Source organism: bacterium (genome assembly GCA_035308905.1).
Classification (GTDB): Bacteria; Sysuimicrobiota; Sysuimicrobiia; order Sysuimicrobiales; family Segetimicrobiaceae; genus DASSJF01.
The window spans coordinates 1-57,671 of record DATGFS010000006.1 but is presented as its reverse complement, the minus strand read 5'-3'; the positions used below and the strand labels follow the sequence as shown (position 1 = coordinate 57,671).

Sequence of the window (57,671 nt, the reverse complement as noted above, 5' to 3'; positions counted from 1 at the left end):
GCCGGTCCACCTTGATCGTCACGTTGCCGCTGCGCGACGGCGGCCGCAGCCGCAGCGCCTCACCCTCCCGCGGACCCAGCACCAGCCACCGTGGTTTCACGGCATATCCTCCCGGCCTCCCGCGCCCGCCGACTTTGCGGCGGGCCACCGTGTAAGTGAAGACCGCGGGACGCGCCGGATCACGAAACGGAGGCGCGCCTCATGGCCGCACAGTCCAAGTATCTGTTCGTCGTGATGATGGACGTCGCGCCCGAGGTCGAAGCGGCGTTTAACGAGGTTTACGACGAAGAGCACATCCCGGCCCTGCTCAAAGTGCCGGGCGTACGCAGCGCTGCGCGGTACCGCACGAACACGGAGGGCGTGCCCAAGTATGCCGCCGTCTACGAGATGGACCGGCCGGACATCCCGGACGGCGAGGCCTTCAACGCGGCCGCGGACAGCGGCACGTGGCCGCACAAGATCCGCCCGCACACCTTCAACCGGAAGCGCGTGATGTACGAACGGATAGGCGATCCGGGCCGCGCGCGGTAGCGCGGCCGCGACGCCACACCGAGGGGGACGGAACGGTGCCGAGACCCGTGATCGGCCTGGATATCGAGACCGTCGGCCAGGACTGGGAGACGCTGTCGCCGCGCGTGCAGACGTATCTCAGCGAGGCTCCGAAGGGCGAGCCCGACGTCGACGCCGCCAAGGAGAAGCTGTCGCTCCACGCCGCGACCGGCCGCATCGTCGCGATCGGGCTGTGGAATCTGGACACCGCCCGCGGCCGCGTCCTGGTCGATGGGGACGGCTCCGGCTGGGCCGCGTTCGGCGAGGACGCGGAGGTCTTCCGCGGGCCCGAGGCGGCGCTCGTCGGCGAGTTCTGGAACGCGATCGCGAAGGACTCGCCCCTCGTCGTCACCTTCAACGGCCGGGCGTTCGACGCGCCCTACCTGATGCTGCGCTCCGCGATCCTCGGCGTCCCGCCGTCGCGCAACCTCATGGGCCCGCGCTACCGGTTGAGCAGCCACTGCGATCTGTACGACGTGCTGACGTTTTGGAACGCGAGCCGGATGCGGGGCGGCCTCGAATTCTGGTGCTGCCAGTTCGGCCTTCCGTCGTCGAAGGACGGCATGCGCGGCGCCGACGTGGGCGGCATGTACCGCGAAGGCCGGTTCGACGAGATCGCGCGCTACTGTCTCGACGACGCCCGCGTGACGGCGCTGCTCTACGAGCGGCTCCGGCCGGTGATCGCGGTGCTCGATACCGGAACGACGCTGTGATCGGGGCGGCCTAGCCGACCTCGATCATCGTTTTCAGCACGCCTTCCTGGTACGCGTTCTGGAACCGGAAGGCGTCCGGCACGCGGTCGAGCGCGAACGTGTGCGTCATGATCGGGTCGAACTTGACGCGGCCGGCCCGGACCATCTGAATCGCGCGCGGATAGACGTGGCCCATCCGCTTCTGCCATTTGATCGTCAAGGCCTTGCCGCGCACCGCCGAGGCGGCGAGGCTGAAGCGGTCGCCGTCGGGGATGCCCACGAGGACGATGCGGCCGCCGACCCGCGCGCAGGCCACGGCGGTCTCCGGCCCGGTCGGCGAGTTGGTCGCCTCCAACACCACGTCGGCGCCCCGGCCGCCGGTCCAGCGGTCCACCGCCGCGGCGTCCGTCGACGCCTCGTCGGCGCCGGCGCGCTTCGCGGCGTCCACGCGATAGGCGATCGGATCGACGACCCAGACGTGCCCCGCGCCGGCCTCCCGTGCCACTTGGATCAGCAATTGTCCGATCGGTCCCGCGCCGATCACCGCGACATTTTCCATCGGCCGGAGGCGCGCGAGGTCGAGCGTAAAGATCGCCACGCCGAGCGGCTCGAGCATCGCCGTGGTTGCCGCGTCGAAATCCTTCGGCACGGCGAACAGTGCCTCCGGCGGCGCGGTGTGGAACTCGGCGAGGCCGCCCGCCAGCCCGGGTGAGCCCGCGAACATCACGTCGGGGCACAGGTTTTGGTGGCCGTGAAGACACCATTCGCACCGGCCGCAGGGCCGCGCCGGGTCGACCGCCACCAGCGTGCCGCGCGGCAGGCCGTGAGCCGCCCCCCGATCGTCCGCCACCTCGGCCGAGAACTCGTGGCCGAGGATCGTCGGCGATGTGATGGTCGCCGTGCCGACGCTGCCCTCGCGATAATAATGAAGGTCGCTGCCGCACACGCCCACCGTCCGGACGCGGAGCAGCAGCTCGCCGTCCTTCGGCTCCGGCCGCGGGACCGTCGCCACGCGGATGTCCCGGGCTTGGTGGATGAGCGCGGCGCGCATTTCCGCCATGGACACCTCCTCGTTGCGCGTGCTGAGCGCTGCGACGTCCGCCCTTCTCGCCGCGCGCGGGGCCTTCCTGTCCGCGACGGCTGTGGAGGCCGCCCGCGCCGCGTCATCGAACCGGACCACCATGGCGAGACTGCCCTACGTCGACGATCCGACTCCGCGAAGAGGATGCCGGCCGGCCCCACCGGGATGGGCGTCCCAGCCGGCCGAGGCCGAGGTGGCGGCGGCTTTCGGCGAAGTCCGGCGCCTCGGCCGGCCGCTGCTCAACCTCTACCGCGTCCTGGCCAACCAGCCGCCGGCCCTCCGGGCGTTCCTCGGCATGTCGCGCTACATCCGCGACGACAGCACGCTTCCCGCGCCGCTCCGCGAACTGACGATTCTTGCGACCGCGCACGCGCTCGGCGTCCGATACGAGCAGGTGCATCACATGGACATCGCCCGGCGCGCGGGCGTGCCGGACACCAAACTGGCCGCGTTCCCGGCGTGGCAGGGGAGTGCCGCCTTCGACGCGGCCGAGCGGGCGGCCATGGCGTACGCGCACGAGATCGCGACCACACGTCGCGCCTCGGACGGCGCCTTCGACGCGCTGCGCGCGCACTTCAGCCCGGCGCAGATCGTCGATCTCACGCTGACGGTCGGCTGGTACCATCTCGTCGGATGCGTGCTCGTGCCGCTCGAGGTGGACGTCGAGGCGTGACGCCAACAAGTCCGGCCCGCCGGTCGAGGCGGCTGCGGCTTCACCACATCCAACGCGACATGCCGCCGGGCGGCGGTCCCCGATTCCCCGGGGTGGACGTCTGGCGCTGGCAGTACTTCGAAGGCGTCCACGTCCCCCGCGGCACCGTGGTGCCGGTCGACGATCCCACCGCGTGGCGGCTGTACCCCGCGCATCGTCTCGTCTACGACAAACTGTTCGTCTGCGCGAGCCAGGGTGTGCCGTACGGACCGCACGGCGAGATGCCCCGGCGCTACCCCGTCTTCAGCAAGCCGATCATGAATCTGCACGGCATGGGCGCCCAGGGGTATGTCGTCCGCTCGGCGGACGATATGAAAGCACACTTTACCCCCGGGCATCTGTGGATGCGGCTGATGCGCGGCCGCCACGTCAGCACCGACATCGCGCTCGCCGGCGGACGGGCGCGCTGGTGGCGGCACACGATCGGCCGGCAGATGGACGGGGGGACCTTCGACTACTGGACGGTCACGGCCGAGCCCCTGCCTGTGCTCGAGCGCTACCTCGGCGCGTGGCTGGACCGCTACCTGCGCGGATTCAGCGGCGTGATCAACATCGAATCGATCGGCGGGGTCATCATCGAGTGCCATCTGCGCATGGCCGAGCAGTGGCTCGACCTGAACGGTCCGGGCTGGCTCGAGGCCGTCGTCGATCTGTACGCGAACGAGCGCTGGCGGTTTCGCGACCACCCCCGGCGCACCGGCTACAGCGTGGCGCTGTTCGCGCCGCACGGCCGGCGGTATACGATCGACCCCGGAGACGTCGAGGCCCTGCGCTTGGTCGACGGCATCTCGAGCATCCAGATCACATTCGACGAATCGATCCCGCTCGATCAGCACGCGATGCCGCCGGGCGGGTTCCGTGTCGCGATCGTCAACTGCTGGGACCTACACGCCGGCCTGCTGGTGCGCTCGGCGCTGCGGAGGTTGTTCCGGCCGAAGGCCGGGCGGCGCGCGGCCACATAACTCGCGCCAAAGAATTATGATAGGGCAAGGTTCGGGACGGGTGACCGGGCCGGCCCAAGGAGGCTCATCGGCATGGCCAAGACGCTTTCCAAGCTGAACCGGCGGTCGGCCGCGGTGACGGAAGGGCCGAACCGCGCCCCGGCGCGCGCGATGCTGCGGGCGACCGGCCTCGACGACGAGGCCCTGCGGAAGCCGCTGATCGGCGTCGCCTCGTCCTGGAACGAGGTCACCCCGTGCAACCTCCACCTCAACGTGCTGGCGCGCCACGTCAAGGACGGCATCCGCGCGGCCGGCGGGACGCCGATCGAGTTCACGACGATCGCGGTCAGCGACGGGATCTCGATGGGCTACGAAGGCATGAAGGCGTCGCTCGTCAGCCGCGATCTGATCGCGGACTCCGTCGAACTCGAGACGCTCGCGGAGGGCTTCGACGGCCTCGTCACCATCGCGGGCTGCGACAAGAGCCTGCCCGGGATGATGATGGCGATGGCGCGCCTCAACGTGCCGTCGGTGTTTCTCTACGGCGGGACGATCATGCCGGGCAAGTTCGAAGGCCGCGACGTGTCCATCGTCGACGTCTTTGAGGCGGTCGGCAAGGTCGCCGCGGGGAGGATGACGCCGGAACAGCTCTACCAGCTCGAGTGCGCCGCGTGTCCGGGGGCGGGATCGTGCGGCGGCATGTACACCGCCAACACGATGGCGTCGTGCTCGGTCGCGCTGGGCCTTGCGCTGCCGGGCAGCGAGTCGATCCCCGCGCTCGATCCGCGCCGCGCCGAGATCTGCCGGCGGAGCGGCGAAGCCGCCATGCACATGCTGCGGGAGGGCATCCGGCCGCGGGACATCCTGACGCGGCAGGCGTTCGAAAACGCGATCTCCTCCGAGGTGGCCACCGGCGGCTCGACCAACGCGGTGCTGCACCTGCTTGCGCTGGCGCAGGAGGCCGGCGTCCCGCTCGCGCTCGGCGACTTCGACGCGATCGCGCGGCGGACGCCCCACATCGCGGACATGCACCCGGGCGGCAAGTACATGATGGTGGATCTCGATCGCGTCGGCGGCATCAGCGTCGTGCTGCGGGAACTGCTCGACGGCGGGCTCCTCCACGGCGGCGCCATGACTGTGACCGGCAAGACGATGGCGGAGAACCTGGCCGGGGTGCAGCGGCCGGCCGGGCAGGACGTCGTTCGCGCCCTTGCCTCCCCGATCGCGCCGCGGGGCACGCTCGCGGTGCTTACCGGGACGCTGGCGCCCGAAGGCGCCGTCATCAAGACGGCCGGCGTGAAGCGGGAGACCTTCCGTGGTCCCGCGCGCGTCTTCGAGCGCGAGGAGGACGCGCTGGAGGCGATCACCACGCGGCGGATCGCCGCCGGCGAGGTACTCGTGATCCGCTACGAGGGGCCGAAGGGCGGACCGGGCATGCGCGAAATGCTGGCCGTGACCGGCGCGCTCGGCGGCGTGGGGCTCGGCGAGGAGGTTGCGCTGATCACCGACGGACGGTTCTCCGGCGGGACCCGGGGGTTTGCGATCGGCCACGTGGCGCCGGAAGCGGCGCACGGCGGCCCGATGGCCGTCGTGCGGGACGGTGACACGATCGTGATCGACCTGCCGCGGCGGCGCCTCGACCTGGACGTGCCGGCCGAGGAGGTCAAGCGGCGGCTCGGGGCCTGGAAGGCGCCGGAACCGCGGTACAAGACCGGCGCGCTCGCCAAATACGCGCGTCTCGTCAGGTCGGCGGCGCAGGGCGCGGTCGTCCTGCCCTAGGTATTGAAAGCCTGTTTCGCCGGGTAAAACCTCAGCAGGTGAACCGGCGATGATGCGACGTCTGACGATCGTCTGCGGACTGGTCACGCTGGCCGTTGTCCTCGTGCTGGCGATGCAGGATCATAGCCTCTTCGGCGCGCGGTCTTCTCATCGCGGCCCAACCCAGGTGACGGCCATCCCGGACCGGCCGGCCGTCTGGCCGCCGGTCAAGCCGGTGCCGCCTACCCCGCCCCTCAAGGGATTGCCGCCGGCACCGCAGCCCCAGCCGCTCCGTCACGCGCCGGTGCAGGCGTCACCCGCGGCGGGATCTGCCGGGACGACGATCAAACAGGTCGCCAACGCGTTGTTGAATCTCCCGAAGATATTAGGCCGGGCGCTGACGCGGCCGTCGGACGATCACTGACGCTCCCCCTGAGGTAGAGAGGCTGTACGAGTCACTCCTTCCCGCCGACCCACGCGGCAGGGAGGGACGCCCCCGTTCGGCACCGCAGAAATAAGCCGTCCTGACACGAAGCAAGGGTTGCGAGCCGCCCGTTGCGCCGCGCTCGATCGGCCGGCGGGCATCGGGGGGGTGCGCAGGATGCCTTCGCGGTCGACCAAGGTTGCGATTGTCACCGGCGCGGGGACCGGCGTCGGGAGGGCCGTGGCGCGCGCGCTTTTAGATGAAGGCTACGCGGTCACGCTGGCCGGCCGCCGCCGGGCGCCGCTCGAGGCGACCGCGCGCGCGTCGAAGGCACCCGCGTCCCGCAGGTTGATCGTCCCGACCGATATCGGCGATCACGCGTCGGTGCGGAGCCTGTTCGCGAAGACGAAGAAGCAGTTCGGGCGGCTCGACCTCCTCTTCAACAACGCCGGGCTCAACGCGCCGGGCATTCCCCTCGAAGACCTCAGCTACGAGCAGTGGACGTCGGTGGTCAACGTGAACCTCACCGGCACCTTCCTGTGCACGCAGGAGGCCTTCCGGATCATGAAGAGCCAGACTCCCCGCGGCGGACGGATCATCAACAACGGGTCGATTTCCGCGCACGCGCCGCGTCCGAACTCGGCGCCCTACACGTCGACGAAGCACGCGGTCACCGGGCTCACGAAGTCGACCGCGCTCGACGGGCGAAAGTACGACATCGCCTGCGGGCAGGTCGACATCGGCAACGCGATCACGCCGATGACCGAGCGCATGGTGCAGGGCGTGACGCAGGCCGACGGCTCGGTGCGGCCCGAGCCACGCATCGATCCGAAGTACGTCGCCGACGCGGTGGTTTACATGGCGGGACTGCCGTTGGACACGAACGTGCTGTTTCTGACCGTGATGGCGACGAAGATGCCGTTCGTCGGACGAGGCTGATCGGTCGGCGGCGTACCGTGAGAGCGGCATCAATCGCGGGGCAGTGCCGGGGAGGGGAGTTGTCGTGGAGAAAGCGCGGGTCCAATCTGCGCCGGGGTCCCTGGGGATTCTCTGGGTCGCCGGATGGCTGTTTACCATCGGGTTTCTGCACCTGGCGTTCTGGAAAGGGGTGCTCGCCATCGTGCTGTGGCCCTACTATCTCGGGGTGACGTTCAGTTCCCTCCCGCACTGACTGAGCGGCGCGGCGTCCAAGGCACGAAGAGCCGCTCGACCGCGTCGGTCCCTTTTTACCGGGCGATCCGCCGCTTACGGTAGGAATCCCGCCGGTGAATCTTGCCGGCGCGAAACTCGAACAGGTCGCAGCCGCGCGACTCGATCCGGGTGCCGTCGGGGCGGGTGGCGAGCATCGTCCATTCCGAGACGCCGCGGTCGCCGGCGACGAAATGCCGGGCGTTCTGGAACCGGATGTCGGGCAGGAGTTCGAGGAGGTCCGCGTACGCTTCCCGGACCTGGGCCGCGCCGGTATAGCGGCGTCCCCATGGGTCCTCGCCGCCGGACGATTCGTACACGCACTCCGTGGTCATCATTTCCATGATCGCATCGAGGTCGTGGCGGCTCCACGCGGCGATGTGGGCCACCAAGAGATCGTGATGCGCGTTGCCCCCGGGCGCCGGGGTCATGCCGTATGCCTCCTGGGGATGCCGTCCCCGAACTCCGGCTGTGCGGCACTATTTAGGTATGCGGCGGGCGCGCCTTGTCCCTCTATGCGGTCGGGCAGGGCGGGTCCCCCTTGCGGGGACTAGCCTGCGGGATGCGCAGGCGTCGCCCGGCGCGGACGCGAAGGGGGACTATCATGGCGGCACCGGCGACGCTCCACCTGTGGACGGGGTGGCCGCATGTGTTGCGCGCCCAGCAGTTCGATCCCCCCGCGCTCGACTGCGTCTTCCGTGAGGCAAAGCTTGCCGAGGAGATCGTCAACAGCGGCGGCAGCAACCTCCTCAAGGGCAAGATCGTCCTCACGCTGTTCTACGAGCCGAGCACGCGCACCCGGCTGTCCTTCGAGTTTGCGACCTACCATCTCGGCGGCCGCGTGCTGTCCTCGGAGGCCGCGCGCGAGTTCTCGTCCGCGGCGAAGGGCGAGTCGATCGAGGACACGATCCGCGTCGTAAGCCGCTACCGGCCGTCCGCGATCGTCATGCGCCACTATGAGGAAGGCGCCGCGGAGCGGGCGGCGGCGGTGGCGGTCGAATCCCAGAAGGGGCGGCCGATCCCCGTGTTCAACGCCGGCGACGGACCGGGGCAGCACCCCACGCAGGCGCTCCTCGACGCCTACACGATCTGGCGCACGCGCGGAACGCTGGACGGCGTCACGATCGCGGTCGCGGGCGATCTCCTGTACGGCCGGACCGCCCGCTCGCTCTGCTACCTGCTGGCCAAATATCCCGGCGTCTCGATCCGGATGATCGCGCCGAAGCCGGTTCAAATGAAGGAAGACCTCCTGGCGTACCTGCGCCGGCACAAGGTGCCGTTCATCCAAACCGAAGATCTCCGCGGCGGCGTGCGCGGGGCGGACGTGCTGTACGTCACGCGCATCCAGAAGGAACGGTTCGGCGAGGCCAACGCGGCGGCGTACGAGCGGATCCGCAACGAATTCGCGGTGACGCCGGAGATCCTCGCAGAACTTCCGCCGCACGCGATCGTGATGCACCCCCTGCCGCGCGTCGAAGGCGAGCACTCGGAGCTGCCGGTCTCGGTCGACGCCGATCCGCGCGTCGTGATCTTCGACCAGACCGAAGCGGGCATGTACGTCCGGATGGCGCTGCTCAAGCTCGCCTGCGCGGCAGACCGCTCGCGCGGCTGGTCCGGGCGCTAACCACCAGGGCTCCACCCGTCGTGCCGTCCGCCACCCTCCGCTGGACCGACTGGTCCACGGATCCCTGGATCATCGCATCACTCGCCGCGTCCTGCGCCGCGTATCTGGCGATCTCGCGGAGGTTCCCCCCGCGAGGGCGGCAGCCGCTCGCGTTTTGGGCCGGAGAGCTGACACTGATCGTGGCGCTGCTGTCGCCGCTCGACGCGGGGGCGGCGTTCCTTTTCACGCTGCACATGCTGCAGCACATGCTGTTGATGCTCGTCGCGGCGGCGCTCTTCGCGCTCGCCACGCCGCCCGGCCTGATCGGGTGGGCCTACGGCCGTCCGGCGGTCCGCCGGGTGCTGCGGGCGATCTGGAGTCCCGCGCCGGCGTTCGTGCTCTTTAATGGCACGCTGCTGGCCTGGCACATCCCCGCCGCGTACGACGCGACGCTGCGGATTCCATGGGTGCACGCCGTCGAGCACGTCAGCTTCCTCGTTACGGGCGTAATTTTTTGGGGCGTGATCGTCTCGCCGGCGCCGGTACTCGTGCGCGCGCCGCTCGGCATGCGCTTTGCGCTGCTCATCGGCGCCGACATCATCAACTTCATCCTCGGGTTCACGCTGACGTTCGCCGGCCACCCCTTCTACGCCGCGTACACGGCTGTGCCGCGCCTATGGGGCCTCTCGGCGCTCGACGACCTGCGTCTCGGCGGCGTGCTGATGTGGGTGATGGGCCAGATGATGTACCTGATCCCGGTGCTCATCCTTTTGAACGTGATCTTGTGGCGGGACACCGGGCGCGGCGGCAGTGTGCGGCCCGCGGCCAGGATGTTATGATGGGGGCCGTCGTGATGACGATCTGGAGGTGCGACGCGTGACTGCACGGCAGGAGCTGGCGGCGACGGCGACGCTGACGGGCGGACAGGCTCTCGTGCGGGGTCTTCGGACGCAGGGCGTCGACGTGGTCTTTGGGCTGCCCGGCGTGCAGATGGACTGGGCGTTCGACGCGCTCTACGAAGCGCGCGACGCGGTCCGGCTCATCCACGCGCGTCACGAGCAGGCGCTCTCGTATATGGCGGACGGCTACGCCCGCGTCACGGGCCGTCCCGGCGTCTGCCTCATGGTGCCCGGGCCGGGACTCTTGAACGCGCTGGCCGGCCTCGCGACGGCGTACTCGTGCTCCTCGCCGGTACTGTGTATCACGGGCCAGATTCCGGCCGCGCAGATCGGCAAGGAGCGTGGCCTCCTTCACGAGATCAAACAGCAGATGAACGCCGCGGACTGCGTGACCAAGTGGACCGGCAGCGCGCTGCGGCCGGACGCCGTCCCGGGCGTCGTGCGCGAGGCATTTCGCCAGCTGCTGAGCGGCCATCAGCGGCCCGTCGCGATCGAGATTCCGCCCGACGTGCTGCGGGAGGCGGCGGAGATGCCGGCCGAGGATGCGCCGGTGTCGCGGACCGTGCCGGCGCCCGATCCCGATGCGGTCGAGCGCGCGGCGCGCCTCCTGGGCGCGGCGCAGCGGCCGCTGATCTTCGCCGGCGGCGGCATCGTCGCCTCGGATGCTACGGACGCGCTCGTCCGGGTCGCGGAGATGCTGGAGGCCCCGGTCCTCGTCTCGTCCAACGGCAAGGGCGCGATCTCGGACCGTCACTATCTCGCCGAGCCGCTCGCGGCGGGGCCGGAACTGGCCCCGTCCGCGGACGCGATCCTGATCGTGGGCACGCGGTTCTACCAGCCGTCGGTGTCCGATTGGGCGCCGCGGGAGCAGCCGTGCGTGCAGATCGACATCGACCCGGACGAGATCGGCCGCAACCGGCCGGCCGCGGTCGGCATCGTCGCGGACGCGTCGGCGGCGCTCACGGCCCTGGCCGAACGGCTCGAGAAGCACAACCGATCCCGCCCGTCGCGCAAGGACGATCTCACGGCGTTCCACCGCCGCATGCGCGAGCGGGTCGATTCGGTGCTGCCCCAGGCGGCCTACGGGAACGCGATTCGCGACGCGCTCCCTGAAGACGGCGTCGTCGTGAGCGAGATGACCCAGGTCGGCTACTGGTCGAACATCGGCTTCCCGGTCTACCGGCCGCGCACGTATCTCACGATGGGCTACCAGGGCGCGCTTGGCGCCGGGTACGGCGTCGCGCTCGGCGCGTACGTCGGCGCGGGCGGCCGCCCCGTCGTCCTGATCAGCGGCGACGGGGGCTTCATGTACCAGGCCCCCGAACTCTCGACCGCGGTCCGCCACGGCTTGAAACCCGTCGCGGTCGTCTTCAACGACGGCGCCTACGGCAACGTCAAGCGGATGCAGAAGGAGCTTTTCGGCGGGCGCTACATCGCGTCCGACCTGCTCAACCCGGACTTCGTCCAGCTGGCCGAGTCGTTCGGCGCGGCGGGCCGCCGCGCGGAGAGCCCGGAACAGCTGCGGGAGGCGGTCGGCTGGGCGCTCCGGCAGCAGGCGCCTGTGGTGATCGAGGTGCCGGTGCCCGCGATGCCGGACATGCGGCCGGTGCTGCGGCCGGGGTATCGCGGCTAGAGCAATCCCGAGCCGGCCGTCGAAGCTTTCCACATGGCCGGCGCCCTCCTCTCGGTCAGTCGCGTCTCCAAGTCCTTCGGTGGCGTGGCGGCTGTTCGCGACGTGTCGCTCGACCTGGTGCGGGGCGAGATCCGGGGGCTGATCGGTCCGAACGGCTCCGGCAAGACCACGCTCCTCAACCTGATCGGCGGTCAGGAACGGCCGGACCGGGGCGACATCCGGCTCGACGGCCGGCCCACCGGCACGCTCGCCCCCGACGCGCTCGCGGCCCGCGGAGTCGCGCGCACGTTCCAGCTCCCGCGGGTGTTCCGCTCGATGACGGTGCTGGAAAACCTGCTGGTCCCGGCCTCGGCGGACCACCGCCGGGCGGACGGACCGGCCGCGCACCGCCGCGCGGAGGATCTCCTGCGCCTCACGCGCCTCGACGGACTGGCCGGCGCCGAGGGGCGGACGCTCTCGGGCGGCCAGGCGATGCTGCTGCAACTCGCCCGCTGCCTCGCGCAGGAGCCGCTCGTCCTGTGCCTGCTCGACGAGCCGTTCGCGGGCGTGCACCCCGCGATCAAGGACGTGATGGTCGAGGCGATCCACGAGATGAACCGCACCCGGGACGTGACGTTTCTCGTGGTCAGCCACGAGATGCCCACGCTCGGGCGGCTCGCCCCGCGCATCTCGGTCATGCACAACGGCGAGCGCATCGCCGACGGGCCGCTCGACGAGGTGGCCGGTGACCCGCGGGTCATCGAAGCGTACCTCGGGACGGCCGGCGCGGGCCTCGCCGGGCAGATGCGATGAACGCGGCCGATCCCCGCGGACACACCGTCCGGGCCCACGCCGGCGCCGCGCTGCGCGTCGAGCAGGTCGTCGCCGGGTACCAGCCGGAGATCAACATTCTCGACGGCGTCACGCTCGCCGCCGCGCCGGGCCGGATCACGGCCGTCATCGGGGCCAACGGAGCCGGCAAGTCGACCCTGCTGCGCGTCGTGTTCGGGCTGCTGCCGGCGCGCGCCGGCCGCGTGTTGCTCGACGGGCGGGATCTCGCCGGCCTCAGGCCCGACGTCCGCAAGCGGCTGGGAATCGGCTACGTCCCCCAGGGCGGCAGCACCTTTCCGCAGATGACGGTGGACGAAACCCTCCGGCTCGGCGGATGGACGCTGCGCCGGCACCCGGCCGCGCTGCGCGAACGGCTCGCCCGCGCGTACGAGCTGTTCCCCGCGCTCGTGCCGCTGCGCCGCCGGCGGGCGGCGGAGTTGAGCGGCGGGCAGCTGCGGCTGCTTTCCGTGGCCAAAGAGCTTGTCGTGATGCCGTCGCTCCTGCTCGTCGACGAGCCGACGGCGGGACTGGCGCCGCGTGTGGCCGGGGAGGTCTACGCGCTCCTCGAGCACAGCCGGACGTTGGGGATCACGGTGCTGCTCGTCGACCAGAACATCGTCGAGGCGGTGCGCGTCGCCGACGACGTCTACTTGTTCGGGATGGGCCGGGTCCAGCGCGAGGGGCCCCGGGCGTCGTTCGCGGCGGACCTGGTCGGCATCGTCCGCTCGGCGCTCGTCGGCGCGGAAGAGGGAAGGCAGACAGACCAACCGGACGGAGGTGGGGCGCAATGAAGCGCGTTGTGCTGCTCGTCATCGCGGCGGCGCTCGCCGCGGCGGTCGCCGGTCAGGTGCGCGACGCCGGGCGGGCGGCGCCGGCGCCGATCACGCTCGGGGTGCTGACGCCGCTGTCGCCCCCCGGCGACGCGTCCGCGGGCCAGCTGATCTCGCGCGGCGCCGACCTGGGCGCAGCCTACATCAACGGCGTGATGGGCGGCGTGTTCGGACCCAAGACGTCGTGCGGCCTGCCGGCGACGCCGGTGCGCCTCGCGGTCGAAGACGACGCCGGCACCCCGGAGAAGGCCGTCGCCGGCTTCCGGCGGCTCGCCACGGAGGACCACGCGGTGGGCGTGTGGGGCCAGTTCCACAGTTCCGCGATGCTTGCGGCCGCCCCGCTCGCGGACGAGCTCGGCGTGCCGTTCATCTCGACGGCGGCGTCCACCGCGGACATCACCGGGAAGCACTTCGCCGCGGTGTTTCGCACGCACCCGATCGATCCCGACCGCGCCCGCGCGTGGCTGGGGTTCATTCAGGCGCAGGGCTGGCGCAAGGTCGCGATGCTGGCAGAGAACACCGACTACGGCATCGGTCTCATCGAGGCGACCAAGTCGGAGATCGCCGCGCGCAAGCTCCCGATCACGCTCGACGGCGTGCTCTTCGACCGCACCTCCGCGGATTTGACCCCGCAGCTCCTCAAGTTCAAGGCCGAGCGCCCGGACATCGTGCTGAACGTGGGCGTGGGGACGCCGGCGTATCTCATCGCGAAGCAGGCGCACGACGTCGGCCTCTTCCCGCAGACGGCGATGCTGGGCTCGTACGACTTCCCGGTGCGCCCGGAATTCTGGAAGAACCTCGGCCCGGCCGGCAACTACATGCTGTTCATCTCGTACTACCATCCGCGGATGGCGCTCTCGCCCCTCGGCAAGTGGGCGGCCGTCGAGTACGCGAAGCGGTACCACGACACCGCGATCTACGCAAACCTGAACTCGTTCGGCGACGCGATCATCCTCGCCGAGGCGATGAACCAGGCGTGCAGCGCCGATCCGAAGCGCATCATCGCGCAGCTCGAGCGGGGCCGGTTCGACACGTGGATCGGCAGCGGCGTCACCTTCCCGCGGGCCGCGGGGCTGGCCTGGCACCAGTGGTCGCCGCCGCTGCTGATTCTTCAGTACACGAAGGTGGATGAGACGTACGATCAGGCGCAGATTCTCTTTCCGTCGACGATGAAGACGGGCGCATACACGCCGGGCCGGTAGGGCCGGCCGCCGGCGCGGCGGTGGATTCCACCCTCCTCACGCAGTACGTGCTCGCGGGGCTCGTCATCGGGGTCATCTACTGCCTGATGGCGGTGGGGATCACCTTCATCTACAGCGTCGTCCGGATGATCAACTGGGCGATGGGCGAGTTCTACATGATCGGCGGATACGTTCAGTACGTGCTGCTCGAGTCCTGGCTCGGCCCGCACCGCTGGTACCTCGCGGTACCGCTCGCCGCGGTCACGGTCGCCCTCCTCGGGATGGCCGTGCAGCGGGTGCTGCTGCGGCCGATGTTCACCGGCACGCTCGAGCGGCTCGACGAGTACGCGACGATCGTGACGATCGCGCTGACGGTCCTCTTCCGCAACCTCGCGATCGTGCTCTTCGGTCCGTACCAGTTCTCGCCCCGGGACTACGCGGCCCCGGTCCAGCTCGGCCCCCTGCCGCTCAACGGCAGCCGGTTCGTCGCCTTTCTCGGCGCGGTCGTGCTCCTCGGCTTCTTCGCGGTCGTCGTTCGCCGCACGTGGTTCGGCCTGGCGCTTCGCGGCGTGGCGCAGAACCGCCTCGGCGCCGTCGCGGCGGGCGTCGACCTCGGGCGCATGGACATGCTGGCGTTCGGGATCGGGGTCGGCCTGGCCGGGGCGGCCGGGGCGCTGCTCGCGCCGGTGTTTCTCGTCTATCCGGAGAGCGGCGCCCTCAGCACCGTCAAAGGCTTCGAGATCATCGTGATCGGCGGGCTTGGCTCGCTGCCGGGCAGCATCGCCGGCGGCCTGCTGCTGGGCCTCGTGGAGAGTCTCGGCTCCGTGCTGCTGTCGCCGTCGTTCCGGGACGTCTACGGGTTCGGCGCCCTGCTGCTGATCCTCATGCTGCGCCCGACCGGGCTCTGGGGCGAGCGGGCGCGCGAGGCGTGACCGCAACGCGTAGAGCGCTCGGCGCAACCGGCCTCGGGGCCGCGGCGCTGCTGCCCCTCGCGCTCGGCGCCTACCACGTGCACGTGCTCACGGTGGCGCTGTACTATGTCGTGCTCGCGTCCTCGTGGAATCTGCTGGCCGGCTACACCGGCCTATTCTCGCTCGCGCATCACGTCTTCGCCGGCATCGGCGCCTACACGTCGGCGCTGCTCGTGCTGCGCGCCGGCCTGCCGATTCCGGCTGGTGTGGCCGCGGGCGGCGCGCTCGCCTGCGCGGTCGGGTTCGCGCTCGGGAGCGTGACGCTGCGCCTGCGGACCCTCTACCTGGCGCTCGCGACGTGGGCCTTCGCCGAATCGACGCGCGTGGCGGTGTCGATGGAATACGGGCTCACGCGCGGCGATCTCGGCCTCGCGGTGCCGAAGCTCTTTCCGGGCGCCGGGCCGGCGCCGTACTACGAGGTCTTCCTCGCCTGCGCGGTTGCCGCGACGGCCGGTCTCGCGTGGCTGCTGCGCTCGCGGATCGGCTATCGCCTCCGGGCGATCCGCGACGACGAGGGCGCGGCGCGGGCCGCCGGAGTCAACACCGTGCGCTGGAAGCGCTTCGCCTTTGCCGTCGCAAGCGGCGCCGCCGGCGCCATCGGCGCGCTTTACGGCCACTACATCGGCCTTCTGAGCCCCGCGGCGATGAAGTTCGACGAGATGGCGCTCATCATCATCATGGTGATCCTGGGGGGCCAACGGACGATCGCCGGGCCGGTCCTCGGCGCGCTGACGGTCGAGGTGATGTCCGAGGCGCTGCGCGCGTACGGCCAGATCCGCATGGTGATCTTCGCGCTCGTCGTGCTCGCGGTGATGCGGCTGTATCCGCCGGGCCTGATCGGTTTTGTCCGCGCGGCGGCGCAGCTGGCGCGACGCAGGCGCCCTGACGAGGTCCGTACGGCGGCCTAGCGGCCGTGACCAGTGGTCGTACGCGACCTTCGATCCCCCTACAGGAAGCGCGTTATTGCCGATTTCAAGAGGTCAGGAATTACTGGAAGCGTCGGGGCCAACGCGACTGTCAGAACATGGCGGACGCTTCCGGAGTCGTACGGCCATTCGGGGAACTGCATAACGGCATCGCGCAGTTCCTGCATTGTCTTGATGTTATCAAGTTGCAGTTTCGCGCGGGCAGAATCATCGGCGGGATTGGACGACAACACCGATATGGTGTCGGCGGATGCGGGAATCAGTGACAAAAGTATCCTGTCTCGTTCGCGTACCATCGCCAAATGACCAAACCACAAACTACCAATGAAGCAAAGCGGAACCAAGAAAACATATGCCCACAGGAAGTCATGCAGTACTATGTCCCGTGCGAATTGTTGCGTGCGATAGCCTTGCAGGACATCGATCAGGAGATACCCTCCTAGTCCGGCAAAGAACCAGACCAAGCGCCCGGCATATCGCTTCAGCGGTCCAAGGCCACCGACGTGGTCGGGATGATAGGGGCGAAGACACAACCGGACTCCGGGTTGTTGGAAAATCTTCTTCAGGACAAGGATTGCCTCGGCCACCATGCACAGAATTAGGGCCAGGGCCAAATACAGCACAAACCCATCCATGGGCAGGAGAATTTGCGCATACTGTCTGCTCGCGATGTCCCACCCGGGAGGATTACGCCATTGAGAGGCTGGAATGGCGAGAGCCACAATGATACTACCGAGAGACAAGAGCGCCCAAACATTATCGTTGAAGCGGTACTCGCGGTAGTCTTCGAGGGTGACGGGCGCGTTGTTGCTTTCCCCGGCGAAAACCTTCGCTGCCGAGAGTTGCCTGAGGAGGACGGCCGGGGCGCGACCGAGCCAGGCCCAAAAAGCCACGATCCACGGAATAAAGCCGTATGCTTGGAGCACGTGAAAGCTCACGAGCAGTGGATCGGCGCCCTTGGCGGGCGGCAGGACAAACAAACCGGCGAGTACCCGGCTGCTGTGGTCATTCATCCATCTAGAGTGCAGCACACTGAAAGCAATACAGTCATTTAGGGCGAATGCCGCAAACGCCGCCGCGGCATATTGCCACGGGGAGAATTGTAGCGGGATGACGGACAAAGGTCGCGGCGCACGACGATGAGACATCTCGCACCTCACGACGGAACCTCTTGAAGTCGATTCGAGAACCTTTCAAGCTGACGGCGATGGGAGTTGACTTGACTTCTTGATGCACAAATTATAGTAGTCGCACTTACTATACGATCGCCGGTTCGTCTGATCAAGCGAGAATGTCCCAAGTCCCACCCGCGGCGGGCACGTGGCGCGTCCGGGGGCGGGGGGCGGCGGCGTCCGCGACGAATATTAGCGCCTCATAGGGAACAGGCAGGAGGAGACTCGATGCACCTTTCCGAGGCAGTACGCGGCATCACCCCGTCCATGACCATCGCGATGGACGATCGGGCCCGGCAGCTCCGGCGGCAGGGTGTCGACGTGCTCAGCTTCGCCGCGGGGGAGCCGGACTTCGATACCCCGGACTCCGTCAAGAACGCGGCGATCGCGGCGATCCGCGAAGGCTTCACGAAGTATACCGGACCCGCGGGCATCCCCGAGCTGCGCGCCGCCGTCGCCGCGCACCTGAAGGAGACCTACGGCGCGTCCTACGCCGCCGAGGAGATCGTCATCACGGCCGGCGGGAAGCCGGCGCTGTACTACACGCTGCAGGCGATCTGCGAGCCCGGCGACGAGGTGCTGATTCCGATTCCGGCGTGGGTGTCGTACTCCGAGCAGGTGCGGCTCGTGGGCGCGAAGGCGGTGTTCGTGCCGACCGACGCCGCCGCCGGCTGGCAGCCGCTGCCCGACCGCGTCGCGGCGCTGGTGTCGCCGCGCACCCGCGCGATCATCCTCACCTCGCCGCACAACCCGACCGGCGCCGTCTATGACCGCGAGACGCTCGACGCCATCGTACGCCTCTCGGACCGGCACGGCTTCTACCTGCTGAGCGACGAGATCTACGAGAGCATGGTGTACGACGGCGCCCACCATATCTGCGTCCCGGGTGCGTGGCCCGCGGCGCGGGACCGCATCGTGCTGCTGAACTCGATGTCGAAGACCTACGCGATGACGGGGTGGCGGATCGGCTTCGCGGCCGCGCCCCGCCCGATCGCCGACGGGATCACTAACCTCCAGGGCCATCTCGCCGGCAACCCGAGTTCGATCTCGCAGAAGGCCGCGCTGCACGCGCTGACGGCGCACGTCGACCTCAAGGAGATGGTCGCGGAGTACGACCGCCGCCGCCGCTATGTCGTCGGCCGGCTCAACGAGATCGCGGGCGTTCGCTGCGGGATGCCGCGCGGCGCGTTCTACGCCTTTCCCGACGTCCAGGAGCTGCTCGGCCGCGCCGGGGCGCCGGCGACCTCCCTCGCGCTCGCCGAGCGGCTGCTCGACGAGGCACACGTGGCGCTGGTGCCCGGGGAGGCCTTCGAGGCCCCGGGGTTCCTGCGCGTCTCCTACGCCACCTCGATGGACCGCATCCGGGAAGGCGTCGACCGCATCGCGAAGGCGCTGTCGCCGTACGCCGCGCGGGTCTAGCCCGCCGGCCGGCACGGGATACCCGGGGGTGCTCCGATGATGACCGTCACGCCGTTTCAAACCGAACCGCTGACCGATTTCACCCAATCCGCCGCGCGGCAGGCGATGGAGCAGGCCATTCGCGGCGTTACCTCGCAGCTCGGCCGTGAATTTCCGCTGATCATCGACGGACGTGAGGTCCGGTCGGGCGCCACATTTCGGTCGATCAATCCGTCCCAGGCGGATCAGACGGTCGCCGTCGTGCAGCAGGCCTCGGGGGACCACGTCGAGCAGGCGGTGCAGGCGGCGCTCCGCGCGTACGAGTCGTGGCGCTTGGTGCCGGCGGAGGAGCGGTGCGCGCTCTTCCTCCGCGCCGCGGCGATCCTGCGGCGCCGGCGGCTCACGGCCGCGGCGTGGATGTCCTACGAGGTCGGGAAGAACTGGTCCGAGGCGGACGGCGACGTGGCCGAGGCCATCGACTTCACGGAGTACTACGCGCGCGAGATTCTCCGGTACGCGCAGGGCCCCGCGCTCCCGCCGCTCGTCGGCGAGATGAGCGAGTACCAGTACATCCCGCTCGGCGTCGTCGCCGTGATCTCGCCCTGGAACTTCCCGCTGGCGATTCCGACGGGGATGACGCTCGGGGCGATCGTCTCCGGCAACACCGTCGTCATGAAGCCGGCGAGCGACTCCGCGGCCACCGCGTACCAGATCGCAGACGCGCTGCGGGACGCCGGGCTGCCGCCCGGGGTGCTCAACATGATCCCTGGGTCCGGCGGCGTGGTCGGTGAGGCGCTCGCCAACCACCCGAAGGTCCGGATGATCGCCTTCACCGGCTCCAAGGAAGTGGGGACGCACCTCTTCGAGCAGGCGGCGAAGACGCCGCCGGGCCAGATCTGGCTCAAGCGCATCATCGCCGAGATGGGCGGCAAGAACGCGATCATCGTGGACGACGAGGCGGATCTCGACGCCGCGGTCGCCGGGATCGTCGCGTCGGGCTACGGCTACCAGGGACAGAAGTGCTCGGCCGCGTCGCGCGTCGTCGCCACCCCCGGCGCGTACGGCCGTGTGACGGAAATGATCGTCGAGCGCGCCCGCGCGCTCGAGGTCGGCCCCGGGCCGGAGAACTTTCCGGTCGGTCCGGTCATCAACGCGGCGGCTGAGCGCAAGATCCTCGAGTACGTCGAGGTCGGACGGCGCGAAGGCAGGCTCGCGGTCGGCGGCGGCCGGGCCCGCGACGGCGGCTTCTACATCGCGCCGACCGTGTTCGTCGACGTCGCGCCGGAGGCGCGCATCGCTCAGGAGGAGATCTTCGGGCCGGTCGTCGCCGCGATCCCCGCGCGCGACTTCGACGACGCGCTGCGGATCGCGAACGGCACCGCCTTCGGTCTCACCGGCTCGGTGTACTCGCTCAACCCGGCGAAACTCGCGAAGGCTCGCCGCGAGTTCATGTGCGGCAACCTCTATCTCAACCGCAAGTCCACCGGCGCCATGGTCGGCTCGCATCCGTTCGGCGGCTTCAACATGTCGGGGACGGACAGCAAGGCCGGCGGACCGGACTACCTGCTCAACTTCCTGCAGCCCAAGGTCGTCGCGCACCGGTACGTCTGACGGCACGGCGCGCCACGGCCCCGCGGCGCCTCGCGCCGCGGGCGTTCCGGGCGTGAGGGGGGAGGGATGGCAGTGCGCGGGATGGGGAGAGGCTGTGCGCTGGTGGTGGCTGCCGCGCTGCTCGGCGGCCTGCTCACGATGGCGTCGGCGCAGGGCGCGCGGCGCGGAGGCACGCTGCGGGCGGGCCTCGACGCCGATCCGCCGACGATGGATCCGCACCTGTCGGGCTCCGCCGTCGACCGCCAGGTCTATCAGAACCTGTACGACAAGCTGGTCGACACCGACGCGAACCTCGCGGTCGTCCCGATGCTTGCGACCTCGTGGACGATCTCCCCCGACGGACGGACCGTGACGTTCAAGCTCCGCCAGGGCGTCAAGTTTCACGACGGCACGCCCTTCAACGCGGAGGCGGTGAAGTACAATTTCGAGCGGATGCTCGACCCGAAGTTTCCGTCGGTGCGCCGCAGCGAGATCCGGCCGGTCACCGGCGTCGCGGCGCCCGATCCGTCTACGGTCGCGATCTCGCTCGAGCGACCGTACAGCCCGCTCCTCTACGTGCTGACCGACCGCGCAGGGATGATGGTGTCGCCCGCCGCCGCGCGGGCCGCCGGGACGAACTTCGCGCAGCACCCCGTCGGCACGGGGCCGTTCGCGTACGTAGAGCGCGTGCCCCAAGATCACCTTACCCTGCGACGCAATCCCGACTACTGGGTGAAGGGCCAGCCCTACGTCGACGAGGTCGTCTTCCGGCCGATCACCGACGACAACGCCCGGGTGGCGAACCTCAAGTCGGGCGACGTGGACATCATCAATCTCGTTCCGCTGCCCCAGGTCCGGACGCTCACGCAGCAGGCGGCGGCGCCGGGCGCGCGGTTCAAGATCATCGAGCGCGGCGCGATGGCATGGACGGCGCTGTCCCTGAACGTGACCAAGCCGCCGTTCGACAACAAGCTGCTGCGGCAGGCGTTCGCGGCGACGATCGACCGCAACGCGATCGCCAACGTCGTGCTGCAGGGCGCCGCCTATCCGGCGTACTCGCTGTTCCCGAACGGCACCGCGGCGTACGATCCGGCGTTCAAGCTGCCGCCCCGCAGCATCGCCACCGCGAAGGAGCGGCTCGCGGCCGCGGGCCACCCCGGCGGCTTCGAGTTTACGTTGATCATTCTGCCGGGCCAGCAGCGCGTGGCGCTGGCCCAGGCGATCCAGGCGATGGCCGAGGACGCGGGCATCCACGCCAAGATCCAGACCGAGGAGCAGGGCACGTTTGTCAGCGACGTGACGAAAATCCAGGCGCAGTCCGGCGTCATCGAATGGAGCGGCCGGCCGGACCCGGATTTCGACATCTACCCGTTCGTGACGCAGTCCGGCATCGGGGCCTTCAACTACGTCGGCTACACCGGCGACAAGATGCAGACCATCCTCGACGCCGCACGCTATCTGAACGACATGAGCCAGCGCCGGCGCGCGTACCGGCAGGCGAGCGAGATTCTCGCCGACGACGTCCCCTACGTGCCGCTGTTCTTTCCGAAGGAGTACAAGCTCGTGTCGACGCGCCTGCACGGGTTCGTCCAGGTGCCGGATGGGATGATGCGTCTCCGGACGGCATGGCTGGCCCCGTAGGCGCGGGAGGCGGGATGCGGGCGACACGATACCGGCCGATCCGCGGAACGGGCGGCGCGATCGTCGCCGGGCATCCGCTCGCCGTCGCCGCGGGAGCGCGGATCCTCGACCGCGGCGGGAACGCCGTCGACTCGGCCGTCGCCACGGCGGCCGCGGTGGCGGTCGTTCGGCCGCATATGTGCGGCGTGGCCGGCGACGGATTTTTCTTGATCTACGACGCGCCGTCCCGCGGCGTGAGCGCCCTCAACGCCGGAGGTCCGGCGCCCGCGGCGGTCGGCCTGGAGCGGTTTCCGCGCGGCGTGCCCGACCGCGGGCCGCTGCTGTCCACGGTGCCGGGGATCCTCGACGGATGGGCGCAGGCGCTGGAACGCTTCGGGACCCTGTCGTGGGCCGACGTCCTGCAGCCCGCCGTTGAGCTCGCGGACCGCGGCTTTCCGATGTACGAGTCGCTCAGCGCCTGGATCGCAAAGTATCGCGACAAGTACGCCGCCAACCCCGCGGCGGCGGCGCTGCTGCTGCCGGGAGGCCGGCCGCCTGTCCCGGGGACGGTGTTCCGGCAGCGCGACCTTGCGCGCACCCTCCGGCGGCTGGCGCGGGACGGCGCGCGGGACTTCTACGACGGCGATCTCGCGGCCGCGTTCGTGCACGGCCTCGGCGAACTGGGCGGGGTGATGACCCCGGGCGACCTCGCGTCGTACGGCGCGAGGTGGGGGGAACCGGTGCGGGGTGCGTACCGCGGTCACGCGATCCACACGCAGCCGCCGATGTCGCAGGGATGGATGCTCGCCCAGGTGCTGAGCGCCCTGGACGGCGTCGATCTGCGCGATGCGGGGTACGATGCGCTGGACCGGGTGTTGGCGCTCGCCGGCGCCATCCGGCAGGCGTTCGAAGACCGGGATCGGTGGTTCGGCGATCCGCCGTCCACCGGTTTCACGCTCGAGCGCGTGCTGTCGTCCGGCCGTCTCGACGAGATCCGCGCGGGACTCGCCCGCCGGCCCCCCGCCCCGGCGCTCGGCGAGCGGGCGGGCGATACGACGGCGCTCTCGGTCGTGGACGCGTCGGGGAACGCCGTCTCGATGATCCAGAGCCTCTGGACGGACGCCGGCATCGTCATCCCCGGCACGGGCATTATCGTCAACGGTCGCCTCAACTCCGCGGGCGCCCGGCCCGATCACCCGGACGCGATCGCCGGCGGCAAGACGCCGGTCTATACGCTGCACACCTACATGGCGACGCGCGACGGCGCGCTCGTCGCACTCGGCGGAACGCCGGGCGGGCACAGCCAGGTCCAGACGAACGTGCAGGTGCTCTCGAATCTGCTCGACTTCGGCTTCTCGCCGCAGGAGGCCGTCGAGGCGCCGCGGTTTCTCGTCGGCGGCGCCCTGCACTACGAGTCGCTCTCGGCGATGTTCGTCGAAGGCCGGCTGTCCGAACGGGCTCGAGCGGCGCTGCGGGAGGCCGGCTACGACGTGACCGTGCTCCCGGACTGGGCCGAGCTGTCGGTCGAAGGCGCGGGCCCCGTCACGACCGGGAGCGCAAAGATGATCGGAATCGATCCCGTGACCGGCGTACGGTCCCTCGGGATCGATCCCCGCCGCGAGGCCCACGGTTTCGTGGGCTGAGGGGGACGGAGACTAGCCGACTTCGACGTCCTCCCAGAACCCGATCCAATGGTCGACCTTCCTCATCGAGTCCCGCGGCGCTTCGTACGACCATGCCGCCCGCGGACTGGATGCCGAGCCGGCGACCACGTCATAGAACTGCACGCCGTGCGGACACTCCTGATCGTGCGGGGTCTTGGGGGTCGCCCGCAGCATGTCCATACGCACCGCATCCCTCGGGAAGTACCAGTACCCGCCTACTTCGAGGGTGTGATCGCTCTGCGCGATGACCTGACCTTGCCACGTCGCTTTCATGGTGCGGTTCCTCCGCGCGTCCTTCGTCAGTTCAAAGTTAGCACGTCCGAACAGCCTCGGGTTGTTTCATCATCCGCCGCGGACCGGGCTCAGCCCAACCGGTCTTTGAGCCCATAGTACGCGCCGACGAACGGCAGGAACCAGGCGGTGCCGCCATAGGTCGGAAATGCCCGGGCCTTCAGGTCTCGCCACGGATTGGCCTCGGGATGTCCGTCCATAATTTCGGCCATCTTCGCGCCCATGAGCGATGCCATTTGCACCCCGTGGCCCGAATATCCCATCGAGTAAAACAGGCCGTCCATCTGGCCGGCGTGCGGCATCCGGTCGACGGGAAAGCCGACGTGACCGCCCCACACGTAATCGATCCGCGTTCCGGCGAGCTGCGGAAAAACGGTCATCATGTCGCGATGGAGAATCGCGGCACTCTTGCGGTCAGATGCGGGGTTGGACAGGGCGAAGCGGGCCCGTCCGCCGAACAGCAGCCGGTTGTCCGGCGTCAGCCGGAAGTAGTGACCAATGTTCTTGGTGTCCACCACCATCCGCCCGCGCGGGATGATCTCCCGCGCGAGTTCGTCGCCGAGGGGCTCCGTCACGACGATGAAGCTGCCGACCACGACCATGCGCCGCTGCAGTTTCGGAAAGATGCCGGTGGTGTAGGCGTCTGTCGCGAGCAAGACCTGCCGGGCGGAGAGCCGCCCGCGCGGCGTGGCGATATGGTAGCGGCCGTTCGGTCCTCGCCGCGCCGCGGTGACTTTCGTCTTCTCATGCAGCCGCGCCCCCGACCGCTCCGCCACCTCGGCAAGTCCTCGTACGTACCTGCCGGGGTGCAGTCCGGCGCTCAGCGGATCGAGCAGGCCGCCGTGGTAGTACGTGGACCCGAGTTCCGCTCGAAGGTCGGCGGGGCTGATCAGGATCGTCTCGTGGCCGAACTGCTCGGCCAACAGCTTCTGTGTGGCGCGTTGATGTTCGTGGTGCGACGGTCGAAATGCAACGCTCAGCCGGCCGGCGCGCCGGAAATCGCAGTCGATCCCTTCCGTCCGTACAAGCGATTCGACGAAGTCGACGGCGTCCCGGTAGGCGTTGTGATAGGCTCGGGCGGCGGCGAGCCCGTACCGCTTCACCGCCGTCGCCGGTCCGACCGAGACGCCGGTGGTGCACATACCGCCGTTTCGTCCCGCGGCGCCCGACCCAAATCGGCCCTGCTCCAGCACGACGGCCGCGGCGCCCTTGCGCGCGAGCGCGATCGCCGCGTTCAGGCCGGTGATGCCGCCCCCGACGATGGCGGCGTCGACCTCGTCGGGCAGCGGTCGCTCCGCGCGATCCGGGAAATCCGGCGCCGTATCGATCCAGTAGGGGACGTCCTTCACGACGACGGAAGCCCGAGCAGCGCGGGCAGCCGGGACATGTCGGGGAGCTCTTCGTACGGCATGACGGCGCTGCTGCCGCGCCGGCCGCTGCGATTGATCCAGATGCGGCGCATGCCGCTCCCGTGCGTCGGGATGATGTCGTACTCGAATCCCTGCGCGACGTGGATTACCTCGCCGGCCGCCCGGCCGACCGTGCGGAGGGCAAAGTCGAACGCCTCGCGTTGCGGTTTGTAGGCCCGTGCCTGCTCGGCCGTGATCACGAAGTCGAAGCCGACGCCGATCCGCTCAACGTTGCCTGTGATGAGGTCGTCGTCGGTGTTGGAGATGATCGCGATGCGGTACTGTCGCTTCAGCCTCGCGAGGACGCCCGGGACTTCAGGGAAGGGGCCAAACGTGGGAACGGCGGCAACCAGCGCGTCTCCGTCCTGCCCACGGTAGGGCATGCCGTGCAGCCGCATCGCCTGTTCCAGGGTTGCCCGGAGCAGGTCTCTGTACGGCCGGTACTCTTCCAGCACGGCCTGGAACCGCATCACGCGAAAGTCGCGCAGAAACTCCGCTTCGTCGACTCCGTCGATCCGCAGGCGCTCCTTTAGGATGTCCCGCGTCACGCGGTCCAGATCGAAGTCGACGAGCGTACCGTAACAATCGAACGTAACCGTGTCGGGTGCGGCCATGAGCCCTCCGCGCTATGGGGCGACGGAATTCCCGGTCACATCTCGAGCTCCATGAGGACCGCGCGCCGGACAAAGCCGGTCCGTTCGTACAGGCGTTGCGCCTGAGTGTTGTTCGCTTCGGTCCAGAGGTGCAGCTCCACGACGTCGTGGAGCCTGCAGTGGGTGATCGCCTGCTGCAGCAGTTCCTCGCCGAGCCCGCGCCGCCGGAACCGCTCGTCCACGACGAGATTGTTGACGAGGGCGATGTTGCGGCCGTGCGCGAGGTCGGGAAAGACGAAGAGGTCCACGAAGCCGGCGGGCCGGCCGCCGAGCTCCGCGATCCAGGCGGCGTAATTGCCGTGGGCCAGGGTATCGTTCCAGATGGCCCGCCTGAGGTCCACGGCGGCCGGCATCAGCTGATCGAGCAGGCCGTGCGCCGCTGCGAAGTCGCTCTCAACGATGCGGCGAATCTGCGCCATCGCGCGTCTCCCCAAGATCCGTCAGGGACAAGCCGCCACGGCCTCGATCTCGAGCAGGTAGTCCGGCGTGGCGAGGCTGGCCACGACGAGGAAGGTGTTCGGCGGAAAGTAGTTGCCGAAGTACCGCGCGCGCACCTCGGCGATCTTCTGACGATACACGACGCTGGTCGCGAAGGTTGTGAGCTTTACGACCTGATCGAGCGTCGTGCCGGCGGAGGCGAGCACGGTCTTGAGGTTCTCGAAGATCTGCACCGCCTGCGCCTCGATGTCGCCGCGGCCGACCAGGTTGCCCTCGATGTCCTGCGCGATCTGCCCCGCCACGTAGACGAGGCCGCCGGCCTTCGCCGCGTGCGAGTAGCCGGTGGTCTTATGCATCCCCCGAACCGCGACGTCTTCACGCTTCATCGTCTGTCCCTCCCGGGCATCGGCGTCATTTCCCGAGGAGGCTTCGCCCCGCGCCTGCTGAATTGCCTGCGCTGATGTCCCTGGCCGATGTTCTTCTTGGAAAGCCGCTCGCGACGTCCGAAGAACGCGCCGAGCGGGTCGGCGCCGGCAGCGGCATCGGGATTTTCGGGCTCGACGCGCTGAGCTCCGCGGCGTACGGTCCGGAGGCCGCGCTCACGCTGCTCATTCCGCTCGGCGCCGCCGGCCTTGCCTACATGGCGCCGATCAGCGCCAGCATCATCGTGTTGCTCGCGATCGTCTATTTCTCGTACCGCCAGACGATCGCGGCGTACCCGACCGGGGGCGGTTCCTACACGGTCGCCCGCGCGAACCTCGGCGCCAAGGCCGGGCTGCTCGCGGCCGCGGCGCTGCTGATCGACTACGTGCTCACCGCCGCTGTGGGCATTTCGGCCGGGGTGGGCGCGCTCGTGTCCGCCGTCCCGTCCCTGCAGCGGCACACCCTGGGCCTGTGCCTGCTGATCCTGGCCGGGATCACGGTCGTTAACCTGCGCGGCGTGCGCCAGGCCGGTTCGGTGTTCATGCTGCCGACATACCTGTTCATCGCGAGCCTGCTCGGCGCCATCGGCGTCGGCGTCCTCAAGACGATCCTGAGCGGGGGCCATCCCGCCGCAGTCGTCGCCCCGCCGCCGCTCCGGCCGCCCGTGGAAGCGCTGGGCGCGTGGCTGCTGCTGCAGGCGTTTGCCAACGGCTGCACCGCCATGACCGGCGTGGAGGCGGTGAGCAACGGCGTGCGGGCGTTTCGCGAGCCGGTGGTGCAGACCGCGCAGCGCACGCTGACCATCATCATCGCGATCCTGATCCTGATGCTGGCCGGCATCGCGTATCTCGTGCGGGTCTACCACATTGGCGCGACGATGCCGGGAGAAGAAGGGTACCAGAGCGTGCTGTCGCTGCTCCTGGCGGCGGTCGCGGGCCGGGGCGTGTTTTACTACGTTGCGATGGCGTCGATCCTGTCCGTGCTGGTGCTGTCGGCGAACACCGCGTTTGCGGACTTCCCGCGCGTCTGCCGGGCCGTCGCGGTGAACCGCTATCTGCCGCAGGCCGCGGCGCTGCGCGGCCGCCGGCTCGTCTACTCCTACGGCATCTACGCGCTCGCGGCGCTGTGCGCCCTGCTGCTGATCGTGTTCGACGGCGTGACCGACCGGCTGATCCCGCTCTACGCCGTCGGGGCCTTTCTCGCGTTTACGCTGTCGCAGGCGGGCATGGTCGTGCACTGGCGCCGGATCGGAGGCCCGCACGCGAAGGTCAGCATGCTGGTGAACGGCCTGGGCGCCGCCGCCACCGCGGTCACCGTCGTCGTCGTGGTGGTCGCCAAGTTCACGGCCGGCGCGTGGGTGACGGTGGTGTTGATTCCGGGACTCGTCGCGCTGATGCTGGCCATCCACCGCCACTACCGCCGGGTTGGGGCGGAGGTCGGCACGTCGAAGCCGCTCGACATCCAGCGGCTCCAGCCACCGATCGTCGTGCTGCCGGTCGCGGGCTGGGACAAGGTCGCGGAGAAGGCGCTGCACTTCGCGATGAACATGTCGCCCGACGTACACGTCGTGCACGTGGACGCCGACGAGACGCCGGAGACGCTTCGGCGGCAGTGGCCCCGGCTCGTCGAAGAACCGGCGGAACGGGCCGGCCTCCCGGTCCCGCGCCTCGTCGTGCTGCCGTCGCCGTACCGGTACGTCATCTTGCCGATCCTCGAGTACATCGCGAGGGTGGAAGCCGTACAGTCGGACCGCCAGATCGTGGTGCTGATTCCCGAGTTGGTCGAGCCGCACTGGTACCATTACCCGCTGCACAATCAAAGAGCCGAATTGCTGCGGGCGCTCCTGGTGTTGAAGCGGAACGAGCGGATCAGCGTGATGACGGTTCCGTGGTACCTTCGGGTCTAGGGCCGTGGAGGAGCGCACACTCGGCACGGCGGGGGTGCGGGTCCCCGTGATCGGGATGGGGACGTGGCGCACGTTCGACGTGCGGGGCGCCGGTCCCGAGCGCAACGCGCATCAGGTCGTCGAGGCGGCGGCCCGCGCCGGCACCCGGGTGTTCGACTCGTCGCCGATGTACGGCGAAGCCGAGCGTGTCCTCGGCGCCGCGCTCGCGCCGCACCGCCCGGACGTCCTGGTCTTCACCAAGGTCTGGACGGACTCGCCCGCCGAGGGCCGGCGGCAGATCGAGCGCGCCCTCGGGTGGTTCGGCGGACGCGTCGATTTGTACCAGATCCACAATCTGGTGGCCTGGCGGGAACACCTACCGGTGCTCGAGCGCCTGCGCGACGAGGGCAAGGTGGGGGCGATCGGCGCGACGCACTACAGTCCGTCGTCGTTCGGCGAGCTGCGGCGGGTGATGGACACCGGGCGGATCGCGGCGATCCAGGTGCCCTACAACCCGCTCGAGCGGGACGTCGAGCGCGAGATCCTGCCGCGCGCGGCCGATCTCGGGCTCGGCGTCGTCGTGATGCGGCCGTTCGGGGAGCGTACCCTTATGCGCCGGGCGCCGGACGCGGCCGCGCTCGCGCCGCTTCGCGACTTCGGCGTCACGACGTGGGCGCACGCGCTGTTGAAATGGATCTTGAGCGATCGCCGCTGCCACGTCGCCATTCCGGCGACGTCGAGTGCGGCCCATGCGGTCGAAAACGCCGCGGCGGGCGCTTCGCCGTGGTTTGGGCCGGAGCAACGGGCGCTGGTGGCCCGGCTGGCGGACGCCCGTTGAGGTTACTCCGGCCCTGCTGGGCCGGCGGACGCTTCCGCCGTACGCCGAACATCGCGGCGGCGGTCCCGGCCGGACACGAGCACGTACAGCACCGGAATGAAGAACACACCCAGCGCCGTCGCCATGGTCATCCCGCCGACCACGCCGGTGCCGAGCGAGTGGCGCGAGTTGGCGCCGGCGCCGGAGGCGAACACCAGCGGCAGCGCCCCGAAGATGAACGCGAGCGAGGTCATCAGAATCGGGCGGAAGCGCAGCCGCGCGCCGGCGACCGCGGCGTCCTGGATCGAGAGGCCGTCTTTCTCGTGCCGCTCCTTCGCGAACTCCACGATCAGGATCGCGTTCTTCGCGGCCAGCCCGACCAGCATGACCAGCCCGATCTGCACGTACACATCGCTCTGGACGTCGCGGAAGAAGAGGCCGCGCAGCAGAACGGCGAGCAGCGACCCGAACGCCGCGAGCGGCACGCCGAGGATGACGCTGAGCGGGATGTTCCAGCTCTCGTACAGCGCGGCGAGGAGCAGAAAGACCAGCACGAGCGCGAGGACGAAGATCAGCGCCTGCGCGCCGGAGGCGAGCTTCTCCTGGAGCGCGAGCCCGGTCCACTCGTACCCGTAGCCGGCCGGCAACGTGGTGCCGACGGATTCCATCGCGGTGATCGCCCGCGCCGAACTCGCCCCGAACGGCGCCTGCCCATCGACCTCCGCTGCGTAGTAGCCGTTGTAGCGCGTGACCAGGTTGGGGCCCGTGCCGGGGGTGACGGTGGCCAGCGTGCTCAACGGCACCATGCCCCCGCTGCTGTTGCGGACGTAGAGTCCGCCGATCGCGCTCGGCGTCATCCGGTACGCCGGCTCCGCCTGAATCATGACCTTGTAGACGCGGCCGAAGAGGTTCACATTGTTGACCGGCAGCCCGCCGAGAAACGCCCCGACGCTCTGGAAGACGCTGTCCACCGCGACGCCGAACGTGCCGGCCTTTTCCCGATTCACCTCAACGTTGAACTGGGGGACGTTCGTGCTGAACCCGGTCGACAGCGAGGTGACCTCGGGGTGGCGGGCCGCCGCGGCGAGCACGCTTTGTGTCGTTTGGGCCAGACGGTTGAGGTCGCCGCTGCCGTTCAGGTCCTCCAGCATGAACTGGAATCCGTTGGTGTTGCCGACGCCCGGCAGCGGCGGCAGCGGAAAGGCGAAGCCGACGGCCTCGGGAAAGCCGGCGAAGGCGCGGTTCGCGCGGATCAGAATCGGAAAGAGCTGCGTGTCCGGAGTCCGCCGCTGGTCCCACGGCTTGAGCAGGACGAACATCGCGAACGTGTTCGAATTGATCGATTGGGTCAGCACGTCGTAGCCGCCGACCGTCGCGACCCCGGTGACGCCGGGGATCTGGAGCACCGCCTGGATCGCTTTGCGGGCGACGGCCTCCGCGCGCGCCTGGGAGGCGCCGTCCGGCAGCCGGAACGCCGACACGAAGAACCCTTGGTCCTCGATCGGCACAAACGTCGACGGCAGAATTCTGAGCAGCTGCAACGTGAGAAAGCCGATCAGGACGAGGAGACCGAGCAGTGCCCACCGGATCCTGATCGCGCGGCGCACCCCGCCGATGTACGCGTTCGTTACCCGGCGGAAGCCGGCGTTGAACGCGGCGAGGCCTCGTCCGAGCGGGTTGCGCGCCGGCGCGCGGCCGCGCAGCAGCAGCGCGCAGAGCGCCGGCGTGAGGGTCAGCGCGATGAAGGCCGAGATCGTCACGGACGCGGCGAGGGTCAGCGCGAACTGCCGGTACAATTGTCCGGTGATGCCGCCGATAAACGCGGTCGGGACGAAGACCGCGTCCAGCACCAGCGCGATTGCGATGACCGGCCCCGAGACTTCGCGCATCGCCTGCTCGGCCGCGGCGACCGGGGTGCTGCCCTCCTCGATGTGGCGCTCGACCGCCTCGACCACGACGATCGCGTCGTCTACGACGAGCCCGATCGCCAGGATCAGCGCGAACATCGTGAGGATGTTGATGGTGAACCCGAGCGCGCCGAAGGCGGCGAACGCGCCGATCAGCGCCACGGGGACCGTCAGCATCGGAATGAGCGACGCGCGCGCGGTGCCCAGGAAGACGAACACGACGAGCAGCACGAGCAGGAACGCCTGCAGCAGCGTCCGCTGCACGTCGCCGAGCGCCGCCGTGATGAAGCTCGTCGTGTCGAAGATGACGTCGTACGTGATGCCGGGCGGAAACGTCTTCACGAGCTGGGTCATCGTGGCCCGCGCCGCCTGGGACGCCTGCAGGGCGTTGGACCCGGGACTCTGCAGCAACAGGACCAGCGCGGCGGGGTGGGCCTTCCAGTAGCCGTACGTCACGTAGTCCTGGGCGCCCAGTTCCGTGCGCGCGACGTCGCTCAGATGGACCACGCTGCCGTCGGCGAGCGTCTTGACGACGACCCGGCCGAACTGGCTCGGATCGGCGAGCTGGCTGTTGGTGTTCACGGTGTACTGGAACTGTGTGTTCTGGTTGGTCTGCGGCGGCTCGCCGAGGAGGCCGCCGGGGGCGACCGAGTTCTGCGCCGTGAGCGCCGAGGTCACGTCGCCTACGGTGAGGCCGAGCGCGCCGAGCGCGTCCGGCCGGAGCCACGCCCGGATCGCGTAACTGCGCGACGGGAAGACGAGGCTGTTGCCGACCCCCGGTCCGCGCAGCAGCGGATCGACGACGTGGATCAGCGCGTAGTTGGCCAGGAACGCGGGGTCGTAGCTGTCTTGCGGCGAGTACAGGGCGAAGCCCATCAGGAAGTTGGGCGACGCCTTCCGGACCGTGACGCCGAAGCTGTTGACCGCGGCGGGGAGGTTGCCCGTGGCCTGGCTCACCCGGTTCTGCACGGCGACCGCGTCGATGTCCGGGTTGGTGCCGAGCGCGAACGTGACCGTGAGCGTGTACTGCCCCGACGCGGTGCTCTGGGACTGCATGTACAGCGCGCTGGACACGCCGTTGACCGCTTCTTCAATCGGCACCGCGACGTTCTGCGCGACGACCGCGGCGCTCGCCCCGACGTACGTGGTCTGGACCGTCACCGTCGGCGGGCTGATGCTCGGATACTGCTCGCGGGGGAGGCCGGCGTACGAGAGCGCGCCGACCAGCACGAGCAGCATCGCGATCGACATCGCGAAGATCGGACGGTGGATGAAGAACTGACTGAGCATCTAGGACCCGGAGGGCAGGGGCGGCGCCGGCTGCACCGTCGGCGACACCTTCGCGCCCGGCCGGACTTTTTGGATGCCTTCCACGATCACGCGCTCACCGGGGCGGACGCCGTCGAGCACGACGAAGAAGGGACCGTAGGCTCCGCCGTCGGTAATCGTTCGCAGCACTACCGAGTTGTCCGAACCCACGACGAAAACGGTTCTCGTGCCCTGCGTCTCTTGGACCGCGCTCTGCGGCACGAGCACGGTGTTGGGCCGGTCCTGCGTCCGCACGCGCACCCGCGCGTACATGCCCGCGCGCAGGAGGCGCTCCGGGTTCGGGAACGCCGCCTGGACCAGAATGGTCCCCGACTGCGGGTTCGCGGCGTTGTTGACCGCGCGGAACGTGCCGGGATGCTGATAGACGGTGCCGTCGGGCAGGACGAGCTGAAACCCGAGCGCCGCCGGCGCCGATGCGCCGGGCCGCCCGTTGGCGGCCGCCGCGCGCTTGGCGAGATCGAGGAAGGTAACCTCACTGAGGGACATCTGGGCGATGATCGGATCCACGGCCGTGAGGGTGGCGAGCTGCTGGTTCACGGCGACGAGGTTGCCCTGGTCGACGTTGAGGAGGCTGATGATCCCGTCGAGGGGCGCCTGGACGGTGGTGTAGCCCAGGTTGAGCTGCGCCTGCGTCACGGCGGCGTCCGCCTGCTGCACGCCGGCCCGGGCCTGCTCGATCCCGGTCTGGGTGGACAGTGCGGTGTTCTTGACCACCGCCTCCTGCGCGTCCACGTTCGCGGCCGCGGCCTTCATCGCCGTCTCGTCGTTGTCGAGCTGCTCCTGCGCGATGGCCTTTTGGGCCACCAGGTACTGGTCTCGCTTGACCTGGACCTGCGCGTTGGCCAGCGTCGCCTTGAGCGCGGCGAGCTGCGCCTGCGCCTGCCGCAGCGCGACCTGCTCGAGGGCTTGATTCAGGTTGGCGCGGGCGGTCGCGAGCTGCGCCCGGGCGGACTGCAGGGCCGCGACGAACGGCCGCTGATCGACGATGAACACGGTCTGACCGCGTCTGACCGCGGTGCCTTCCTTGAACAACACCTGCTCGAGGGTGCCGGCGATCTGCGCCCGCAGCGCGACGGTTTGCACCGCGACGGTCTGCGCGACCGCCTCTTCGTAGATGGGGACGGTGGCCTGAATCGCCTCGGTGACGATGACGGCCGGCGGCGGGAACGCCGCCGCGGCCGGGTTTTGGCCGCGGGCTCGGGGGCCGCAGCCGGCCAGCGCGCCGGCCATCAGCAGAACCGCAGCCCGGGCCGCCCATGGGCCTATGTCGCGCGTGCCGGTGCGAAGCCGCATGGGCCTCCCTCTCCCGCGAAATTGTCACCAGTCTAACAAGGGATCGGACGGGGCGTTGGAAATATTCCGCCCCCGGTCTATCGGGGGCCGGCGGCGCGCAGCTCGACCGGCTTGCCGTGCGGCGTGCGGCGGTAGGCCTCGGCCCAGGCGTTTTTCCTGGCGAGCATCGCCGGCGGGTCGGTCAGCCCCTTGGCCGTGACGAGGCGCTCGAGCGCGGCGAGCCAGTGTCGATAGTACTGTGACCCGTCGTCCGGCTCGCCGCGGTTTGCGGCGGCCTTGAGCTCGTCCGCGAGGGCGGCGGACCACTCTTTCCAGGTGAAGTAGCCCTGCTCCGAGAGGCTGACCGCGAGCGCGAAGGCCTGCGCCTGCCACGGCTCGGCGAACACCGGGCCTCCGGCATCACGGGGGAGCGAGGGCAGAGCGGCGAGGCGCTCCGCGCCGGCGTCAGGCCGGCTCAAGGTAGTCGTCCCAGAGATCGAGATAGACGGCGTCGCGCGGCGGCGCCTGCTCTCCCCAGAGCTCGCGCGCCGTGAACCGCACCGAGTAGACGTGCTGGGGCTTCTCGCCCTGGAAGAGCGCGTTGGTGTCCGGAAAGACGTAGACGCCGTGGTCGCGCGCGATTGTGCCGGTCCGTCCGCGGACGTACCGCGGAAGGCGCGTATGGCCGGCCGGATTGATCGTCCGCGCGCGGACGCGCTGGTTCACCGCAAAGCGCGGGACCGCGGGCACGTCGCGGCTCGCGGCGGCGCCGTTTCGGACGACCGACGCCACGCGCTCCGCGGTGAGGACCGGTTGCGCCTTGCGGGCGCCCGGCGCGGGGGCGCCGGCGTCGATCTCGTCCCGCGTCACCAGGTCGCGTTTGACCAGCAGTTCGACCAGCCTGACCAACCATCGCTCATAATACGTCATGCGCAGGTATTCCGCCGGCGGGATCAGCTCGATCTCGTAGCGGCCGGCGTCGATGTTCCACCTGCGCCACGCCCGCATGCCGATGTTGAGCGCGAACACCCGGGCTTCCCACGGTTCGTGGAACACCGGTTCGTCGCGCTCGTAGGGCACCGGGCCCATGCCGTGCATGCCGCCCATATCGTGCACGCCGTTCATGCTCGGGGCGCGCCCGCGGCCGGCAACGTCACCTTCGCGACGCCGACCATCGCGTCGCGGGTCACCAGCGCGGCCAGCTCGTCCTCGCTGAGGCCGTCGCTGCCGGCCGGCCGCTCCGGCAGCACGAGATAGCGCAGCTCGGCCGTGCTGTCCCATACCCTGACCTCGACGTGCTCCGGTAGATCGAGCCCGAACTCCCGCAGCACCCCGCGCGGATCGATCACCGCGCGCGAGCGGTAGGCCGCGGACTTGTACCAGACGGGCGGGAGGCCGAGCACCGACCAGGGATAGCATGAGCAGAGCGTACAGACGACGAGATTGTGCACGTCGGGCGTATTCTCCACCACCAGCATGTGCTCGCCCTGCGCGCCCCCGTAGCCGAACTCCGCCATCGCCGCGGTCGCATCGGTGAGCAGGCGCCGTTTGTAGGCGGGGTCGGCCCACGCCCGCGCCACGACGCGCGCCCCGTTGCGCGGCCCGATCTTGCGCTCGTACGTGTCGACGACCTCATCGAGCGCGGCCGGATCCACCAGACCTTTCTCGACCAGCAGAGACTCGAGCGCCTTGACGCGCAGCGCGAGGTCCGACGGCACGACCTGATGGGCGTGGCCGTGCTCGTGACCGTGCTCGTGGCCGTCGTGGTCCATACCCACCGCCTCCTCGTGCGCGTTTACTCCTCGTCCGCCGGCGCCGGTCCGAAGCCGCCGTCGCCCGCGGTCATGCCGCGATCCGGCCGGCCGCGGTCGTTCTGCGCCGCGCCCGCGATCGGCTCCGGCGTGAGGCGCGTCGCGGCGCGCCAGCGCCATACCATCAATACCGACAGAATCCCGACGAGCCCTGCCACGGCGAAGGCGCCGGGGGCTCCCCAAAATTGCGCGAGAGTGCCGGCGACGAGGGCGCCCGCCGGCGTCATTCCCCCCATGACGATCGCGTACACCGACATGACGCGGCCCCGCAGATGGTCGGGCGCCGTCAGCTGCAGGCTCGTGTTGGCCATTGCCGTAAACGTCACCATGCTGCCGCCGGCGATCGCGAGCAGCGCCGCGGCGACCGCGAAGTGCCGCGCGTCGGCGAGCAGGAAACTCGAGACGGACAGCACCGCCGCGCCGCCGAGCAGCAGCGAGGGGCGCGGCCCGAGGTGGCTGATCGACGCGACCCACAGCGCCCCGATGAGCGCGCCGATGCCCTGGGCGGACGTAAGGAAGCCGAATCCCGCCGCCTCCTCGTGGAGCACGTCCTTGGCCAGCACCGGGACGAGAATATTGAAGTTCATCGCGAAGACGCTCATCAACGCGACGAGCACGACCACCTGCAGCGCGGTGGGCGTCTGCCGCACGTACGCGACGCCTTCTTGCAGATGGTCGAGAAGGCCGCCGCTGGTGATGGGCTCGACCGGCCGGACGTTCATCATCAAGAGCGCGATGATCACCGCGATGAAGCTCACGCCGTTCGCCATGAACGCCCAGCCCATGCCGAGGGTGCCGATGGCCACGCCGGCGACCGCGGGCCCGAACAACCGGGCCCCGTTGAAGATGGTCGAGTTCATCGCGACGGCGTTCATCGTGTCCTCGCCCTCGACCATCTCGAACACGAACGCCTGGCGCGTCGGGATGTCGAACGCCGACGTGAAGCCGAGCGCGCAGGCCAGCACCACGACGTGCCAGTACTGGATCGTGCCGGTCAGGACCAGCACGCCCAGGATGAACGCCTGGCCCATCTGGGCGCTCTGGGTGACGACGAGGACGGAGCGTTTGCTGACGCGGTCGGCCAGGACGCCGCCCACCAGCGAGAGGAACAACACGGGCAGCCACTGCAGCGCGCCGACCAGGCCGAGCAGGAACGGCGAGTGGGTGATGTTCAGGACCAGCCACGCCTGCGCGATCCGCTGCATCCACGTGCCGACCAGCGAAATGAACTGGCCGATGAAAAACAGACGGAAGTTGCGGTGGCGCAGGGCGGCGAAGACACGGCGCCGCCCGCCGGGCGGGGGCATCGAGCCGTACCGGGAAGGGATGAACGAACCGCCTCTCACCCTTTTATAATAGCATCGGACGCGAAACCGGTGACCGAGACTGCGAGGCGACGTATGACCGAACCGTTTGAGATCGGCCTGACATTCGACGACGTGCTGCTGGTGCCTCACCGCTCGACGGTGAGCACGCGGCGGCAGGTCAGCACGCGCACGCAGTTGTGCCGCGGCATCGAGCTTGCGATTCCGGTCGTCAGCGCCAGCATGGACACCGTGACCGAGGGGACGATGGCGATCGCGATGGCCCGCGAGGGCGGCATCGGGATCATCCACCGGTTCCTGCCGGTCGAGGAGCACGTGGCCGAGGTACGGCGCGTCAAGCGGGCGGAGAGCGTCGTGATCGACGCGCCGTACACGCTGCCTCCGGACGCCACGGTGGGCCAGGCCGCCGCCTTCATGGACGAGCACGGCTCGGCCGGCATCCTCGTGATCGACCGCGAGCGGCGGGTCCTCGGCATCGTGACCGCGCGCGACGTGCTGTTCGAGGACGGCGCCGCCGGCCGTCCGATCACGACCGTGATGACGCCGCGCGAGCGCCTCATCACGGCGCCCGCCGGCACGCCGGTCGAGGAAGCCAAGCAGATCCTCCACCGCCACCGGATCGAGAAGCTGCCGCTCATCGACCAGGCCGGCCGGCTCGTCGGCCTCATCTCGAGCCGCGACATCCAGAGCCGCCTCCGCTTTCCCCAAGCGACCAAGGACGCGCGGGGCCGCCTTCGCGTCGGCGCCGCGATCGGCGTGCGCGGGGACTACCTGGAGCGGGCGGAGGCGCTGGTGGCCGCGGAGGTCGACACGCTTGTGATCGACATCGCGCACGGACACTCCGATCTCTCGTTTGCGACGATCGAGGCGGTGCGGAAGCGCTGCGGCAACGTGCCGCTGATCGCGGGGAACGTCGCGACCGCCGAGGGCACGCGCGACCTCATCGCCCGCGGCGTGGACGGGGTGAAGGTCGGGGTGGGGCCGGGATCGACCTGCACGACGCGAGTGGTCACCGGCGCGGGCGTGCCGCAGCTGACGGCGATCCTCGAGTGCGCGCAGGCCGCGGCCGGCTCCGGCGTGCCCGTGATCGGCGACGGCGGAATCCGCGGCTCCGGGGATCTCGTGAAGGCGCTCGCCGCGGGCGCCGCGACGGTGATGCTCGGGAACCTGCTCGCCGGCACCGAGGAGAGCCCCGGCGCGAGCGTCAACCGCAACGGCCGCCAGTTCAAGCTGTATCGCGGCATGGCGAGTTTGTGGGCGTCGGCGGAGCGGCGCGACATGCCGCAGGAGGACGACCTGCTCTCGGAGATCGTGCCCGAAGGCGTCGAGGCGCTCGTCCCGTACCGCGGCCGGGTGGCGGGCGTACTCGCGCAGCTGGTGGGCGGGCTGCGGTCAGGAATGAGCTACTGCGGCGCCACCACCGTGGCGGAATTACGGGCCAACGCGCGCTTCATCCGCATGACCGACGCCGGCGTCCGGGAGAGCATGCCCCACGACGTCGACACGCTGACCTAAAGGGTCGAGTAGGGAGTGAGGCACGATCTCACTCCCTACTCCGATTTCGTTTCGTTCCCCCCGAACGCGGCACTTACGGCTGATAGTAGAGGTCCGGCGTGGCAGCCGCCCACCTTCCCCACGTGTCGACGGCGCCGTCGCCGTTGAGCTGTCCCGGCGCCGCATCCTTCGAGAACCGGTAAAGCAAGTGACCGTGGTACGTCATTTGCGGACCGTTCACGTTGTTGATCACCACCACCGGGCTGAGCGCGGGATCAGCCATCGCGACGGCGGGTGCCAGCGCGGGCGGCCACACGGAGGCGCATGTCCCCGTGCACATTGTGGCCGTCGAGTACTCGTTCCGAAGATAGTAGAGCGTCATCCCCTGTGCGTCGGTCAAGATGACCTTCTGCCCGGAGCCTGCCGGTGCGAACGCCACGTTGACCGCAAACGGATACACGCCGGTGGGACCGGGCATGCCCGTCGCGGGCGCGGACGGCGCGGGTGCGGGCGCGGACGGCGCGGGTGCCGCAGGCGCGGACGGCGCCGCGGGCGCGTTATACTGCGCCGACGCGGCCCCCACCGAGATCACCACCGCCAGAAATGTCAAAGTCAGAATCCGTCGTGCCGTGTACCACATGGTTGAGCCTCCTATTGTGATTCCCGCCCAGTGCACTTCTACCCCCGCGAGGTGGTGTTGCCGGCCGGGGGCGGGGAGGGTGACGCGTGTGTAACACGATTGTGACCGGGGTGTTACAGCCGAGGGGAAACCAAGCGACAACGTGGGCGACAACGTGGGCGAAAACGGACGTGGGCACAGAACCGACGGTGCTGCCGATGCGTGAAATCGCGGTGAACGTTTCCGGGCGAAATGTTCGCTATCTCGACGACCCTCTGGCCATCAAGCTGCTGTTCAGCTCAACGCAGCTGGCCTGGCTGTGGGGCATCCTGAGGGTCTGGGTGGGGTATCAGTGGATCGCCGCATCCCTGCACAAAGTCGGCAATCCCGCCTGGGTCCAAAGCGGAATCGCAATTCAAAGGTTCTGGCAAACCGCCGTGATCGTGCCGCACCACGGGCCGCCCCGAGTGCCGTTTGATTGGTACCGTGATTTTCTCATCTGGCTGCTCGGCAGTCACGCGGCGCCGTTCATGGGCCGGGTGATCGCATACGGTGAGTTGACGGTCGGCATCGCCCTGATCGCCGGCGCGGCGGTCGGCGCAGCGGCGCTTGCCGGAACGTTCATGAGTTGGAACTATCTCATGGCGGGATCCGTCAGCCTGAATCCCCTCATGATCATCGGTGAGATCCTGTTGATCATGTCGTGGAAGGTCGCCGGATACTACGGATTCGACCGTCTCATCCTGCTGCGGTGGCCTCGAGAGCCCCGGCTCGACGTTGAAGGGTTTCACGTCCGAACGGACCGGACGGGGTGACAGGATTGTTACCCTTTCCCGACGCGCGCGTGACCCTACACGAGTAGCCTGCCTCCGAGGTGCGTTGGCCGTGCCGATGGTGAGCAAAGGGGTTGAGCAAAGGGAGGGACGGATCATGCGGGTGCTTCGGACGATCGTGGGCGTCTTCGTGGTGGCGGGCATGCTCTTGGCTCCGACACTGCCCCCGGCGCACAGTCAGGCCGCCGAACCGAATCCGGCCAAAGTCGCCGCGCTGAAAATGGCTCTGCGAGACCTCTACATCAACCACATCTTCTGGGTACGGTCGCTCGTAATCGCGACGAGGCTCGGGGAGAAAGGCGCCGTCAGCGAAGCCGACGAATACGGCGAAAAGAACGCCAAGGCCATAGGCCAGTCGATCGCCCCGTTCTACGGCCAGGCCGCCGGCGACAAGTTCGCCACGTTGTTCGTAGGACACTACTCCGCCGTAAAGGCGTACATGCAGGCCGCGTTCGCGAATAACTTCCGAGGCAACGCTGCGGGCAAGAAAGCGGCGGCGGCTCAATTGACGCAGAACGCTTCCGCGATCGCCGCGTTCGTCAGTTCGGCCAACCCGAATTTGCCGAAGGGCACCGTGTACGGTCTACTGCTCACGCACGGGCAGCAGCACATCATGTCGATTGATGCCACGGCGAAAAAGGATTGGAGCGCCGAGGCCGACATGTGGGATCCGATGGTGAAGCACGTCTATACGATTTCGGACGCCCTCGCGGATGGCATCGCGAAGCAATTCCCCGGCAAGTTTTGATACTCGGCCCGCAGTCGACGTCTTCGGGGTCCGCCGCATATTGCGCCGGGCCCCTTTTCTATTGGTTCCGGCGAATGTGCGTGCCCGCCGTCCCGGCGTCGGATACCGTTTTGTGACATGGGCGGGAAAGATGTAGGGGAAGGGCGGAGTTACGAGGTGACCGCTATGCGCATCGCTTCTCCGAGTGTTCCGGAAACACGTGTGTGGCCCGTTGTGGCGGCCGCGGCATTCGCCGTCGTCGTGGCGCTCGTCGTGGGGGGCATCTACCTGCTCGTCCAAATCCACGACATGTCAGAGCATTTATCGCGCCTGACCACACAGCTCAATGCCCTTCAAACGATGAACGAGAAGCTCGACACGCTCACCGCCATGAACACGACCCTCGACGGCATGAACGGCAAACTTACCGAAACCAACCGCAAGCTCGAGATGACGAACACCTTGCTGCGGACGTCTAACGCGAAACTGACGACCGCGCTGGCGGCGGCGGACAGGACGAACCAAGGACTCAACCGGATGCAAGATCTGCTCGGCGGGATGCAGGGCTCGCTCCGCACCATGGAGGCGGACATCGGCCGGATGACGCAAAAGATCGTGCACGCCGCCCTCTTGTTCTGAGCGGCCGGATCGATGAGCGACAGGCGGCAGGTGGTGGTCACGGGGGTCGGCGCGGTGACGCCGATCGGGTCCGGAGGCGGCGGCGCCCTCTACGAGGGCGTCCGCCGCGAGCGCTCGGCCATCACCCGGGTGACCCGATTCGATCCCTCGTCGTTCTCTTCCCAGGTGGCGGGAGAGGTGGTCGATTTCGATCCTGCCGCGTATATCGCACCGCGGCGGCTCCGGCGACTGGACCGATACGCGCAGATGGCGGTCGTATGTGCGCGGCTGGCGATCGACGACGCCGGCCTGCGCCTGGACAAGGAAAACCGCGACGCGATCGGCTGTTTCGTCGGTTCGGCGCTCGGCGGCGTGGCGTTCGCCGAGGAGCAATATGCCGTGTTCCTGACGGAAGGGGCGCGGCACGTCCGGCCGACGCTCGCGCTGTCGGTGTTCTGCGGGGCGGGGTCGTGCAACGTGGCGATCGAGTACGACCTGCGTGGACCGGCCAGCGCCAACTCGGACAGCTGCTCGAGCGGCGCGATCGCGATCGGGCATGCGTTCCGGGTCGTGCGCGACGGGTACGCGGACGTGATGCTTGCGGGCGGGATCGAAGCGCCGCTCGCGCCGCTGACGTTCGGGGCGTTCGATCTGATCCATGCCATGTCGACGCACAACGACGAACCCGACCGCGCGTGCCGGCCGTTCGATCGGACGCGCAATGGGTTCGTCATGGCCGAAGGCGGCGCGTTCCTCGTCCTTGAGAGCCTCGAGCACGCCCGGCGCCGGGAGGCGCCCATCTACGGGACCGTCCCGGGCTTCGGGTTCTCCAACGACGCGTACCATATGACGGCCCCGCTACCTTCGGGGGAGCAGGCGGCGAGAGCGATGCGCCTCGCGCTGGCCGAGGCCGGCATCGCCCCGGAGGAGGTGGACTGCATCAACGCCCACGGCAGCGGCACACCCCTCAACGATGCGACGGAAACGCTGGCGATCAAGCAGGTGCTCGGCGACCACGCGTACCGGATCCCGGTCAGCGCGACGAAGGCGATGCACGGACACTCCCTGGGCGCGGCCGGCGCGATCGAAGCGGCAATTTCTTTCGTCGGTCTCCGGCACGGTTATGTGCCGCCGACCCTAAATCTACGAGAGCCGGACGAGGCGTGCGACCTCGACTACGTCACCGCCCGCGGCCGCGAGATGCCGCTGCGATACGTGCTGAGCAATTCCTTCGGATTCGGCGGTATCAACGCGTCGCTCGTATTCGGCGCACCGTAGCAGCGGGCCGTGCATGGGGCAGGCCCCCGGTTTTTCACCGAGGCGACCATTGGTACACATCCGTTATCGACCGGCGACGAGACCGTGAACGGCAAGGCGGATTCTCGGCGTATGAAGTTCCAAGGAGGGATGTGGCGATGCGAATGGGCCGTACGATCGTCAGCGCGGTGGTGTTCCTGATGGTCTCCGCAGGTGTCGCGTTCGCTCAATATAACTACGGGTCCCCGACAACGCCTCAACCGGCCCCCGCGCCCAGCCAGTCGGTCAAACCGGCGACCGGTTATACGGTGAATGTGGCTATGGCGACGGTTCAGGGTAAGCGGGAGCAGATCTTGACCGATGCCAAGGGTATGGCCCTTTACTATTTCACGCCGGATACGCCCACCAAGGCTGCCTGCACGGGAGGATGCGCGAAGACGTGGCCGCCCCTGTTGAGCAAGGCCATGCCTACCCATGCCGTCGCGCTGTCCGGCAAGTTCGGCGTCGTGAATGACGCCAACGGCCGCCAGGTGAGTTACAACGGTCACCTATTGTACAGGTACTCGGGCGATACGGCGCCGGGTCAGGCTGCCGGCAACGGGCTGTACGGTAAATGGTTCGTGGCGAAACCCGGACTCACGTCAGTTCGGAGTTGGACCGCTCCTTCACCGGAGGGGATGAACTGATGAGACGCTGTCCGCGTTCCGGAATCGCGTTCACATGCTCTCGTGCGCGGACGGGTTGGAAGCATTGCGGCGGAAACTGACCGTCAGCCACCTCATGTTGGCTGTGCTTACGCTGGCCGTCGTGGCGGCGTATCTTGTGCCCGTCTTGGCGCGGTTGCAGACGGATCGGTATCAGCAGAGTGTGCTCAACCAGGCGCGAATGGCGGCGCGAATGCTTGGACGCTACCAGGAGAAAGGTCTGACGGTGGCCCAGCTCGACGAGATCGCCGACTCGTTGACCTGGCGTAAAGAAGAGTACATCGGCGTCAAGGACGCCCGGGGCCGGTCGCCGGAGACCAGCCGCTGGGCCGGCAACGGTCCCGTCCCGCCCGAGGTGACGTCGGCTCTCCTTGGCCGCGGCAGCCCGGTGGACGTCCGGTATGACCCGGTGCTTCACGACGTACGCCTCTACGCCGCGGCGCCCCTCATGTCGCACGGCCGCGTCGCCGGGGTCGTGCAGGTGAGCGTCCCCCGGTCCTGGATGGGCGCCGTGGTGCACCGCGTCTGGGAGGCGCTGGGAAGCGCGCTTCTGCTCGGCCTGGGGGCGGCGTGGTTCTTTGGCGCCTGGCGCGCGCGCGGGTTATCGGCCCCGGTGCAGGCCCTCGCCCGCGCCGCCGATCGGATTTCCCGGGGCGACCTGGACGGCCGTGCCGCCCCAGGCGGCAGCGATGAGATCGGACGCCTGGCGCGCGCCTTCAACACGGTCGCGGAGCAGCTGCAGCGGCAGATCATCGCGCTCACCGACGAGCGGACAAAGATCGAGGCGATTATCAGTTCCATGAGCGACGCGGTCGTCGCGACCGACCGCGCCAGCCGCCTGCTGTTGCTGAATGGGGCGGCGCAGGAGCTGCTCGGACTCGGCCCCGAGGACCTGGGACGCCCGATCGACGAGCTGCTCGGCGGCCACCCCGTCCGGCGGGCGCTGGAGCGCAGCGCGCACCAGGGAGCCGACACGGCGGAAGAATTCACCGTCAAGCACCGCGCCGAGGAGCGCTTGTTCCATCTGAATGCGGCGCCGCTGCGAGCCGGCCCCGGCCGCACCTCGGGGGCGGTGGTGGTGATGCGCGAAGTCACCGAGCTCCGGCGCATGGAGCGGCTGCGCCGCGAACTCACGGCGAACGTTTCTCACGAGCTGCGGACACCGCTCACGTCCATCAAAGGCTTCACCGAAACCCTGCTCGCCGGAGCGTTGGCGGATGAAGCCACGTGCCGGCACTTCCTCACGATCATCGACGCCGAGGCCACACGGTTGATGACGCTGGTGGACGACCTCATGGCGCTGTCGCGGTTCGAGTCGCGTGCCGCCCACATGGACTTGGCGCCGGTCAGGCTGGACTCGCTCGTCGCGGAAGCGGCGGATCGCATGCGGCCGCAGGCGGAGCGGCACCGGATCGTCCTGCGGTCCGCGCCCTCCCCCGCCGTCACCGTCATCGCCGACGCCGACCCTATCCTTCAGGTATTGACCAACTTGATCGACAATGCGATCAAGTTCACGCCCGACGCCGGTTGGGTCGAGGTCGGCCTTCGGACGGATCGTCACGACGCGGTGGTCTCGGTCTCGGACTCCGGGCGCGGCATCCCGGCGGACGATCTGCCGAGGATCTTCGACCGTTTCTACCGCGTCGATCGCTCGCGCAGCCGGGACGCCGGCGGCACGGGTCTTGGTCTCGCCATCGCCAAGCACATTGTGGAGGCTCACGGCGGGCGCATCGCCGTGACCAGCCGGGTCGGCCGGGGCAGTGTGTTTACCTTCACGCTGCCGGTAGCGGCGGCAGAGGCGGGGATCGTGCGCTGAGGGCTTTGTCCTAATTGCCGATGCCCGACAGCTCCTGGATCGTGCGAACGACCGCTGAGAAATCCTCCTCACGTCCCGGGCGCCGGGCCTGCTCCACGGTATCGATCTGCTTGGCCACTGCGGCGGCGGGCATGGCGACCGCGAGCGACTCCGCCAGCCGAAGGATCAAGCCGAAGTCCTTGGACATCATTCGCAGTGCGAAGGCGGTGGGGAACTCGCCGCGTGTAATGTTGTCGAACTTTCCCTTCTGGGCGGCGGATACAACGGACGTCGACCCCAGGACGCCCAGCATGAGCGCCGTATCCAGCCCGGCCTTGCGTCCGAGCGCGACGGCCTCGGCGAGCGCCTGAATCCCCAGGCCGAGGAGCGTGTTGGTCACCAGTTTCATCGTCGCGCCGGCCCCGCTGGCCCCCATGTACTCGTGACGGCCGAGCGTGTCCAAAATCGAGGCGCTCGATGTATACGCCTCTCGGTCGCCGCCGACGAAGATGATCAGCGTTCCTTGCTCCGCCTGGACGGTGCTGCCCGATACAGGCGCATCGATCGCCGCCGCCCCTTTTGAAAGCGCGGCCGTCGAGACGGCGCGCGACGTGTCGGGCAGAACTGTGCTGAGATCGATGAGGGTGCCGCCGCGGCGCACCCCCGCGAGCACCCCGTCCGGCCCGAGGATTACGTCCCGCACGGCCGCGTCGTCGGCCAGCGAGTACAGGATCACATCGGATTCTTCGGCCACCGCTCTCGGCGTCTCGGCACGCGATGCTCCCGCGTCCACGAGCGGCCGCGCTTTGTCCGCGCTCCGATTGTACACCGTTACCCGATGATGGGCGTCGAGCAGTCTGCGGGCCATCCGGGAGCCCATGTATCCCAGCCCCAGGAACCCGATGCGACGTGCCGGCGGCTTCGTCATGCTGTCACGTTCCCTGATAACCTATACCTCGGAATCAGCAGGTCGAAGCGGGCATAGTTGCCCGGCGCCGTCTACTGAACCCGCGATCGAGAGCGTCCGCGATTAGGAGAGGCGGGCGAGCGTCTCTTCGAACACCTCCGCCGCGGTCTCGACCGCGTGCGTGACCTTGTTCCGCTCGCGCAGCAGGCGCGTCGCTAGCGCGTGGCGCTCCATGCTGCCGTCGGGCAGCATCCCGAGCCCCGCGGCGGGCTGCAGCGATGGGATCGGTGCGACCGGCAGCGCGCGGTCGTGGTCGAACGAACCGGTGAGGGTGTAGTTGACCGGAATGAGGGCGCGGCCGGCGCGCATCAGCGCCGTGTTGATCGCCTCCGCCGCGTCGCGCTGGCGGCGCGTACCGCGCGCGTGGCCGAGCGCATCGGTGAGCGCCGCCGCCTTGGCCGCGAGCGGCTCCGCGGCCAAGGCCAGCCGGTCCGCGGCCGCGAGGGCCGGCCCAAGGTCGAACGCGCCGCCCGCGGCGCGTTGAATCTGCCGCAGCGTCTCCTGAAACTCCGCCGCGGTCGCGCGGTAGTCCAGCGGAAGGACCGGCGCCGTGCACCACCGCCACAGCGCCCGGGCGTAGATCTGCGCGTCGCGCGCGAGATTGTCCCGATCGATCTTGTCGATCGTGTCCTCCGTCGTGTGCCACCACCAGCCGAGGCCGCCGGTGGCGGGGCCGCCGCTGAGTGTCGCGAGCGCCGCGCCGGCCGCGGAGTCCCCGGCCGGCTGCTCGGAGACGCCGACGAACAGCGAGGGCAGGCCGACGCCCCAGAATGACTGGTCGCCCATCCGGGTGACGCGCCGCCGATCGAGATCCTGCCCGGCGACAGATCGGACGCAGTCGGCGGCGAGGGGCCACGTCTCCGCCATCGTCAGCCCGCCGTTCAGGACAGTCGCGCCCTTCGCGCCGGAGGAGTCGATGTTGAGGTGGAGGACCGCGCGGCGGTAGAGGTCGTTCCAGTGCGTGTCCGCGTACCAGGTTGAGCCGGAGTAGCGGCCGTGCGAGTGGCCCGACCAGAAGGCGAAGCGGATGCCGCGCCGGAGCCGCCGGCGGCGCCGGCTCATCAGGCGGGCCATCTCGAGCATGACGGCGTTCGCGCTGCCGTTGTCCATGGCGCCGTAGTGCCACGAGTCGATATGGCCGCTGAAGAGGACGTAGCGATCCTCCTGGGCCGTCAGATCGGCGGTGAGGAGCGGCGTCTTTCGCCACCGCGTGTCCACCTCGGCGCGAATGCGCACCCGCAGGCCGCCCTCGCGGGCGCGGGCGCGGAGCACGGCGCCGTCGGACTCGCGAACGGAGATGGCGACGAGGCGGGGCAGCGCGCCGATCGTCTCCGGGGTGGGCGCGCCCCACACGCTGGAGATGATCATCTCGTGCAGGTGCGCGGGGTTGATGAAAATCGCCCCGATGGCCCCGGCGTCCTCGACGGCGCGCGCCTTGGCCGGCATCGCGAGGCCGTCGACGAGGGCGATCTTCCCGCGGAGGCCGGCGCCGGGCCGGCCGGCATCGACCACCTCGCCCTCGATGCCCTCCGGCGGCGTGGAGGCCGCGAACGCGTGCGTGATGCACTCGACCCGGCCGGCCGCGGCGGCTTCGCCGGCGGCCGGCCCGAGCGTCTCCAGCGAGGCCGGGCCGGGCCAGGACACCAGCGCATCGTGCGTTTCCCGCAGCACGTCCAGGCCGAATCCGCGCAGCGTCTCCTCGACGTAGTCGAAGGCCTTCGACTCGTCCTCGCTGCCGGACAGTCTCACCCACTTCGACACACCGCGTGTGAACTGCATCAGTTTGGACGCGGAGACGGCGTCGCAGAGCGCTTTCTCATGGTCGGTCGAGGTGACTGTCGCCATCCTTGGCGCCTCCTTGAAGCGAATCATCCCGTCTAGCGCGGGATGTCCCGCGGCCCTCCGGCCGCCCCCTAGGTGTAGGTTGGCCGATCATCCGTGACACATGACTTGCAGTTTCTCACGGAGCCGCTCGTAGGGGGTCTGCCCCTGAAGGCTGCCGTGTGGCCGTGCGTAGTTGTAAAAGCGTTCCCACTCTTGAAGCAGGTCGTTGAACTCCGCGACGGAGGAAATGACGACGCCGTCGAGCTGCCGGTAGAACTCCTCGTCGTCGATTCGATGGGACCGCTCGGTCTTCCCGTTCAAGTAGGGCCGCCGCGGTCGGATGTAGCGGTGCTGAATGCCCTTATCAAGGACGTGCCAGTGGAACTGCGGGCCAAACTCAGCCCCGTTGTCGGTCTGAATGCATTCGACCTTGAAGGGGAGTTTGGACAGGACGTAGTCGACGAACGCGACCGCCATCTGCTGAGTGTTCGCATCAAAGATCTTCAGGATCCGGATGCGCGTACAGTCGTCGATGGCGGTGTACTGGTAGTACTTCCGGGTGCGGCCGACGACGGGGGCCAGGAATTTGACGTCGATCTGCAGCTGGTGGCCGGGCAGCGGCTTCTCGTAGCGCTTGAAACGCTGTTCCCGGCTCTGGTACCGCATATTGGAGGGGAGCCGGCTCACACCCGCCCGCTTCAGCAGCCGCCAGATGCCGGACTGGCTGATCGTGAGCGCGTGATAGCGCCGCAGGTACATGCAAATCCTGGCCGGCCCGAAATGGTAGTACCGCCGCAGGTAGAGCACCTTTTCGACGACGTCCGCGGGCGTGGCACGCGGAGAGCGGAGTGGCCGCGAGGATCCGTCCCGGAGCCCGGCTTCGCCCAGCTTGCCGTAGCGTCGGTACCAGCGATAGTACGTCTGGCGGCTGATCCCAAAGTACCGACAGGTCTTGGCGACATTGTGAGTAACCTCGTCGACGTGCCGAAACCAGCCCAACCGTCGATGAACGGCGCGGTCATCCGCCATGGGCACCCCCCTCTAGGCTCTGGCGGTGCTACCCCATGTGTCACGGATGTCCTGCAGTTTTAGACCTAGGGGACGGGCCCTCCCTGCGGCGAGAGCCCCGCCGGAGCCGGTGAAGCGCGATCGGCCGTCGGGCCGCGGACGAGCAGCGGTTCGAGCGTGCCGACGATTCCGCGCCGGAAGATCAAGATGACGGCGATGAAGATGAGCCCCGTGACGACGCCCCACGCGTCCGTCCACGTCGACAGGAAGTCCCGCAGATACAGCACGAGCGCCGCGCCCGCCAGCGGGCCGAGGCGGGTTCCGATCCCGCCGAGCAGTACCATCGTGAGAACGAGACCGGACGTGCTCCAGTGTACCGCGTCGAGCGCCACGAAGCCGTGGTTGATGACCCACAGCCCTCCGGCGAAGCCGGAGATCGCACACGAGAGCACCGCGGCGATCAGCTTGTACCGGCCCACCGGGTAGCCGAGCATCTCGGTCCGCACTTCGTTCTCGCGGATCGCGAGCAGCACCCGTCCGAACGGCGACCGGACGATGCGCCAGCACAGCAGCAGGCCGAGCACGGCGAGCGGCAGGGCCGCGTAATAGTAGACCAGCGGCGACGTAAGGGAGAAGCCCCCCGGCGCGACGCGCGGGATGCCCTGGACGCCGTTCTCGCCGCCGGTGAGGCTGCGCCATTCGTTGATGACGTAGAAGACCATCTCCGCGAACGCGAGCGTGATCATCGCGAAGTAGATGCCGCGCCGGCGGATGGCGAGGCCCATCAGCGGCACGGCCATCACCGCGGCGATCAGCCCTGCCGCCAGCGCGTTCAGCGGAAAAGGCACGCCGGCGCGCTGCGCGAGCAGGGCCGCGGCGTAGGCCCCGCCGCCGAAGTAGGCGGCCTGTCCGAACGAAAGCAGCCCCGTATACCCGAGCAGGATGTCAAAGGCCGCGGCAAACAGCCCCCACGTCACGATGTCGGTGGCCAGCACAGGGTACATGATCCACGGCAGCGCGAGCGCGACGGCGGCGAGCGCGGCCCAGCCGAGCGCGCGGCGCATCATGCCGCTTCCGCGGCCCCGAACAGTCCGGCCGGGCGGACCAGCAGGACGACGGTCATGATCACGAAGACCAGCACGTTGGCCGCGGCCGGATAGTAGACCGCGGCGACGGCCGACAGCGCCCCGACGACGAATCCGGTGACCACGGAGCCGAGGATCGAGCCCATGCCGCCGATCACGACGATCGCGAACGTCGTGATGATGAGGTCGGCGCCCATGAGCGGCGAGACCGCCCGCATCGGCGCCGCCAGCACGCCGGCGAGGCCGGCCAGCGCCACGCCGAAGGCAAATACGAGCGGGATCCAGCGATCGACGTCCACGCCGAGCGCCCGGGTCAGCATCGGGTTCTCGGTCGAGGCCCGAATGATCATGCCGGCGCGCGTGCGCTCGATCAGCCACCACGTGCCGAGACAGACCGCGAGCGAGAACACGAGCACGAAGAGGCGGTAGGTAGGGAAGAACATGAAGCCGACGACGACGACGCCCTGCAACTGCGGCGGCGCGGGATACGGCACGCCCTGGATGCCGAACCGCAGACGCATCACGTCCTGGATCAGCAGCGTCAGGCCGAACGTGAGCAGCAGGTTGTAGAGCACGTCGAGATCGTAGAGGCGCCGCAGCAGCGTCCGCTCGAGTCCGTAGCCGACCGCCGCCACCGCGAGCGGGGAGATGAGCAGGGCCCACCAGAACGAGACGCCGAGCGTCGTGCCCAGCAGGAAGGCCCCGAAGGCCCCCAGCATGTACAGCGCCCCGTGCATGAAATTGACGACCCGCAGCATGCCGAAGATCACGGCAAGCCCGAGGCTCAGCAGCGCGTAGAACGCGCCGTTGATCAGGCCGTTGAACAGCTGGATTAGGATGGTTTCCATGCCGGGGACCGGGTGAGGAGAGGGCGGGTCCGGGGAGTCCTAGCCATGCCCGCCCTCTGCCTGCGGGACTTAACGAGGCGCTACGGCGCCATGGTGCAGTGGACCTGGCTCAGCGGCTGGAACGCCTGCCCCGCCGGGATCGTCTGGACAATCTTCACGTAATCCCACGGCTCCTTGACGTCGGCCGGGGCCTTGACCTCCGCGAGGTAGGCGTCGTGCAGCAGCACGTGGTCCTGCTTGCGGATCTGCGCGTGGCGGGCGAAGAAATCGTTGAACCGGTATCCTTCCAGCTGCGCCACGACCTTGTCCGCGTCGTCCGTGCCGGCGCGGCGGACCGCCTCGAGGTACTGCCACGTGCCGTCGTAGTCGCCGGCCTGCACGAACGTCGGCCGGACCTTCGTGCGCGCGTAGAACCGGTCCGCCCACTCGCGGGCCTGCTTGTCCATGTTCCAATACCACGCTGTGGTGAACACCGTGCCCTGGATCGCGGCCGGGGTTAGCGAGTGGATGTCGGTCAGGAACAGCAGGCCGATCGCAAGCTTCACTCCCTGCTGGCGCAGCCCGAACTCGTTGTACTGCTTGACGAGGTTCACCAGGTCCTGGCCCGCCTGCATCGCGCCGAGGATCTGGAGGCGCGGCCGCAGCGTGCGCGCCTTGATCAGGAACGTCGAAAAGTCCTCGGTCGGGTTGGGGAACGGCGTCGGGTCGCTCAGCAGCACCTTGCCGCCGGCGTGGTCCACCGCCGCTGAGAACTTCGCGTTCATATCCTGGCCGAAGGCGTAGTTGGGGTAGACGATGTACCATTGCGTGCCGCCCTGCTTGACGACGGCGATCGCGGTGCCGTTGGCGAGCATGTACACGTCGTACCCGTAGTGGAAGGTGTACTTGTTGCAGTCTTCGTTGGACAACGCCGTCGTCGCCGCGCCGACCGCGAAGAACAGCCGGTGCTTCTGCGCCGCGACGTGCGCGATCGCGATGCCGACCGACGACGTGGGCACGTCGATTACGAGACCGGCGTTGTCGCGGTCGTAGAACTCCGCGGCTTTCGAGGCGCCCACGTCCGGCTTATTCTGGTGGTCCGCCGACAGGACGTCCACCGTCCCACCGAGGCTCGACGCGCCGTACCTCTTTTGAAAGTCTTCGACGGCCATCTTGACGGCCTCGACGCCGTTCTTGCCGCCGAGGTCGGCGTAGACGCCCGACTGGTCGTTGATGACCGCGATCACCATCTTCCCGTGCGTGAGGCGTACCGTGCCCTGGCCGGCCGCCGGGTATCCGGATACGCCCAGGACGAGGAGTGCCGCGCAGAGCAACGCGACCCACCTGATCATTCCGCACCTCCTTCGTTGTCACCCGGACATGCCGTCGGTCGTCCGGGACGCCGTCGTCGCCCGGCGCCGGCCGGCGCCGGGCCTTGCCTGTTCAAACGCCGAGATACGCCAACAGTTCCTGCTCCTGACGGGCGGCCTCCTGGTTGGTCAGCGTGCTGACGGTCCGCCCGTTCACGATGAGGTAGTGCCGGTTCGCCACCATGGTCGCGAACCGGAGGTTCTGCTCGACGAGGAGCACGGTCAGCCCGTGCGCCTTGATGTCGCCGAGGATCTCGCCGACGCGGCGCACGACCATCGGCGCGAGGCCTTCGGTCGGTTCATCCATCAACAGGAGACGCGCGCCCATGCGCAGCACGCGCGCCACGGCGAGGACCTGCTGCTCCCCGCCGGAGAGCTTGCTCCCGGGCGTCCCCGCGCGTTCCCGCAAGATCGGGAACGCCTCGAAAATCCGGTCGAGGCTCCACGCCTGGTCGCCGACGACGGGCGGGAGCCGCAGGTGTTCGAGCACCGTGAGGCGGCTGTAGATCCCCCGGTCGTCCTGAACCCAGCCGACGCCGAGCCGCGCGATCTGCTGCGGGGCGAGGCGGGTGATGTCGCGGCCGTCGACCGTGATCCGGCCCTGCTTTGCGCGATGCAGGCCCATGATGCACCGCAGGGCCGTGGTCTTGCCCATGCCGTTGCGTCCGACGAGCGTCACGATCTCGCCCGCGGGCACTTCGAGATCCACGCCGTGGAGCACGTGGCTTTCTCCGTACCAGGCGTGGAGACCCTCGACGCGCAGCATCTACGCCGCGCCCCCCAGGTACGCTTCGATTACGGCGGGGTTGCTCCGAAGGGATTCGTATGTGCCTTCCGCGAGCACCCGGCCGCGCTGCAGCACCGTGATCTGCTGGGACAACTGGGCGACGACGCCCATGTTGTGCTCGACGAGGACGATCGTGCGGCCCTGCGCCACCCGCCGCACGACGTCGACGATCCGCACCGCGTCGTCGACGCTCAGCCCCGCCGTCGGCTCGTCGAGCAGCAGCAGGGTCGGCTCGAGCGCGATCGCGAGGCCGATCTCGAGCACGCGCTTGTGACCGTACGGCAGCGTCGCGGCCTCCCGGCCCGCCAGGTCGCCGAGGCCGATCGCGGCGAGGATCTCGTGCGCCCGGCCGTCAAACCGGCGCAGCGACCGATCCGAGCGCCACCACACGTACCCGAGCGGCGTGCGGGCCTGCAGCGCGAGCTCCACGTTGGCCAGCACCGTGAGGTGCGGGAAGACGCTCGTGATCTGGAACGATCGGGCGATCCCGCGCCGGGCGAGCTCGTGGGCGGACAGCCCCGTAATCTCGCGCCCGTCGAATTCGATCCGGCCGGCCGTCGGCCGCAGCAGGCCGCTCAGCAGGTTGAACAGGGTCGTCTTGCCGGCGCCGTTCGGGCCGATGATCGCATGCAGCGCGCCGGCTTCCACGCGCAGATCGACGCCGTCCAGAGCGCGAAAGCCCCGAAATTCCATCGTGAGGCCGTGCGTTTCGAGAATCGCCATGGCCGCGAGGTGCGAAGCACCGACCAATTGGCAGGGCCGCGCCGCAAACCCTTCAAACGGCCCGCGGGCGGCCGGGCGCGGGGCGGGACCCCGACCCTAGTGGTTCGTCTGGATCTCGGCGGCGATCTCGGCGACGATGACCTGCAGCGCCGCCGCCACGGGCACCGCCAGCAGCCCGCCGATGATGCCGAGCAGCTTGATGCCGACGAGCAGCGCGATAATCGTGAACAGCGGCGACAGGCCGACCGCGCGGGACATGATCCGGGGAACGAGCCAGTGCGGTTCGACGTTCATGATGACGACGTAGAAGGCGATCGTGGCGAAGAGCCTCCACGCCGGCTGGGACAGGCCAACCAGCACCGCCACGGTCGCGCCGATCCACAGGCCGACCATCGGCACGAGCTCGCCGAGCCCCGCGATAATGCCGAGCAGGAACGGGTAGGGCAGGCCGATCGCGAGCAGGGCGATCGACACCGTCACCGCGATCGTGAACGACAGCAGAAACTGGCCGCGGAACCAGCCGCCGAACTTCGTGCCGATCCGCTCGAGCACCAGCGCCCCGCGCGGCCGCTCGGCGGGGGGCAGTATGGAGAGAAAGGCGTGCTTGATGATCGCGTGCTCGAGCAGCATGTAGAAAGTGAAGACGAGGAAGGTGATCGTCGAGGTGAGCCCGCCGAGGAACGAGAACGCCACGGACGCCGCGCTGGCGCCGTACCGGCCGAGGCCGGTCATCTGCTGAGGCAGCCGGCTGATCTGGCCCGAGAAGTCCGGCAGCCATGGGTACCGCGCCTCGAGATCCAAGAGCCAGGCCTGGATCGCGCTCAATTCCTGCGGCAGATGCTGCACAAATACGCGTCCCTCGGCCGCCGCCGGCACGAGGATCGCAGAGAGGATGATGCCGATGGCCACGAAGAGGCCCAGGTATAGGATGAAGATCGCGATGCCGCGGGAGAACCTGGCACCGCGCGGCAGCGGCCACCGCTCGATCCATTCGACAAGCGGCGCAAACCCCGATGCGAGGATCGCCGACACCAGCAGCAGGATGAGAATCTCGGTCGTCTGGCGGACGACCCAGATGATCATCCACGCGATGCCTAGGAGGACCAGCACCGTCACGACCCGGCCGATGAAGGCGCGCTGGGTCACGAGCCCCGTGGGTTAGAGCCGGCCGACGAACAGGGCCTGCGCGGCGAGACCGGCGAGGCCCACGGCCAGGATGATCGCGGAGAGCACGGCAAGCTGCCGCGTGTCGTTGCGATCGAGGCCGGCCATTCTGGCCGTCGGGATGTGGAAGACGAGGCTGCTCATCGACGCGAGCACGACGCCGTAGCCGGCGACCTGCGGGGCGAGCGAGCCCTTCGCCGCCAGGATGCCGGCCGCCGCCGACGTCGAGGCGCTGCTCACGAGACCGCCCAGGATCGAGACTAGAAGAAACCCCGGCTGGCCGAGCCAGCGGTACATGAGCTGTCCGGCGAGGGTGATCGCGACGAACACGACGCCGAAGGTGAGCGCGTGGCGCAGCGAGATCGGCGACTGCATCTGCAGCGGCGCGGTTTCGGCGTCGGCGACGTTGACGCGTGCCGCGAGGACCGCGCTGGCCGCCAGCATGACGCCCACGGAGACCCAGCCGTAGGAGAGCGCCCGCGCGTCGAAGACGCCGAGGATGAAGCCGTTGCGCAGCAGCATCGCGGTGTCCGCGGTCAGCATGCCGAGGAGGCAGTACATCGAGAGCCGTCCCGGATCGCGCCGCGCGCGGCTCGCCAGTTCCGCGACCGTGGCCGTGCTGTTGACGAGCCCGCCGAGGAGCCCGGTCCAGCGAATGCCGCGCGTGCCGTACAGCCGGAGGAGCACGTAGTTCGTGAAGGCGATCGCGGAGATGACGAGCACGACCGTCCAGGCCGCGCGCAGGTCGATGATGTGCCACGGGTCCACCGGGCCGACCGGCAGCAACGGGTAGACGACGATGGCGATGACGCCGAGCAGCAGCGCGCCGCGGATCTCGTCGATCGTGACTTCGCCCGCGAAGCGCACCATCTCCGCCTTCCACGCGAGCAGCATCGTGACGACCACGCCGCACGCCGCGGCCAGCAGCAAGAGGCCCTGCCCGACCAGCACGCCGAGCAGCGCGGTGGCCAGCACGGCGACCGACGTCGTCATCTCGAGCGACCGGTCGCGTGCGAACGAGCGCCAGTTCATCAGGGTGAGGAGCGGAATCACCGCGGCCATCAGGATGTAGGCGGTGGTCGGGGAGATAGTCCACGCGAGCGTGAACGACAGGGCGATCAAGGCGAAGGTCCGGACGCCGATGTCCTTGTGCGCCCATTCGCGCTCCATCCCGATCATTCCGCCGATGAGAAGCGAGACCGCTGCGCGCTCGATGAGGGGCAGGTACTCGAGGCCTTGTCCCGGGGCCGGCGGCTGCATCGGCTAAACGCGGACCGCCACGTGCCGGCCCGCGGCCATGCCGGAGAGCGCCGCGGTGACGAGGAGGACCGCGGCCGCCGAGGCGTAGGGCAGGGCAATGCCGAGGTGGTAGATCCAGCCGCCCCAGGCCGGTCCGAGGACGCGGCCGAGGCTGTCGAACGAATCCATGATGCCGATCGAGAGGCCCTGTCCCGCGGTCGTGCGCTTCGAGATGAGGGACGCGATGCTCGGGCGCATGAGCGAGTGCCCGGCCCCGGCGATCGCGGCGTAGAGGGCCAGCTCGGCGATCGTATGTGTTTGGGTGATCAGCACGTAGCCGGCCGCCGCGAGGATGAGTCCGCCGACGGTGAGCCGTTCTTCGCCCACCCGGTTGATGAGGCGGCCCACCAGTCCTCCGAGGATGGCCGCCTGAACGAGCCCGACGACGACGAACACGACCCCGATCGCCCCCGCGCCGCCCCGGCTCGTCAGGTGCAGCCGGTCCTGCGCGAACAGCGCGTAGGTGGCTTCGAGCGCGGCGAGCGCGAACGCGCCGGTAAGCGTGACGAGGAAGAAGTATGCGAGCGGACCTCCGAGCGCGAGGCGAAACGCGGCCGCGCGCGACGGGCGCTCGGCGGACGAGTCGTGCCGGATCGGCTCGGGCAGCGCCCCCCAGCTCAGCGCGAGAGTCACGAGCGCGAGCGCCGCGCCCACGAAGAACGGCAGCGAGAGGTTGAGGCGCCCGAGCACGCCGCCGATGCCCGGGCCGATCGTAAACCCGAGGCCCATCGCCGCGCCCATCATGCCCATGCCCCCGCCGCGGCGCTCTTCCGACGTCGTGTCGCCGATATACGCCATCGCGGTCGGCAGCGTGGCCGCGCTCAGCACGCCGCCGAGGAGCCGGGCAAAGAACAGCTGCCAGACGTGGTGGGCGAGGCCGAAGAGCACGAAGGACACCGCGTACCCAAGAAGGCCGACGGAGAACACCGGCTTCCGTCCGACGCGGTCGCTCGCCACGCCCCACAGCGGCGCAAAGATAAACTGCATTGCCGCGTAGCTCGTGGCCAGCAGGCCGATCTCGAGGGGCGTGGCGCCGACGCCGCGCGCGTAGAACTGCAGCACGGGCAGCACAATGCCAAACCCCATCATCACGATGAAGATGGCAAGGAAGAGGACGAGCAGACCGCGGCGGCCGATGCCTTCACGCACCCGCCCATTATATACCGAATTGGAACAGCCGGTTCACGCGTCCGTCCCGGTGGATCTGAATAGAGGGGTACCGTGTTATGTACAGGTTCAGATAGATCCGAAAGACCCTCGTTGAAGGGTGTCGCGACGGACTCGGCGCTATCAACCGCTGGGCCATGGCTATACTGGCCCCATGCAGATTCACCAGAGCCTGGTGCGCGGCACCCGACGGATCCGCGT

The 57,671-nt window shown here is 69.0% G+C and carries 56 protein-coding genes (1 of these 56 running past the window's edge); 29 read left to right on the top strand and 27 right to left on the bottom strand.

The features are described from left to right. A protein-coding gene (locus VKT83_02005) for a cupin domain-containing protein (GenBank protein HLY21216.1) crosses the window boundary here: on the bottom strand, positions 1-100 show its beginning. 494 nt of this gene lie to the left of the window's left edge; 100 of the gene's 594 nt are visible here — the first part of the coding sequence; it begins with the start codon at positions 98-100; its stop codon lies beyond the left edge, outside the window. 101 nt (positions 101-201) lie between these two features. Here VKT83_02005 and VKT83_02000 point away from each other — a divergent pair, with 101 nt between their 5' ends. Together VKT83_02000 and VKT83_01995 are read left to right on the top strand one after the other, a co-directional pair. After that, entirely contained in the window at positions 202-531 is a 330-nt protein-coding gene (locus VKT83_02000) for a hypothetical protein (GenBank protein HLY21215.1), read from the top strand. Between the two features lie 35 nt (positions 532-566). After that, positions 567-1,262, top strand: coding sequence for a ribonuclease H-like domain-containing protein (locus VKT83_01995; protein ID HLY21214.1), 696 nt, complete (start codon positions 567-569; stop codon positions 1,260-1,262). A gap of 10 nt (positions 1,263-1,272) precedes the next feature. Here the strand turns inward: VKT83_01995 and VKT83_01990 are convergent, their stop codons facing one another. After that, on the bottom strand, positions 1,273-2,301 hold the full coding sequence (locus VKT83_01990; protein HLY21213.1) for an alcohol dehydrogenase catalytic domain-containing protein: 1,029 nt from the start codon (positions 2,299-2,301) through the stop codon (positions 1,273-1,275). 214 nt (positions 2,302-2,515) lie between these two features. Between VKT83_01990 and VKT83_01985 the strand changes: the two genes are divergently transcribed. The 6 genes from VKT83_01985 (at position 2,516) to VKT83_01960 (ending at position 7,328) form a co-directional block, all read left to right on the top strand. Then, the gene (locus tag VKT83_01985; GenBank protein ID HLY21212.1) at positions 2,516-2,995 is read left to right on the top strand and encodes a carboxymuconolactone decarboxylase family protein; all 480 of its coding nucleotides are present in this window, start codon (positions 2,516-2,518) and stop codon (positions 2,993-2,995) included. Beyond that, entirely contained in the window at positions 2,992-3,996 is a 1,005-nt protein-coding gene (locus VKT83_01980; GenBank protein ID HLY21211.1) for a hypothetical protein, read from the top strand. Before VKT83_01985 ends, VKT83_01980 begins: the two co-directional genes overlap by 4 nt. Positions 3,997-4,068: 72 nt before the next feature. After that, on the top strand, positions 4,069-5,754 hold the full coding sequence (ilvD, locus tag VKT83_01975) for a dihydroxy-acid dehydratase (protein HLY21210.1): 1,686 nt from the start codon (positions 4,069-4,071) through the stop codon (positions 5,752-5,754). A gap of 49 nt (positions 5,755-5,803) precedes the next feature. Beyond that, positions 5,804-6,157, top strand: coding sequence for a hypothetical protein (locus VKT83_01970; protein ID HLY21209.1), 354 nt, complete (start codon positions 5,804-5,806; stop codon positions 6,155-6,157). A 177-nt stretch (positions 6,158-6,334) separates the two neighbouring features. Then, a complete protein-coding gene (locus tag VKT83_01965; GenBank protein HLY21208.1) occupies positions 6,335-7,096 on the top strand; it encodes an SDR family oxidoreductase in 762 nt (253 codons plus the stop codon). A gap of 64 nt (positions 7,097-7,160) precedes the next feature. Beyond that, the gene (locus VKT83_01960; protein HLY21207.1) at positions 7,161-7,328 is read left to right on the top strand and encodes a hypothetical protein; all 168 of its coding nucleotides are present in this window, start codon (positions 7,161-7,163) and stop codon (positions 7,326-7,328) included. Between the two features lie 55 nt (positions 7,329-7,383). On the opposite strand, the gene VKT83_01955 is transcribed toward VKT83_01960, so the two are convergent. After that, complete coding sequence (locus tag VKT83_01955; GenBank protein ID HLY21206.1) at positions 7,384-7,776, bottom strand: nuclear transport factor 2 family protein; 393 nt, start codon at positions 7,774-7,776, stop codon at positions 7,384-7,386. Positions 7,777-7,949: 173 nt separating this feature from the next. On the opposite strand from VKT83_01955, the gene pyrB reads away from it, so the two are divergent. From pyrB to VKT83_01915, 8 genes are read left to right on the top strand one after another with little or no spacing between them, the layout of a single operon-like run. Next, on the top strand, positions 7,950-8,969 hold the full coding sequence (gene pyrB, locus VKT83_01950; GenBank protein HLY21205.1) for an aspartate carbamoyltransferase: 1,020 nt from the start codon (positions 7,950-7,952) through the stop codon (positions 8,967-8,969). 20 nt (positions 8,970-8,989) lie between these two features. Continuing rightward, positions 8,990-9,787, top strand: a complete 798-nt coding sequence (locus VKT83_01945) for a cytochrome c oxidase assembly protein (GenBank protein HLY21204.1) — start codon at positions 8,990-8,992, stop codon at positions 9,785-9,787. Positions 9,788-9,824: 37 nt separating this feature from the next. Next, positions 9,825-11,480 carry a thiamine pyrophosphate-binding protein gene (locus VKT83_01940; protein ID HLY21203.1) on the top strand — a complete coding sequence of 552 codons (1,656 nt, stop codon included), beginning with the start codon at positions 9,825-9,827 and terminating at the stop codon, positions 11,478-11,480. Positions 11,481-11,513: 33 nt separating this feature from the next. Continuing rightward, positions 11,514-12,272 carry an ABC transporter ATP-binding protein gene (locus tag VKT83_01935; protein HLY21202.1) on the top strand — a complete coding sequence of 253 codons (759 nt, stop codon included), beginning with the start codon at positions 11,514-11,516 and terminating at the stop codon, positions 12,270-12,272. Next, positions 12,269-13,081: an ATP-binding cassette domain-containing protein gene (locus tag VKT83_01930; GenBank protein HLY21201.1), complete on the top strand. Its 813-nt coding sequence runs from the start codon at positions 12,269-12,271 to the stop codon at positions 13,079-13,081. Before VKT83_01935 ends, VKT83_01930 begins: the two co-directional genes overlap by 4 nt. Further along, positions 13,078-14,322 carry an ABC transporter substrate-binding protein gene (locus tag VKT83_01925; GenBank protein HLY21200.1) on the top strand — a complete coding sequence of 415 codons (1,245 nt, stop codon included), beginning with the start codon at positions 13,078-13,080 and terminating at the stop codon, positions 14,320-14,322. Before VKT83_01930 ends, VKT83_01925 begins: the two co-directional genes overlap by 4 nt. 20 nt (positions 14,323-14,342) lie before the next feature. After that, positions 14,343-15,233: a branched-chain amino acid ABC transporter permease gene (locus VKT83_01920; GenBank protein HLY21199.1), complete on the top strand. Its 891-nt coding sequence runs from the start codon at positions 14,343-14,345 to the stop codon at positions 15,231-15,233. Then, positions 15,230-16,180 carry a branched-chain amino acid ABC transporter permease gene (locus tag VKT83_01915; protein ID HLY21198.1) on the top strand — a complete coding sequence of 317 codons (951 nt, stop codon included), beginning with the start codon at positions 15,230-15,232 and terminating at the stop codon, positions 16,178-16,180. The genes VKT83_01920 and VKT83_01915 overlap by 4 nt, the downstream gene beginning before the upstream one ends. Positions 16,181-16,218: 38 nt before the next feature. Here the strand turns inward: VKT83_01915 and VKT83_01910 are convergent, their stop codons facing one another. Next, the gene (locus tag VKT83_01910) at positions 16,219-17,346 is read right to left on the bottom strand and encodes a hypothetical protein (GenBank protein HLY21197.1); all 1,128 of its coding nucleotides are present in this window, start codon (positions 17,344-17,346) and stop codon (positions 16,219-16,221) included. Positions 17,347-17,598: 252 nt separating this feature from the next. Between VKT83_01910 and VKT83_01905 the strand changes: the two genes are divergently transcribed. The 4 genes from VKT83_01905 (at position 17,599) to VKT83_01890 (ending at position 23,621) form a co-directional block, all read left to right on the top strand. Next, on the top strand, positions 17,599-18,789 hold the full coding sequence (locus VKT83_01905; protein ID HLY21196.1) for a pyridoxal phosphate-dependent aminotransferase: 1,191 nt from the start codon (positions 17,599-17,601) through the stop codon (positions 18,787-18,789). Between the two features lie 39 nt (positions 18,790-18,828). Further along, positions 18,829-20,379: an L-glutamate gamma-semialdehyde dehydrogenase gene (gene pruA, locus VKT83_01900; GenBank protein ID HLY21195.1), complete on the top strand. Its 1,551-nt coding sequence runs from the start codon at positions 18,829-18,831 to the stop codon at positions 20,377-20,379. A 66-nt stretch (positions 20,380-20,445) separates the two neighbouring features. Next, a complete protein-coding gene (locus VKT83_01895) occupies positions 20,446-21,999 on the top strand; it encodes an ABC transporter substrate-binding protein (GenBank protein ID HLY21194.1) in 1,554 nt (517 codons plus the stop codon). Positions 22,000-22,013: 14 nt separating this feature from the next. Beyond that, complete coding sequence (locus VKT83_01890; protein HLY21193.1) at positions 22,014-23,621, top strand: gamma-glutamyltransferase; 1,608 nt, start codon at positions 22,014-22,016, stop codon at positions 23,619-23,621. A 12-nt stretch (positions 23,622-23,633) separates the two neighbouring features. Here the strand turns inward: VKT83_01890 and VKT83_01885 are convergent, their stop codons facing one another. The 5 genes from VKT83_01885 to VKT83_01865 form a co-directional block, all read right to left on the bottom strand. Then, positions 23,634-23,915, bottom strand: a complete 282-nt coding sequence (locus VKT83_01885; protein ID HLY21192.1) for a DUF427 domain-containing protein — start codon at positions 23,913-23,915, stop codon at positions 23,634-23,636. Positions 23,916-24,004: 89 nt separating this feature from the next. Continuing rightward, positions 24,005-25,282, bottom strand: coding sequence for an FAD-binding oxidoreductase (locus VKT83_01880; GenBank protein HLY21191.1), 1,278 nt, complete (start codon positions 25,280-25,282; stop codon positions 24,005-24,007). Then, positions 25,279-25,956 (bottom strand): haloacid dehalogenase type II, encoded by a 678-nt coding sequence (locus VKT83_01875; protein ID HLY21190.1) that lies wholly within the window; start codon positions 25,954-25,956, stop codon positions 25,279-25,281. Before VKT83_01875 ends, VKT83_01880 begins: the two co-directional genes overlap by 4 nt. A 35-nt stretch (positions 25,957-25,991) precedes the next feature. Further along, positions 25,992-26,414 (bottom strand): GNAT family N-acetyltransferase, encoded by a 423-nt coding sequence (locus tag VKT83_01870; protein HLY21189.1) that lies wholly within the window; start codon positions 26,412-26,414, stop codon positions 25,992-25,994. 21 nt (positions 26,415-26,435) lie between these two features. Beyond that, a complete protein-coding gene (locus VKT83_01865; protein ID HLY21188.1) occupies positions 26,436-26,819 on the bottom strand; it encodes a RidA family protein in 384 nt (127 codons plus the stop codon). Positions 26,820-26,893: 74 nt separating this feature from the next. Between VKT83_01865 and VKT83_01860 the strand changes: the two genes are divergently transcribed. Further along, positions 26,894-28,762: an APC family permease gene (locus tag VKT83_01860; GenBank protein ID HLY21187.1), complete on the top strand. Its 1,869-nt coding sequence runs from the start codon at positions 26,894-26,896 to the stop codon at positions 28,760-28,762. Positions 28,763-28,766: 4 nt separating this feature from the next. Continuing rightward, complete coding sequence (locus tag VKT83_01855; protein ID HLY21186.1) at positions 28,767-29,579, top strand: aldo/keto reductase; 813 nt, start codon at positions 28,767-28,769, stop codon at positions 29,577-29,579. Positions 29,580-29,581: 2 nt separating this feature from the next. Here the strand turns inward: VKT83_01855 and VKT83_01850 are convergent, their stop codons facing one another. The 6 genes from VKT83_01850 to VKT83_01825 all read right to left on the bottom strand — a co-directional run bounded on the left by VKT83_01850 (position 29,582) and on the right by VKT83_01825 (position 37,184). Further along, positions 29,582-32,755 (bottom strand): efflux RND transporter permease subunit, encoded by a 3,174-nt coding sequence (locus VKT83_01850; protein HLY21185.1) that lies wholly within the window; start codon positions 32,753-32,755, stop codon positions 29,582-29,584. After that, a complete protein-coding gene (locus VKT83_01845) occupies positions 32,756-34,087 on the bottom strand; it encodes an efflux RND transporter periplasmic adaptor subunit (protein ID HLY21184.1) in 1,332 nt (443 codons plus the stop codon). Between the two features lie 77 nt (positions 34,088-34,164). Further along, positions 34,165-34,545 (bottom strand): nitrile hydratase accessory protein, encoded by a 381-nt coding sequence (locus VKT83_01840; GenBank protein ID HLY21183.1) that lies wholly within the window; start codon positions 34,543-34,545, stop codon positions 34,165-34,167. After that, positions 34,532-35,191, bottom strand: a complete 660-nt coding sequence (gene nthB, locus VKT83_01835) for a nitrile hydratase subunit beta (GenBank protein ID HLY21182.1) — start codon at positions 35,189-35,191, stop codon at positions 34,532-34,534. Before nthB ends, VKT83_01840 begins: the two co-directional genes overlap by 14 nt. After that, positions 35,188-35,838 carry a nitrile hydratase subunit alpha gene (nthA, locus tag VKT83_01830; GenBank protein ID HLY21181.1) on the bottom strand — a complete coding sequence of 217 codons (651 nt, stop codon included), beginning with the start codon at positions 35,836-35,838 and terminating at the stop codon, positions 35,188-35,190. Before nthA ends, nthB begins: the two co-directional genes overlap by 4 nt. A gap of 23 nt (positions 35,839-35,861) precedes the next feature. Beyond that, positions 35,862-37,184, bottom strand: a complete 1,323-nt coding sequence (locus VKT83_01825) for an MFS transporter (GenBank protein HLY21180.1) — start codon at positions 37,182-37,184, stop codon at positions 35,862-35,864. A gap of 93 nt (positions 37,185-37,277) precedes the next feature. Between VKT83_01825 and guaB the strand changes: the two genes are divergently transcribed. Next, a complete protein-coding gene (gene guaB, locus VKT83_01820; protein ID HLY21179.1) occupies positions 37,278-38,717 on the top strand; it encodes an IMP dehydrogenase in 1,440 nt (479 codons plus the stop codon). 73 nt (positions 38,718-38,790) lie between these two features. On the opposite strand, the gene VKT83_01815 is transcribed toward guaB, so the two are convergent. Next, on the bottom strand, positions 38,791-39,336 hold the full coding sequence (locus VKT83_01815) for a hypothetical protein (protein ID HLY21178.1): 546 nt from the start codon (positions 39,334-39,336) through the stop codon (positions 38,791-38,793). 170 nt (positions 39,337-39,506) lie between these two features. Between VKT83_01815 and VKT83_01810 the strand changes: the two genes are divergently transcribed. From VKT83_01810 to VKT83_01785, 6 genes are all read left to right on the top strand, one after another. Then, the gene (locus VKT83_01810; GenBank protein HLY21177.1) at positions 39,507-40,130 is read left to right on the top strand and encodes a DoxX family protein; all 624 of its coding nucleotides are present in this window, start codon (positions 39,507-39,509) and stop codon (positions 40,128-40,130) included. A gap of 115 nt (positions 40,131-40,245) precedes the next feature. Beyond that, on the top strand, positions 40,246-40,896 hold the full coding sequence (locus tag VKT83_01805; protein ID HLY21176.1) for a hypothetical protein: 651 nt from the start codon (positions 40,246-40,248) through the stop codon (positions 40,894-40,896). 156 nt (positions 40,897-41,052) lie between these two features. Next, entirely contained in the window at positions 41,053-41,514 is a 462-nt protein-coding gene (locus VKT83_01800) for a hypothetical protein (GenBank protein HLY21175.1), read from the top strand. Between the two features lie 12 nt (positions 41,515-41,526). Then, positions 41,527-42,771 (top strand): beta-ketoacyl-ACP synthase II, encoded by a 1,245-nt coding sequence (fabF, locus tag VKT83_01795; protein HLY21174.1) that lies wholly within the window; start codon positions 41,527-41,529, stop codon positions 42,769-42,771. Between the two features lie 143 nt (positions 42,772-42,914). Then, entirely contained in the window at positions 42,915-43,436 is a 522-nt protein-coding gene (locus VKT83_01790) for a hypothetical protein (GenBank protein HLY21173.1), read from the top strand. 34 nt (positions 43,437-43,470) lie between these two features. Beyond that, complete coding sequence (locus VKT83_01785) at positions 43,471-45,270, top strand: ATP-binding protein (protein HLY21172.1); 1,800 nt, start codon at positions 43,471-43,473, stop codon at positions 45,268-45,270. A 10-nt stretch (positions 45,271-45,280) separates the two neighbouring features. On the opposite strand, the gene VKT83_01780 is transcribed toward VKT83_01785, so the two are convergent. From VKT83_01780 to VKT83_01730, 11 genes are all read right to left on the bottom strand, one after another. After that, positions 45,281-46,177: an NAD(P)-dependent oxidoreductase gene (locus tag VKT83_01780; protein HLY21171.1), complete on the bottom strand. Its 897-nt coding sequence runs from the start codon at positions 46,175-46,177 to the stop codon at positions 45,281-45,283. A 102-nt stretch (positions 46,178-46,279) separates the two neighbouring features. Further along, positions 46,280-48,061, bottom strand: coding sequence for a M28 family metallopeptidase (locus tag VKT83_01775; protein ID HLY21170.1), 1,782 nt, complete (start codon positions 48,059-48,061; stop codon positions 46,280-46,282). An 87-nt stretch (positions 48,062-48,148) separates the two neighbouring features. Next, positions 48,149-49,069, bottom strand: coding sequence for an IS481 family transposase (locus VKT83_01770; GenBank protein ID HLY21169.1), 921 nt, complete (start codon positions 49,067-49,069; stop codon positions 48,149-48,151). A 65-nt stretch (positions 49,070-49,134) separates the two neighbouring features. Then, complete coding sequence (locus VKT83_01765; GenBank protein ID HLY21168.1) at positions 49,135-50,115, bottom strand: branched-chain amino acid ABC transporter permease; 981 nt, start codon at positions 50,113-50,115, stop codon at positions 49,135-49,137. Then, positions 50,112-50,981, bottom strand: coding sequence for a branched-chain amino acid ABC transporter permease (locus tag VKT83_01760; protein HLY21167.1), 870 nt, complete (start codon positions 50,979-50,981; stop codon positions 50,112-50,114). The genes VKT83_01765 and VKT83_01760 overlap by 4 nt, the downstream gene beginning before the upstream one ends. Positions 50,982-51,061: 80 nt before the next feature. Next, positions 51,062-52,312, bottom strand: a complete 1,251-nt coding sequence (locus VKT83_01755) for an ABC transporter substrate-binding protein (GenBank protein HLY21166.1) — start codon at positions 52,310-52,312, stop codon at positions 51,062-51,064. Positions 52,313-52,403: 91 nt separating this feature from the next. Then, positions 52,404-53,096, bottom strand: coding sequence for an ABC transporter ATP-binding protein (locus VKT83_01750; GenBank protein ID HLY21165.1), 693 nt, complete (start codon positions 53,094-53,096; stop codon positions 52,404-52,406). Next, the gene (locus tag VKT83_01745; protein HLY21164.1) at positions 53,097-53,840 is read right to left on the bottom strand and encodes an ABC transporter ATP-binding protein; all 744 of its coding nucleotides are present in this window, start codon (positions 53,838-53,840) and stop codon (positions 53,097-53,099) included. 96 nt (positions 53,841-53,936) lie between these two features. After that, complete coding sequence (locus VKT83_01740) at positions 53,937-54,986, bottom strand: AI-2E family transporter (protein ID HLY21163.1); 1,050 nt, start codon at positions 54,984-54,986, stop codon at positions 53,937-53,939. A 12-nt stretch (positions 54,987-54,998) separates the two neighbouring features. Continuing rightward, positions 54,999-56,264, bottom strand: coding sequence for an MgtC/SapB family protein (locus VKT83_01735; GenBank protein ID HLY21162.1), 1,266 nt, complete (start codon positions 56,262-56,264; stop codon positions 54,999-55,001). Between the two features lie 3 nt (positions 56,265-56,267). After that, positions 56,268-57,452, bottom strand: coding sequence for an MFS transporter (locus VKT83_01730; GenBank protein HLY21161.1), 1,185 nt, complete (start codon positions 57,450-57,452; stop codon positions 56,268-56,270). Positions 57,453-57,671 lie beyond the last annotated feature (219 nt).

Coding starts and splice junctions, on each gene's coding strand:
- VKT83_01770 (HLY21169.1), bottom strand. CDS start 49,069: ATGGCGGATGACCGCGCCGTTCATCGACGGTTGGGCTGGTTTCGGCAC.
- VKT83_01925 (HLY21200.1), top strand. CDS start 13,078: ATGAAGCGCGTTGTGCTGCTCGTCATCGCGGCGGCGCTCGCCGCGGCG.
- nthB (HLY21182.1), bottom strand. CDS start 35,191: ATGAACGGCGTGCACGATATGGGCGGCATGCACGGCATGGGCCCGGTG.
- guaB (HLY21179.1), top strand. CDS start 37,278: ATGACCGAACCGTTTGAGATCGGCCTGACATTCGACGACGTGCTGCTG.
- VKT83_01990 (HLY21213.1), bottom strand. CDS start 2,301: ATGGCGGAAATGCGCGCCGCGCTCATCCACCAAGCCCGGGACATCCGC.
- VKT83_01935 (HLY21202.1), top strand. CDS start 11,514: ATGGCCGGCGCCCTCCTCTCGGTCAGTCGCGTCTCCAAGTCCTTCGGT.
- VKT83_02000 (HLY21215.1), top strand. CDS start 202: ATGGCCGCACAGTCCAAGTATCTGTTCGTCGTGATGATGGACGTCGCG.
- VKT83_01805 (HLY21176.1), top strand. CDS start 40,246: ATGCGGGTGCTTCGGACGATCGTGGGCGTCTTCGTGGTGGCGGGCATG.
- VKT83_01910 (HLY21197.1), bottom strand. CDS start 17,346: ATGTCTCATCGTCGTGCGCCGCGACCTTTGTCCGTCATCCCGCTACAA.
- VKT83_01815 (HLY21178.1), bottom strand. CDS start 39,336: ATGTGGTACACGGCACGACGGATTCTGACTTTGACATTTCTGGCGGTG.
- VKT83_01760 (HLY21167.1), bottom strand. CDS start 50,981: ATGGAAACCATCCTAATCCAGCTGTTCAACGGCCTGATCAACGGCGCG.
- VKT83_01970 (HLY21209.1), top strand. CDS start 5,804: ATGATGCGACGTCTGACGATCGTCTGCGGACTGGTCACGCTGGCCGTT.
- ilvD (HLY21210.1), top strand. CDS start 4,069: ATGGCCAAGACGCTTTCCAAGCTGAACCGGCGGTCGGCCGCGGTGACG.
- VKT83_01755 (HLY21166.1), bottom strand. CDS start 52,312: ATGATCAGGTGGGTCGCGTTGCTCTGCGCGGCACTCCTCGTCCTGGGC.
- VKT83_01895 (HLY21194.1), top strand. CDS start 20,446: ATGGCAGTGCGCGGGATGGGGAGAGGCTGTGCGCTGGTGGTGGCTGCC.
- VKT83_01865 (HLY21188.1), bottom strand. CDS start 26,819: ATGAAGCGTGAAGACGTCGCGGTTCGGGGGATGCATAAGACCACCGGC.
- VKT83_01790 (HLY21173.1), top strand. CDS start 42,915: ATGGGCCGTACGATCGTCAGCGCGGTGGTGTTCCTGATGGTCTCCGCA.
- VKT83_01930 (HLY21201.1), top strand. CDS start 12,269: ATGAACGCGGCCGATCCCCGCGGACACACCGTCCGGGCCCACGCCGGC.
- VKT83_01845 (HLY21184.1), bottom strand. CDS start 34,087: ATGCGGCTTCGCACCGGCACGCGCGACATAGGCCCATGGGCGGCCCGG.
- VKT83_01850 (HLY21185.1), bottom strand. CDS start 32,755: ATGCTCAGTCAGTTCTTCATCCACCGTCCGATCTTCGCGATGTCGATC.
- pruA (HLY21195.1), top strand. CDS start 18,829: ATGACCGTCACGCCGTTTCAAACCGAACCGCTGACCGATTTCACCCAA.
- VKT83_01750 (HLY21165.1), bottom strand. CDS start 53,096: ATGCTGCGCGTCGAGGGTCTCCACGCCTGGTACGGAGAAAGCCACGTG.
- VKT83_01870 (HLY21189.1), bottom strand. CDS start 26,414: ATGGCGCAGATTCGCCGCATCGTTGAGAGCGACTTCGCAGCGGCGCAC.
- VKT83_01775 (HLY21170.1), bottom strand. CDS start 48,061: ATGGCGACAGTCACCTCGACCGACCATGAGAAAGCGCTCTGCGACGCC.
- VKT83_01955 (HLY21206.1), bottom strand. CDS start 7,776: ATGACCCCGGCGCCCGGGGGCAACGCGCATCACGATCTCTTGGTGGCC.
- VKT83_01825 (HLY21180.1), bottom strand. CDS start 37,184: ATGCCCCCGCCCGGCGGGCGGCGCCGTGTCTTCGCCGCCCTGCGCCAC.
- pyrB (HLY21205.1), top strand. CDS start 7,950: ATGGCGGCACCGGCGACGCTCCACCTGTGGACGGGGTGGCCGCATGTG.
- VKT83_01860 (HLY21187.1), top strand. CDS start 26,894: ATGTCCCTGGCCGATGTTCTTCTTGGAAAGCCGCTCGCGACGTCCGAA.
- VKT83_01780 (HLY21171.1), bottom strand. CDS start 46,177: ATGACGAAGCCGCCGGCACGTCGCATCGGGTTCCTGGGGCTGGGATAC.
- VKT83_01745 (HLY21164.1), bottom strand. CDS start 53,840: ATGGCGATTCTCGAAACGCACGGCCTCACGATGGAATTTCGGGGCTTT.
- nthA (HLY21181.1), bottom strand. CDS start 35,838: ATGGACCACGACGGCCACGAGCACGGTCACGAGCACGGCCACGCCCAT.
- VKT83_01890 (HLY21193.1), top strand. CDS start 22,014: ATGCGGGCGACACGATACCGGCCGATCCGCGGAACGGGCGGCGCGATC.
- VKT83_01785 (HLY21172.1), top strand. CDS start 43,471: ATGCTCTCGTGCGCGGACGGGTTGGAAGCATTGCGGCGGAAACTGACC.
- fabF (HLY21174.1), top strand. CDS start 41,527: ATGAGCGACAGGCGGCAGGTGGTGGTCACGGGGGTCGGCGCGGTGACG.
- VKT83_01735 (HLY21162.1), bottom strand. CDS start 56,264: ATGCAGCCGCCGGCCCCGGGACAAGGCCTCGAGTACCTGCCCCTCATC.
- VKT83_01965 (HLY21208.1), top strand. CDS start 6,335: ATGCCTTCGCGGTCGACCAAGGTTGCGATTGTCACCGGCGCGGGGACC.
- VKT83_01905 (HLY21196.1), top strand. CDS start 17,599: ATGCACCTTTCCGAGGCAGTACGCGGCATCACCCCGTCCATGACCATC.
- VKT83_01765 (HLY21168.1), bottom strand. CDS start 50,115: ATGATGCGCCGCGCGCTCGGCTGGGCCGCGCTCGCCGCCGTCGCGCTC.
- VKT83_01875 (HLY21190.1), bottom strand. CDS start 25,956: ATGGCCGCACCCGACACGGTTACGTTCGATTGTTACGGTACGCTCGTC.
- VKT83_01885 (HLY21192.1), bottom strand. CDS start 23,915: ATGAAAGCGACGTGGCAAGGTCAGGTCATCGCGCAGAGCGATCACACC.